The sequence below is a fragment of the Acinetobacter sp. YH12236 genome (assembly GCF_013417645.1).
GTDB lineage: Bacteria > Pseudomonadota > Gammaproteobacteria > Pseudomonadales > Moraxellaceae > Acinetobacter.
In genome coordinates this window covers 1-46,197 of record NZ_VPDM01000027.1, presented here as the reverse complement: position 1 = coordinate 46,197, position 46,197 = coordinate 1, and the positions used below count along the sequence as shown (strand labels likewise).

The following is a 46,197-nucleotide window of genomic DNA, read 5'->3' as shown; positions in this document are numbered from 1 at the left end:
CTCAGACTTTGCCTACAAGAGAATTGAGACATCAATATGGCAATAAACTGATCCCACCGGGAAGCCGCTCTAAATTTCTGTCCAACATGGTGTACTTTAGCAAGTTGTTCAAAATCCTGTCGCACAACAGGTTTAATTAGCTCATGAAATACGGTATTCTGATGTGACAAAACCTGAATCCTGGTCGTTAAAGTGTTTGTTTGCACTCATATTTTAACTGTTAGGACTCAGGTTTTTTTATTTAAAGCAAACTATGGGACAGCAGTGGCATTTGCTCCCCTTTTTTCTAGATTCAGTTTTTAAAAGCGCTGACCTTCAGCAACTTTCTGTTTGAGTAACTGTGGCGCTTTGAAACGTTCGCCATATTTACGTTCCAAGATTTCAGCACGATTCAAGGCTTTGGTTAAACCATACTGGTTCAAGAACTGCACAGCACCTCCCGTCCAGGCGGCAAAACCAATTCCAAAGATTGACCCGATATTCGCATCGACTACTGACTCCAGCACACCTTCTTCCAGACAGCGCACAGTATCGAGGGCTTGAACAAACAGGAAGCGGTCAATCATTTCCTGTTCAGAAATATCCACCTGTTTATGCCAATGCTCTAGGCCAGACCACAGCTGCTTTTTGCCTCCTTCAGGATAATCATAAAAACCTGCACCAGCAGCTTTGCCTTTACGGTTAAACTCATGAATCATGGTTTGAATCACGGCATCTGCATCGGTGCTTGGACGTTCTTTGCCTTGTGCAGCCAGAGCCTTACGGCTTTCTGCAGCCACATGCTCAGAAAGTGTTAGAGAGACTTCATCCTGAATAGCAAGTGGTCCGACTGGCATACCGGCTTTCAGCGCAGCCATTTCGATACGGGCTGGATGCACCCCTTCGGCAAGCAAACGTAATCCTTCCTGTACAAAGGTGCCAAAGACACGGCTGGTAAAGAAGCCACGACTGTCATTCACTACAATCGGTAATTTGCCAATCTGCTGCACATAGTCAAATGCCTTGGCCAGTGTTTCTGCTGAAGTATTTTTTCCCTTAATGATCTCGACCAGTTGCATTTTGTCGACTGGACTAAAAAAATGCAGACCGATAAAATTCGCCTGATTTTGAGAGGCTTGAGCCAAGTCACTGATGGGTAGAGTCGAGGTATTAGAGGCCATTACACCGTTGGCTGATAAATATTGCTCTGCTTCCTGAGTAACTTTGGCTTTGAGTTCCTGATTTTCAAATACTGCTTCAATGATCAGGTCACAGCCTTGCAAATCTGCTGCTTCTGTTGTGGTGTGAATCAGACTTAAAATCTGGTCACGTTTTTCAGCTGTTAAGCGGCCTTGAGCCACTTTTTTATCTAATAATTTCTGACTATAGGCTTTGCCTTTTTCAGCAGCTTCGACCGAAATATCTTTCAGCACCACCTGAATGCCTTTGCTGGCAGTGACATAGGCAATACCAGCACCCATCATGCCTGCACCCAAAACACCTACTTTAGTAGCTTTCCATGGCGCAAAGTCTTTAGGACGGCTGGCACCCGACTTGATGGCATTCATGCCATGCCAGAATGTACCGATCATGTTCTTGGAAATCTGGCCGGTAGCGAGATAGGTGAAATAACGCGACTCAATTCTTAGCGCAGTATCGACATCAACCTGAGCACCTTCAACCGCAGCGGAGAGAATAGATTCTGGTGCTGGATAACAACCCTTGGTTTTATCACGCAACATCGCAGGAGCAATGGCCAGCATCTGTGCAACGGCAGGCGAAGAAGGAGAGCCTCCCGGAATTTTGTAGCCTTTTACATCGAAAGGCTGTTGAGATTGCGGATGTTGTTTAATCCAGGCTATAGATTTATCTAGTAACTCATCCAGTGAGTCGGCTGTGTCATGCACCAGTCCCAAAGACTTGGCTTTCTCTACACCGAACTGTTTGCCTTCCATCAGCAAAGGTAAGGCATTTTGCAGGCCTAGCAGACGAACCATGCGGACAATACCGCCACCGCCTGGCAGCAAGCCTAAAGTGACTTCAGGTAAACCAAACTTGGTTTTGGCATCATTCAGCGCAATACGATGATGGGCACATAAAGCAATTTCCCAACCACCGCCTAAGGCTGTACCATTTAAAGCTGCCACTACTGGAATACCACGCGTTTCGATATAACGCAGTTTGGCTTTCATGTCTTCAATCATATTGAAGAATTCGGTGGCATGTTCAGGCGTCGCCTGAATTAACTCATCTAGATCACCGCCAGCAAAGAATGTTTTTTTTGCTGATCGGAAAATAATCCCGGCGATCTGTTCATCTGCTTGTAACTGGGCAACGACTTCTTCCAGAGCCGCGCGAAAGTCGGCATTCATGGTATTGGCGGACTGGTTCGGAGAATCAAAGGTCAGAATGACAATGTGATCTTCAATTTTTTGATATTGAATTGCGCTCATGCTTATCTCCTTATACCAACTCAATAATGGTTGCGATGCCCATACCACCACCCACACACAGGGTAGCCAGTCCACGTTTCTTACCTTGACGTTCCAGTTCATCCAGTAAAGTGCCTAGAATCATGGCGCCGGTCGCACCGAGTGGATGTCCCATGGCAATGGCACCACCATTGACATTGACTTTGGCAGGATCAACTTTCATTTCATTAATAAAGCGCATCACCACAGCAGCGAAAGCTTCATTGACTTCAAACAGATCAATATCATCAATAGTGAGTCCGGCTTTGGCTAAAGCCTTACGTGCAGCCGGGGCAGGGCCGGTCAGCATAATGGTTGGATCGGCACCAACTAGCGCTGTTGCCAGTACTTTGGCGCGTGGCTTGAGATTTTGCTGTTGCACTGCCTGTTCGGAGGCAAGTAATACGACTGCTGCACCATCTACGATGCCTGAAGAATTACCTGCATGGTGGACATGGTTTACAGAGCCTACTTCCGGATATTTCTGTAGGGCGATAGCATCAAAGCCTATCTGGCCCATCGTTGCAAAACTTGGCTTTAATGCACTTAAGCCTTCTGCAGTTGTTGTCGGTTTAATGAATTCATCTTTGTCTAGAATCACGACGCCAGCTTTATCTTTCACTGGAATAATAGATTTATCAAAATAACCATTCGCTTGGGCTGCTGCCGCTTTCTTTTGTGATTGCTCGGCGAATTGATCTACATCTGCACGACTATAACCATCAATGGTCGCGATCAGGTCAGCCCCTATGCCTTGTGGAATAAAATCGCAAGCCATATTGGTTTCAGGATCTAATGCCCACGGGCCGCCATCAGAACCCATCGGAACGCGAGACATGGATTCAACACCACCCGCAACGACCAGATCTTCCCAGCCTGAACGAACTTTTTGTGCTGCCAGATTTACAGCTTCCAGACCCGAAGCACAGAAACGGTTGATCTGAACGCCAGCCACATCATTGTCCCAGCCTGCGGCAATTGCAGCAGTTTTGGCAATGTCTGCACCCTGATCACCGATTGGAGTCACACAGCCCAGCACAATATCATCCACCTGAGATGTATCCAGGTTATGGCGTTCTTTCAGTTCATTTAAGAGCGTAGTCAGTAAACTAATTGGTTTAACTTCATGTAATGATCCGTCTTTTTTTCCCTTTCCGCGTGGCGTGCGAATGGCATCAATAATATAGGCCTCGCTCATACAATATCCTTTTCTTGCTTTACTGAAATTGTTCTAATGCTTCGAGTGTAATGATTAAATCTTGAAGTGCAATGACGAGAACGGACCAGATCATTTGAGCAATTTGGTCAGTCTTGATGGATTAAAAAGCGGGCATAAAAAAGCCCAAGTCTGGAGCTTGGGCTAGGGGCTTGTAGCGCTTAATAAACGATACTTTTCAAGTATACATTTTTAGAGCAAGGTTTTTAATGGTAACCGTGTAACTGACGGTATAGGCCTGGTGTTACCCCTGTCCATTTTTTGAAAGCACGGTGGAAAGTGCTGGTTTCACTAAAGCCCACCTGTTGTGCCACGTCTTCCAACGTTAAATCCGGATTCAATAACAGGTGAATCGCAGCATCGCGACGTAGCGCATCTTTCACGCCCTGATAGCTCTTGCCTTCGGCAGCAAGACGGCGACGCAGGGTTTGTGGGGATAGATAGAGCATCGATGCAACATCGTTTAAGGTCGGCATTTCTTCACCGATCTGGCTCTTCAATACATCCCGGATCCGCGAAGTCAGCGAGTTGGTATTTTTAAATTTAACGAGAAGTTGAGCAGGTGCTGCTTTCAGGAATTCTTCCAGAGTTTCTTCATTCTGGCGAATTGGCAAATCCAGATAATCCGCTGCAAAGGTAATTTCAGTACGCGGCATATCGAACTGCATCACAGGTGCAAAGAACAGCGCATCGTATTCATCTGCATGCGCAGGGCGAGGGTAGCTGAAATGTACACGTTCCAGCGGCAGACGACGTTCAATTAACCACGATGCCAGACCATGCCAGATCATCAACATACTTTCAGTAATAAAGTGTTCCGGATCCATCGAATTTGGGATCAGGGGAACCAGGCGCGCTTCATGCTTGTCACGTTCCAGGGTTACAGACCAGTCATCACCAAAGAGTTTGTAGAATTGAGAAGAAAGCTCGAGTGCATCGCCCAGTGTTTTGGCATGAATAATCAGCTGACACATAATCGCGAAAGTGCCAAGACGACGCGGCTGCTTGTCAAAACCGACATGTTCGTCCTGAGTCACCATCCAGAGCATCTTGATAAAACGGGTATATTGTTCAGGCGAAATACGCGCCTTGGGCTGATGCAGAAGCTCGGCTTCAATCCCAACGTGAGACAATAAAGTATCGACATCCATGCCCAGGCGCTTAACGCCGTATAAGGCTGCATTGACGAAATGGATACTGATCGTATCACGACTCATGTTTAATCCTTCAGTCTCTTTAATGTTCACTAATATTTGACCTAAATGACAAAAAATAAAAAATCAATGGCAATTTACAAGAATCCAATTACCATTTTCTTACATGTTAAATTGCCGAAACTATCAAGGTAAATGGCTGAACATGACATTGTTTTTGGGCATTTATGTTCTTATGATGAGGCAAAAAGCGATATAAATAGAGTAATAACTCCAATGTCATATGCATTAAAAGGTTTGAAAATATTAGATTTTTCTACATTATTACCTGGTCCATTTGCCACATTATATCTTGCAGACATGGGTGCAGAAGTTGTGCATATTGAATCACCCACACGTCCTGATCTGGTACGTTTAATGCCACCTTTTGCACATGGACAGGCCACAACGCATAATTATCTGAACAGAAACAAACATTCTGTCGCACTGGATTTAAAGAATCCCGAACATATTGAACAAATCAAATCCCGAATTGCAGATTATGACATTGTCGTAGAGCAATTTCGCCCAGGTGTGATGCAACGGCTTGGCCTGGATTATTCAACACTCAGTGCGCTCAATCCACGCTTAATTTATTGCTCGATTACTGGTTATGGTCAGACTGGCCCTTATAAAGATCGGGCAGGGCATGATATTAACTATTTGGCTTTATCTGGGATTGCCGGACATAGTGGCCGGATCGAAAGCGGACCACCGGCAATGGGAATCCAGATTGCCGATGTCGCGGGTGGCTCTATGCATGCGCTGGTTGCCATTCTGGCAGCGGTGATTGAGCGGCAGAGCAGTGGTCAAGGACAATATATTGATATTTCCATGACCGATTGCGCGGCGACATTAAATAATATGGCAGCTTCTGCCAGTCTGGCGGGTAATCAGCACCAGCAGATTGAATCCGGTTACTTAAATGGCGGTACCTTTTATGACTATTATCAGACTCAGGATAATCGCTATTTGTCAGTAGGCAGTTTGGAGCCTCAATTCATGCAAGGTCTGGCACAATTGCTGGATTTGCCGATTATTCTGGAAAAAGGTGCTTCTTTCGCACCTGAAGATCATGCTTTAGTAAAACAGGCGATTCGCGATAAAATAAGATCCCAACCTCTATCTCACTGGCAAGCCTTATTTTCTCAGGCGGATTTCTGTGTCGAACCTGTATTAAAGCTTGATGAAGCCCTGCATTCTGAACTGGCGCAGCAACGTGAATGGGTGGTACAGGTGCCTGTTAAAGCTGATCAGCGGGAGCAAACCGAAGCTCAACTGGCTTGCCCGATCAAGTTTTCAAGATCAACTATGCGATATCAATTTATTGGTCAGGCTTTAGGCGAAACCAAAGAGTGGTAATTGAGCGACTTTCTCATTTTGGTTTATGAAAAAAACTGCTAAAGATTTAAAAAATAAATCATTCACGTTAAAAATCAGAAGAAGCTGATCTAAAGCTTTATATCATTGAAAGTTTGCTAGGCTTATCAATAAAATCGCTATGAAATATGTATAAAAAGCATTTTATTGATAGATTCAATGTCGTTATCCTTGCCGACGATATAATAGAAACTACTAGCTGTACGCCATGTATTTATATACTGATTTCGATCAGCAACTGATTAATGAACGTGTTGCACAGTTCCGTGACCAGACGGAACGTTATTTAGCGGGCAAATTGACGGAAGATGAATACCGTCCGCTCCGCCTTCAAAATGGTCTTTATGTACAACGTTATGCGCCTATGTTGCGTATTGCGGTACCTTATGGCCTGATGAATTCTAAACAACTTCGTAAAGTGGCTGATCTGGCGAAAGAGTATGATCGTGGCTATGCACACGTTTCAACCCGTCAGAATATCCAGTTTAACTGGCCTGCACTAGAAAACGTGCCTGATATGCTGGCTGAACTGGCAACCGTGCAAATGCATGCGATCCAGACTTCAGGGAACTGTATCCGTAATACTACCACTGACCAGTATGCAGGTGTGGTGGCAGGTGAAATTGCAGATCCACGTCCGACCTGTGAATTGATCCGTCAATGGTCAACTTTCCACCCGGAATTTGCTTTCCTGCCACGTAAGTTCAAGATTGCGGTATCTGCGCTGGAAGAGATTGACCGTGCAGCAACTTCATTCCACGATATCGGTGTCTATATCGTAAAAAATGAAGCTGGAGAAATCGGTTATAAAATTAAAGTCGGTGGTGGCTTGGGCCGTACGCCAGTAATTGGTAGTTTTATTCGTGACTTCCTACCACGTGAAGACCTGATTGCTTATCTTGAAGCAGTACTACGTGTCTATAACCTGCACGGCCGTCGCGACAACAAATATAAGGCGCGTATCAAAATCTTGGTAAAAGCTCTGACGCCTGAAGTCTTTGCTGAGAAAGTTGAAGCCGAATTTGCACATACTGTTAAAACGTTGAAGATTGATGCTGAAACGCTGGCGAGAATGGATGAAAACTTTACTCCATTTGATTACCAAGATTATGCAGATGAAGACTTCACAGAGCTGTTTGCTCAGTATCCGAAGTTTAAGCAATGGTTCAACATCAATACCAATGCACATAAAGTGAAAGGTTATCGTATTGTCACGATTTCACTGAAACGTGCAGGCATTGCACCGGGTGATGTGACCACTGAGGAAATGAACCTGATTGCAGATCTTGCAGACAAGTACACCTTCGGTGAACTGCGTACGACTCATGAGCAAAATATTGCGCTGGTAGATGTACCACAAAAAGACCTGTTCGAATTGTGGCAGACGCTGGATCAGCATAACCTGGCACGTGCGCATATCGGTTTCTTGACTGACATTATCTGCTGCCCAGGTGGTGACTTCTGCTCACTAGCGAATGCGAAATCCATTCCAATTTCTGAAGCGATTTCACGCCGTTTTGATGATCTGGATACCATTTACAACTTGGGTAAACTGGACCTGAACATTTCAGGTTGTATGAATGCCTGTGGTCATCACCATGTAGGTAACATCGGAATACTGGGTGTAGATAAAAAAGGCGCTGAATTCTATCAGATCACTTTAGGTGGTAATGCGGATCATGATGCCTCTATTGGTGACATTCTTGGGCCATCATTTGCTGCAGAAGTGGTGCCGGATATCGTAGAAGAAATTCTGAATACTTATCTTGACTTGCGTCAGGATGGTGAAGAGTTTATCGATACTTATCGTCGTGTCGGCATTCAACCATTCAAGGAGCGCGCATATGCTTAATACCGCACTACAAGTGCTCTCTAAAGATGGCACAATTGCAGATAACACTTACCAGCTAATTGGTGAAGATGGTATATTGCCACAGGGTGATGTAGTTCTGACTGTAGAGCAGTTAGACCAGATTGCCAATATTTCTGGTAAAAAAGCATTGTACTTAACGGTTGATGCTTCACCTGAAACCAATGAATTTCCGCTTGAGCAACTTGATGCGATTTTTATTGAGTTTGCAGGTTTTAATGATGGCCGTGGTTATTCATTTGCTGCATTGCTTCGCCGTCAAGGTTTCCAGGGTGAGCTGCGTGCGACTGGTGATGTGTTCAAAGATGTCTTGAACTACATGAAGCGTTCTGGTTTCGATACCTTTGTCATTAAAGAAGGTAAAGATATTCAGGAAGCAGCTGCAGGTTTGGGTGATTTTACCAATCCTTACCAAGCTTCTACAGCAGTACCGACGCCGAATTATCAAACTGGGGCTTAATTCACCTTCAACTAAAAAAGCCTCCATCTGGAGGCTTTTTTGTATTTAAATCTTAGGGTGCACGTTCTTCAAGTAGGCAGTTAATCATCCATTGCACTCCGAATTGATCCGTAAAGGCACTATAAAGCGCACCCCAAAAGGTTTTTTCTAAAGGCATTTCGATTTGACCATTCACCGATAAAGCTTCATAGAGTCGTTTGGCTTCATCCTGTTCATTGGCACTTAAAATAATCGCAATATAGTGATTAGTACCCTTACTAAATGCTGGTGTATTTTCAGTACAGAGTTTGTCATTGATATCAGAGCCCATGAGCTCTGTGTATTCATTAATTGGAAGTGAGATATGCAAAATCAGATTTTTTTCTTCATCTGATAAATCAATTCCTTGCTGTCCAGGCGTATCTCCATAACGGGTTAGACTGGAAAATTCGCCACCAAATACCGAACGATAAAAGGTAAAGGCAGCTTCGGTTTCACCCTGGAAATTGAGATAGTGATTAAGTCGCATGCAGGATTCCTTTTCTTATTCTGAATCCCTTTAATTTACGCCCTGAATTGAATCTGATTGATAAAGAAGCTTTATGAAAATGTAATTAAAAGAATTTACTTTATGGATAGATAATAAAAAAATGAAATATTTATAAAATAAAAAGAGGGCTATAAAAGCCCTCTCTACGAATTGATTATAAAAGAATTAGATCAGTTCGATTGCGACCGCAGTTGCTTCACCACCGCCAATACATAGCGCAGCGATACCACGTTTACCGCCTGTACGTTTCAATGCATGAATCAAGGTCAGGATAATACGTGAACCTGTAGAACCAACCGGGTGACCGAGCGCACATGCACCACCATTGATGTTGACTTTTTCAGGATCAAGCTTGAACTCATCCATTGGGCACATGGTGACCATAGCAAACGCTTCATTGATTTCCCAAAGGTCAACTTCCTCAGCTTTCCAGCCAGTTTTATCCAGAACTTTCTGAATCGCACCCACTGGCGCAATCGTGAATTCAGATGGATGCTGGGAGTTTGAAGCATAAGCAATGATTTTAGCCAAAGGCGCTAAACCTTTAGTTGCTGCATTGTCGCTTGAAGTCAGCACAAGGGCAGAGGCACCGTCTGAAATAGAGCTGGCATTTGCTGCCGTAATGGTCCCGTCTTTTGCAAAAGCAGGACGTAAAGTTGGAATCTTGTCAATATTGGCATTGAAAGGTTGTTCGTCCTTATCAACGACCACATCACCTTTACGAGTGGAAACAGTGACTGGCACGATTTCATCAGCAAAGTAGCCTTCATTGACTGCAGTTTGAGCACGTTTCAGTGAACGGATTGCAAACTCATCCATCTGTTCACGTGTATAGCCTTTTGTATTCGCCATATCTTGAGCAAATGAGCCCATCAGGCGACCAGTTTCAGCATCTTCCAGACCATCGAGGAACATATGATCCTTGATTTCACCATGACCCATACGGAAACCGCCACGTGCTTTTGGCAATACATATGGCGCATTGGTCATGGATTCCATACCACCAGCAACTACATAAGTTGCAGAACCTGCCTTAATCATATCTGCCGCTTGCATAACTGCTTTCATGCCTGAACCACATAATTTATTGATGGTGACGGCACCTGTAGAATCAGGCAGACCCGCTTTACGCATCGCTTGACGGGCAGGACCTTGTTTTAAACCTGCCGGGAGTACACAACCCATAATGACTTCTTCAATATCGGTTGGCTGCAAGCCTGAACGCGCAATCGCTTCTTTGATGGTGGCAGCGCCTAGCTCAGGTGCAGTAACGCTAGCCAAGCTACCTTGAAAGCCGCCCATCGCTGTACGTGCGCCATTGACAATTACGATGTCAGTCATTGTTATATCTCCCTATAAGTTTTGATCATTTTTTCTCGAACCTAAGCAGTATATTGAAAAAAGTACAGGATTAAAGTCCTAATCTGGATAAATCATAGACTCTAGGGTTTTATTAACAGGAGGCCAGATGTTCGATTCGGATATGTCCCATTTTATTCAAGACAATACGTTGCTGAGATGCAAGGTGAGTAGAACAATAATAAAAGCTGCCATTCGATCCAATTGGTAAAGCCGTCTGGGCTTGATAAGTTACGTTCGGCATACTTAAAGCACCTCGCCAACTCAAGTTACCGTATTTAAGATTAAGTTGTTCAATGTGTAAAATTTGTTCGTCATTGTCGACTTGACGATTACGGTTTTTATCAATAAATACCAGCAAATTTTTATTCCATTGGTTTGCTTGGCAGGTTAATGAATCTTGACTGGGACAAATCACAATATTCTGGTGAAACACAGCTGCCTGGCTGCGTGCATAACGATTGGTTGCTGTAAGTTTCATCGGAATATTTTTGGCTTCCTGCTTGGATAAATAATCATGAAAATAAGGCAAGGCAATTGTGACCACAATTGCGATAAGGGCAATACAGATAATTAACTCAACAATAGTGAACGCTCTTGTTATCTTTTTATACATAGAGTTACCTGATTTATATATTATTTTTATTTGAAACATGCTATTAATTGTGCGTTTTTTATGCTTAATTGAGCGAGTAAGCAATGCCTTACTCAAAATTCAAAAAGGCGCTTAAAAATAAATTGGCAATGACAATAGGCGATTCACAACAAAAAATTGAGTAAAAAATTACTGAATTACAACGGAAATTGTAAGTAATTTTGTCAATAATTTACTTGATTAGATTAATCAAGCACTTGGAAAAATAATAAAGTGTTTGTATGATGCGCAGTGAATAGCTTAAAAATAACACTGGGGTAAAAAAAGCCTATCTCAGAATGGCCTATTAGAAGGCTTGAGCTTGAACAACAATTGTTATCTCTGGAGGATAAATCCATGAAAATGAGTCGTATTGCTTTAGCAATGCTTGTAGCTGCTCCTTTTGCTGCTGCAAACGCAGGCGTAACTGTTACTCCATTAATGTTAGGTTATACTTGGCAAGACACCCAACACAACAATGGCGGTGATGATGGCGAACTAACAACTTCTGGTGAAATGGAAGATGATCTATTTGTTGGTGCTGCAATTGGTGTTGAACTAACTCCATGGTTAGGTTTTGAAGCTGAATATAGCCAAGTTAAAGGCGATATGCGAGATCTACCAGGTGCTGAATACAAAGGCCAGAACATTGCAGGTAATTTCTATGCAACTTCTGACGTATTTACTGGCAACTATGACAGCAAAATCAAGCCATATGCATTGTTAGGTGCTGGTCACTACAAATATGAGTTTGACGGTGCTTCAGAAACTGCTTTAGGTCGTACTGGTCGTGGTTTTGAAGAAGAAGGTACACTAGGTAATGCTGGTATCGGTGCATTCTGGCACATCAACGATGCTTTAGCGCTACGTACTGAAGCTCGTGGTACTTATCACTTTGACGAAAAATTCTGGAACTATACAGCACTTGCTGGTCTTAACGTAGTTTTAGGTGGTCGTTTGAAACCAGCTGCTGACGTTGTAGAAGTTGCTCCAGTTGAGCCAGTAGCTCCAGTAGCTCCAGCACCACAAGAGTTGACTGAAGACCTGAACATGGAACTTCGCGTGTTCTTTGATACGAATAAATCAAACATCAAAGACCAATACAAACCAGAAATCGCGAAAGTTGCTGAGAAGCTAGTTGAATATCCAAACGCAACTGCTCGTATCGAAGGTCACACAGACAGCACTGGTCCACGTGCATTGAACGAACGTTTATCTCTAGCTCGTGCTAACTCTGTTAAATCTGCACTTGTTAACGAATACAACGTAGATGCATCTCGTTTGTCTACTCAAGGTTTCGCTTGGGATCAACCGATTGCTGACAACAACACTAAAGAAGGTCGTGCTATGAACCGTCGTGTATTCGCGACAATCACTGGTAGCCGTACTGTTCTAGCTGAACAACCAGCTGCTCAATAATTCGTTATTGAACAGTGATTAAAAAAAGCGACTCTTTGAGTTAATGCCAGTCAGTTAAGCAAATTTTAGTAAAATGTAGTAAAAATGAGTGTATGTAAATACGCTCATTTTTTTATGTCTTTATCTGAACATTTAGAATCCACTCTTGAACATTCTCTCCCATCACTCAACCATTTTTGTGAACTTATTGATTTAAATTGGATTGAAACAAGCCTGCATCAAACAGGTAAGGCATCAATCAGAAGGAGAAAATTACCTGCTGAGCATGTGGTTTGGCTTGTTATTGGGCTTGCCTTGTTTCGAAATCAACCCATCAGCTATGTTGTAGAGCAATTAAACCTCGTGTTTGGTACAACAGAATATTGTGTTCCTAGTGCAGCAGTCCAAGCACGACAACGTTTAGGACAAGAGCCTTTAAGTACCTTATTCTCTCTGCTCAGCCAAGCATGGTTTGATGAAACACAGCAACAATATTCAAACTTTCAAGGACTTAGCATATGTGCTGTTGATGGGGTGGTTTGGTCTATGCCGCTGACCGAAGAGAACTTTAATCATTTTGGCTCATCTAAAGGTAAAACTGCTGTAGCACCTTACCCACAAGTGAGAGCCACGTGCCTAGTCAATACCAATACCCATGAAATCATAGATGCCCAAATAGGCAGTATGGATCAGGGTGAACTCACATTAGCAAATCAATTATCTCCTCCAGCACAAAGTATTACATTATTTGATCGAGCTTATTTCTCTGCTGATTTTCTAATAGGGTGGCAAACACGTGCAGAATCAAGTCATTGGCTGATGCGAGCAAAAGATAATTTACGTTATGAAATTATTAAACGGAATTCCCCACATGATTTTCATATCAGGATGCCAATATCACCTAGAGCCAAGAAGCTTAACCCAACGTTAGGGGATTATTGGGAGGCACGTTTGATTGAAGTTGAGCAGGCAGGAAAAATCAGACGTTACATTACTTCATTATTAGATTCAAAGACATACCCACTTATAGCCTTGGCAAAGTTATATGCTCAGCGTTGGGAAATTGAAATGTGTTACCGAGAAATTAAAAGCAATTTGCAGAAAGGTAAGCTCTTAAGAAGCAAGCAACCAGACTTAATTTATCAAGAATTATGGGGTGTCTTGATTGCCTATAATGTTCTGAGACGACAAATGAAACATATGGCTCAACGAGCTAAAGTAAGTCCTTTGAGAATCAGTTTTCATATTGCATCTATTGCCCTTCTTAATTTACTCAGATTCGACTCTTTGGCTTCTGCAGGTAATCTCCCCAAACATCTGGAAAGTTTAATGGAGAAATCTAATCGGTATGTTATACCTGAGAGAAGAGTGAGGAGTTATCCAAGGGTTGTAAAAGGAAAACCTCAAAAATACCCAAGAAAAAGCCAGTCAATCTCTTAACTGACTGGCATTAACTCTTTGAGTCGCTTTTTTTATGGCTGTTTTTTGCATACACTTGGTGCTCGAAACTGATTTGGAGTTAAAGCATGAGTATAGAACTCCCTCAAGACTTACAAAGTCTGGAAGCTAATAGTGGTATATATGCAATCTGGATGATCTTTCATCATTATGGAATAGATCTGCATATTCCTGATCTGGTGCAATTGACACAGTATAATGATGAGATGGGAGCTTCAAGTATTGCACTCGCTGTTGCACTTAAAACACTAGGGCTTGATGTTGAATTTTTTACAGAAACTGATCCCGATAAACAGCCGCTTGAAATCCAGTTTTATCAAAAAGCACAAGAACTCAAAGTGTCTGTTCATGAATATCCACTTTCTTATACAGATATTCAAAAATCAGTAGATAAAGGCCGTTTTGTAATCGTGTTCTACGATACGCTGGAAGGGGTAGGGAACCATTCATTAATTTATGAAATCAATGAAAAAGAAATCAGTTTCTTTGATAGTTTTAATGCTATGTCTAAAGAAGTTTTCGAACAGCAGCGTCGAGTAGAAGGTATTTGTCAGCAAGTCATCGTGATTGATGACCGTAATTTTGTCATGCGTCATAGCTGATTTCAGAATATAAAAAAGCAGCTACTTGAGCTGCTTTTTTAATAAAGGTGAGAACTTAGTCTTTTTCAATATTCATCGGTCGAACATCCATCTCCTGATAGGAAACCAGTTTGGTTTTATATTTCCACTTATAACCCAGCCAGATCACCAGGAATAATAAAATACCGATATAAGTAGAAAGGACAGCCAACCACTCACCATCTAGGATAGCTTGATAATTTTGACCTAGAACAACAATTGAACAAAGGACGAAGGCAAACCAAGGCGCGAACGGGAAGAATTTAGCTCTATAGGCCAGACCTTCAAGTTGATAGCCTTGAGCCAGATAACCTTTACGGAAGCGGTAATGTGAGATCGCAATCCCGAGCCAGACAATGAAGCCACACATACCTGACATATTCAGCAACCAGTTAAAGACTTCCTGCTCGCCAAAGAATGTGGTCAAGAAGCATAGTGCCGCAATCGCCGTGGTCGCATACAGGGCATTCATCGGTACACCGCGTGAATCCAGATGGGCAAACAGCTTAGGCGCACTGCCTTTACGTGCCATATCGAACAGCATACGGGTCGAAGAATACATGCCTGAGTTACCTGCAGACAGAATCGCAGTCAGAATTACCGCATTCATCATACTGGCTGCAAAAGCAAAACCTGCTTTCTCATACAATAAAGTGAATGGAGAAAGGGCAATATCTTCAGTTGCAGCTGCCTGTAAGAGACGCGGATCATTATAAGCAACCAATGTACCGATAATGAAAATACATACGATATAGAACAGCAGGATTCGCCAGAAGATTTGCTTGATCGCGACTGGAATGGTTTTTTGCGGATCTTTAGATTCACCAGCGGCTACACCAACCATCTCGGTTCCCTGGAATGAGAATCCGGCAATCATGGCAACACCAATCAAGGCCTGGAAACCGCCTACAAAAGGCGCTTCACCTACGCTCCAGTTTGCAAATGCCGAAACACCCGGTGTGAGCATGATCTTGGCAATCATCCAGATCCCGATGATGATAAAGGCAATAATCGCCAGTACTTTCACCAATGAGAAGAAGAATTCTGACTCACCAAAACCTTTTACTGTGAGAGCATTAATTCCAAAGATCACAGCGAGGAAGATCGCACTCCAGTAAAAGCCGGGAATATCAGGGAACCAGAATTTCATAATGAACTGTACGGCAACCAGTTCAAAGGCAACGGTAATCGCCCAGTTGTACCAGTAGTTCCAGCCTAAAGCGAAACCAAAACCACCTTCGACATATTTGGTGCCGTAGGTAAAGAATGCGCCCGAGGTCGGATTATGAGTCGCAAGTTCTCCAAGGCTGGTCATCAAGAAATAAATCATTACGCCAATCAGGGCATAGGCGAGAAGTGCGCCACCCGGGCCTGCGCTGGCAATAGTCGCACCTGAGGCCAGGAATAAACCTGTACCGATAGACCCGCCAATCGCGATCATATTGAGATGACGAGCACCAAGCTTACGCTGCAGCTGCACGCTGTTCTGAGTTTCGCTCATCATGATTCCTTAGCATTTTTTTGAGTGCTGGCGAAGAGCACTTTAAAACCTTGTTGATCAGTTTTGACTGTACATTGGCCAAAACTTTGTTCAATTAAAATTGGATAATTTAAGAAACGGTTTGCCACAATCCATAATTCCCCGCCAGACTTGAGATGACGACGCGAAGTCTTGCATAAAGTTTCGCTGGCCGCATAATTGGTCTGGATTCCCTGATGGAAAGGAGGATTGCTGACAATGGCATGTAAAAAGAGCGGTGCATCTTCAATACCTGACACAGCTTTAATTTCCAGCTGCTGAGGACTGAGCTGATTTTTCTCAAATGTCATTTGAGTAGAAGCCAAGGCAAAGGCATCCACGTCCAGAGCAAAAATACGGTTCTCAGGATTCAGTTTGGCTAAATAAGCACTGATCACGCCTGCACCACAGCCAAAGTCGGCAATCTTGCCTGAGGTCACCTGAGATAAATAGGGTAAGAACACCGCTGTTCCTACATCCAGATGATCCTGACTGAATACACCTGGAAGTGCACAAATCTGCAAATCACCTTTTGGTGTGGCCACTGTATAGGTCTGTGCCCAATCTGCCAACGCTTTTGCTTCGACCGTGCAGTCTAGAGTCAATTGCCACAATTGGCAATGTCGTGCGCTGTCGAGCTTGATGAGTTTACCATAAGCCTGTAGCTGCTTTGCCGCACGCTCTACGCCACCTTTCTTTTCACCGACCAGAAAGACACTGCTGCCTTGTTTTAATCGGGCTGCAATATTGTGAATCAGATAATTCAATAATTCTTTTGATTTAGGTACGAAAATAACTGCCTGATCAAATTCCTGATCAGGAAATTCTGCGCCGAAATGAATCTGGGCCTGCTGTGACTGGAAATATTGAAAATCATTATAATTCCATGTCCAAACAAAGGGCTGGATAGATTCACCACATTCAGCAAGAAGCTCATCGGTCGGGGCATTTACCAGCAATACGCGACCAGACAAATAATCATATTGTCTTAATAAAACTTCGCTTTTAGGATCCATAGATCTTTCTCCAATAGAAAAAACACTGTCCGAGTCCAACTCAGACAGTGTTCTTTGGACATGAAATTACTTCTTTACTTCAGGAAGTACAATATTCAATATGAGGGCTGCAATACCGCCTGTCGCAACACCGGAACTAAAGATGTTACGGAATAATTCAGGAAGATGTTCCAGAATCTGAGGTACCTGTGCAACGCCTAAGCCAAGTGCAAGCGAGATTGCAATGATCAGCAGGGCACGACGGTCTAAGTGAATACCAGACAGGATATTAATCCCAGATGCAGCGACTGCACCAAACATCACCATCACTGCGCCACCAAGCACAGCTTGAGGAACGGCTTGGATCACACCTGCAACAGCAGGCAGTAGACCTAGAATCACAAGGAGTGCTGCGATCCATATCCCAACATAACGGCTAGCTACACCAGTCAATTGAATCACACCATTATTTTGTGCGAAAACTGAACTTGGGAAGGTATTAAATAAGCCTGCAAGCAGAGAGTTAGCACCATTCACTAACACACCACCTTTAATGCGATTCATCCAGGTTTGACCATCCACTGGCTGATTCGATAATTTTGATGTTGCGGTAATATCACCAATGGCTTCTAGTGAAGTCACCAGGTAAATGAATGCCATTGGAATGAATAAGCTCCATGAGAAGCTTAAACCAAAATGCATTGGGGTAGGAATCTGAACCAGAGGTGCATCTTTTAAGCCATCAAAGTTTAAATGACCCATAAAGCCTGCAAGGATGTAACCCACGACTAAGGCAATCAGGATGGCAGAACTTTTTACCCATGTAATACGTACACGGTTGAGTAAAATAATTAAAGCCAAAACCGTACATGACATGATGAGGTTATCTGCATTGGCAAAGGTTTTATCGCCCATCGCCTGATAACCACCACCCATTGAAATTAAACCTTCTTTGATTAAGGTTAAGCCAATAAGTAGTACCACAATACCTGTAACCAGTGGTGTAATCAGTTTTTTCACCCACGGTAAGATTCGTGATACACCCATTTCAATGAATGAACCCACGATTACCACACCAAAGATAGATGCCATCACTGCTTCTACAGGTGTACCTGCCGCAACCATTGCAGAACCAATACCGATAATAGGACCAATAAAGTTAAAGCTGGTTCCTTGTACAATCAGTAGACCTGCACCAAATGGGCCGACTTTTTTACATTGTAAAAAGGTTGCGATACCAGAGATCACCAATGACATCGAAAGAATCATATTGGTGTCTTCTTTTGACACACCAAGTGCTAAACAGATCAGCAGACCCGGCGTCACAATTGGGACAATAATGGCCAATAAATGTTGAAACGCAGCGAGAAAAGCAATAAAAGGTTTTGGTCGATCATTCAATCCATAGACTAAATCGAGTTGATCTTTTGCTTCGGGAGATTGGTTTAAATCAGACATGCGGCACTGAAAATTAAGGCTAGGTGGCGCTATTCTAATCTGTTTACACAGCTTTACAAAACCAAAAGCGTGCCAGTCGTCAAAAAAAATGCGATTGTCAATAAACTGTCACTACTAAAATCTATATTTTTTCTGTATAATTTGCCCTCAAACTTTAGGCGTATCGAATTCACATGTCAGATATTAAAACTCTCCGTAACATTGCCATCATCGCGCACGTCGACCATGGTAAAACTACTCTTGTAGACAAACTTTTACAGCAATCAGGTGCTCTTGGCGATCGCGCAGGTGAGATCGAACGTGTAATGGATTCTGGCGCTATTGAAAGTGAACGTGGTATTACCATTCTTGCAAAAAACACTGCAATCAAATGGTTAGACAAGCGTACTAACACTGAATACCGTATCAATATCGTGGATACCCCGGGACACGCCGACTTCGGTGGTGAAGTAGAACGTGTAATGTCAATGGTTGACTGCGTACTTCTTCTTGTTGACTCTCAAGAAGGCCCAATGCCACAAACTCGTTTTGTAACGCAAAAAGCGTTCGCACGTGGTTTGAAACCAATCGTAATTATTAACAAAGTCGACAAGCCAAACGCTCGTCCAGACTGGGTAATTGACCAAGTATTCGATTTGTTCGACAACCTTGGTGGTTCTGACGAACAGTTAGACTTCCCAGTTGTATATGCTTCAGGTCTTCGTGGTGTGGCTGGTCCATCTCCAGAAGAACTTGCTGAAGACATGACTCCATTGTTCGAAACAATTGTAGACATCGTTGAACCACCAGCGGTTGACGTTGATGGTCCATTCCAAATGCAAGTGTCTTCACTTGACTATAACAGCTTCGTAGGTGTTATCGGTGTTGGTCGTATTCAACGTGGTTCAGTGAAATTAAACACTCCTGTAACTGTAATCGACAAAGACGGTAAAACACGTAACGGTCGTATCTTAAAAATCATGGGTTACCATGGTTTAGAGCGTATCGATGTTGAATCAGCTTCTGCTGGTGACATTGTTTGTGTAACGGGTATTGATGAACTTCATATCTCTGACACAATCTGTGATCCAAAAGCAGTTGAAGCTTTACCTGCACTTTCTGTAGACGAACCTACAGTATCGATGACTTTCCAAGTAAACAACTCACCGTTTGCTGGTAAAGAAGGTAAATTCGTAACTTCACGTAATATCCGTGAACGTCTAGATCGTGAATTGATTCACAACGTAGCATTACGTGTTGAAGATACTGACAGTCCTGACCGTTTCAAAGTATCTGGTCGTGGTGAGCTTCACCTTTCAGTTCTTATTGAAAACATGCGTCGTGAAGGCTTCGAAATGGGTGTATCACGTCCACAAGTAATCATCAAAGAAATTGATGGTGAAAAACAAGAGCCATACGAAAACGTAACGTTTGACGTTGAAGAGCAGCACCAAGGCGCTGTAATGGAACAAATGGGTCACCGTAAAGGTGAAATGACCAATATGGAAGTTGACGGTAAAGGCCGTATCCGTATTGAAGCAACAGTTCCTTCACGTGGTTTGATTGGTTTCCGTTCTGAATTCTTAACTATGACTTCAGGTACAGGTATCATGACTTCAAGCTTCTCGCACTACGGTCCAATGAAACAAGGTACTGTTGCGAAACGTCAAAACGGTGTGTTGATTTCTATGGTTCAAGGTACTTGCTTGGGCTATGCACTATTCAGCTTACAAGACCGTGGCCGTCTATTCGCTAAACCTCAGTTAGAAGTTTATGAAGGTATGATCGTTGGTATTAACTCACGTTCAGACGACATGACTGTTAACCCAACTAAAGCGAAACAGCTAACTAACGTACGTGCTTCTGGTACTGATGATGCGTTGACTCTTGTTCCGCACATTGAATTTACGCTTGAACAAGCGCTTGAATTCATTGAAGACGACGAATTAGTTGAAGTAACACCTAAGTCAATCCGTATCCGTAAACGCTGGTTGACTGAAAACGAACGTAAACGTAACCGTAACGGTTAATTTTACAGTTTCAAAAAAACCGCTGACTTAGGTTAGCGGTTTTTTTATTGGGTAGAAATTACATACACTTAATAAATTAGTTTTAAATAGAAATCCCTAACTAATGTATAATCCATCACAAAATTGTATAAAAATACTGGTGACTTTATGAGCATTATTCAAGAATTTAAAGAATTTGCGGTAAAAGGCAATGTCATGGATCTCGCAGTGGGTGTGATCATTGGCGGTGCTTTTGGTAAAATTATCGATTCTATGGTGAAAGATATCATCATGCCTGTCGTGAGCTGGATCTTGGGTGGTGATGTTGATTACTCTAACTGGTTTGTCGTGTTAGGCGATAATCCAAATAATGTGACCAATCTGGCTGAAGCACAGGCAGCCGGTCTGAATGTCTTTGCTTATGGTAATTTCTTGACCATTCTCATTAACTTCCTGTTATTGGCATGGGTTGTATTCTGGTTGGTGAAACTGATGAACAAACTGCGCCGTGATAAAGCAGAAGAAGCAGCGCCTGAACCTGAAGCGACTCCGGAAGATATTGCATTGTTACGTGAAATTCGTGATGAGCTAAAAAAACGTCCGGAAGCTTAAGCTTTTGGAGTAAATAAAAAAACGGCGTATAAGCGCCGTTTTTTTATTTTCTGACCTCTCCCTAACCCTCTCCTGAGAGGAGAGGGAACCCTAAAGGAATTAAAAATCCATCCGAAACTTAATTTCGACCAAATGAAAACCGAACTGACTTTTGATTGGGCCATGTAGAACATGTTCTGCAGCGGTAAAAACCAGTTTATCAATCACTGGAACGAGTTGGCCTTTTTTTACTTCACCGAGCTCACCACCGCGTTTAGCAGAGTTGCAAGTCGAGTACTGTTTGGCAATCTTAGAAAAATCTGCACCTGCTAGAATTTTCTTTTTGAGTTGTTCGGCAGTATCTTTATCCTTAACCAGAATATGACGGACAATTGCAGTCTTCATGATTTCTTACCTCGTACGGCAGCCATGCGCTTAGGTGAAAGTTTTACCTTTTTCAGCGGCTGGCATTCAGGACAATAGACGGATGCGCGCTGGCCGAGTTTGATATTTTCCAGTGTGGTTTCGCAGTTCACGCACATTTCTCCTGCACGGCCATAAGCCAGCAGCGTCTGTTGGAAATAACCATTTTCTCCCATGGCATTGGTATAGTCGCGTAAGGTAGAACCACCTAAGTCAATCGCCTGTTTTAAAATACGCTTGATCTCAACCACCAGTTTTTCAATCTGTTCGAAACTCAAACTTGAGGCTGGCTGGGCTGGATGAATACCCATATTGAACAGGCTTTCAGTTGCATAGATATTGCCTACGCCGACCACGAAATGGTTATCCATAATTGCAACTTTGGTGCCAACGTTTTTATTTTTTAGTTTTTCAAATAGATATTCGGCATTAAAAGCATCGCTTAATGGCTCCGGCCCAAGCGTATCAATCAGTTTGCTTTGTGATTGAGCGTCTAACCAGAGAATACAGCCGAAACGGCGCGGGTCATGGTAACGCAGCTGAATCTCTTCAAACTGAATAATCAGATGATCATGCTTGCGCAATTCTTCATTGGCTTCACACAAGCGAAAGCTGCCTGACATACCCAGATGCCAGAGCATCGTATCCTGTTCAAATTGCGCCAGAATATATTTAGAACGACGCGTAAGCTGAATCAGGCGCTGTCCTTGCAGACGGGCGAGATCATCAGGAATCGGCCAACGTAAACTAGGCTGACGCACTTCAACTTTTAACACTTGCTGATTAAGAAGGGGAAGGAGGCTGGTTTTGGTGGTTTCAACTTCAGGTAATTCAGGCATAACACTTGGTAGCTATTATCATGTGGCTAATATTGGGTGTTTTAAGTCTGAATGCAAGTCCTGTTTGAATAGAAATTATGGGCAGGATATTCAAAAATATTTGAACAATTGGTTAAAAAATAAACTTTAATATTGAGCAGGTTTTAGATCCAAATAATAAAAATAGGAAGTATATTGTTTGATTTTTAGTATTTAACTTACTGAAAAATATAAATTCTATAGAATTTATTGTTATATAAAATATCTTTTCTTATAACTTAAAGTTTTACCAATAATAAAAAAATTGCTGCGTTTTTAAGTGAAAAGTTATGTAACGTTCTGTATCAAGTCATACAGGGCATGCATCAGGCTGCCTTTACTCTCTCCATATGTTTAGGTTTTATATGAAAAAGTTAAGTCTAGCTTTATTGCCATTGATGGCAGCCATGACCTCTGCTCAGGCTGAATCTGCATTTGATCCTCAAGGACAGTACCTATTAGGTGACTGGAATGGAAAACGTACTGAACTTGCTCAACAAGGTGTCAAGTTTGAAGCAAACTTACTGACAGATACAGCGTATCTGGCTGATGGCGGACGTAATGAAGGGGCTGATCCTCTAACTTCTGCACAGTTATGGCTCGGTACACAGTTAGATATGGAAAAACTGGCTGGCTGGGATGGCGTAACTGTTCGTGCAGTGGCGACTGCGCGTCAGGGTCAAAGTACATCGGTACGTGATTTACAAGGTGATGCAGCTCAATGGGCCAATGTTCAAGGGACATTTGGCCGTGGTAACCAGGACAGCCGTTTAACCGAACTTTCAATTGAAAAGAACTATAAGAATCAAGGACTGAGCATTAAAGCTGGTCGTCTGGGTCTCGGTATGGACTTTAATGTGATGGCCTGTGATTTTGCCAGTACAGCATTTTGTGCTGCGCAGATGGGTAAATGGCAGGGCAATATCTGGATGAATACCCCAGTCGCACAATGGGGTGCACGTGTAAAACAGCAGTTAAATCCTGAAGTTGCTGTACAAGTCGGTGTTTATGAATTTAATCCTGATAACGGCAATGGTGCTAAAGAAGGTCAGGGCTGGAGTCTGGATACCGACAATGCTGATGGTGTGACCATTCCTGCAGAAGTAATCTGGACACCAAAATCATCGGTAAATGGTTTGCCTGGCAGCTATCGTGTAGGCGGTATGTATAACACTGCTGATGATGTTGCCAACCAGAAAGATGTTGCGACAGGTGAAGGAAAAAACCGCACCTTTGCGGGCTGGTTAGCTGTAGAGCAGCAATTGACTTCAACGGGTAATGACCGTCAGGGTTTACACTCATTCGCTAACTTTACCTGGCATGATCGTGATACCAATAAAGTAGATAATTCACAACAGTTGGGTCTGAAATATATTGGTTTGGTGGATAGCCAGCCGAATGATATATTGGGTTTAGCGGTTAACCGTGTACATGTAAATGACCGCTTTGCAGATTCACGTCCAATTTATGATGCGAGTGCCGAATACAATATCGAACTCAACTACAGCTATAACGCAACAAAATGGCTGATGCTACGTCCAAACCTGCAATACGTTATAAATCCGGGGTCTAGCAATCAAGTGGATAATGCATTGGTGTTAGGTTTGACTACACGAGTGATCTTCTAAAAAGAATTTAATCACGTTATAAATAAACAGGCTCATCAGAGCCTGTTTTTTATTTTTTGGTAAAAAGTTCTGAAAAGCCACTTCACAAAAAGAGGGAATACCGCGTGTCACTACTATTTCAGCCGGTTCAGTTTGGATCATTGCAACTTAAAAATAAAATTGTGATTGCCCCGATGTGTCAGTACTCTGCAACCGAGCAAGGTGAAATCACTTACTGGCATGAACAACAATGGGCCAATTATGCCTTATCCAGTGCAGGTCTTTGCATTGTGGAAGCCACCGCTGTACAACCTGAAGGTCGCATCAGTTATGCCGATTTAGGGCTTTGGAATGACCAGCAGGCCAGCCAGATCAAAACCTTATTGCAAAAGGTCAAGTCAATTTCTCCTATGCCTTTTGCAATTCAACTCGCACATGCAGGCCGTAAAGCTTCTACAGATAAACCTTGGGGTGGCAAAGGGCAGTTCGCCCCAGATCATTCACTCGGTTGGCAAACTGTCTCTGCCAGTGATATTCCTTTCCAGACTCATGAACATCCACCTAAGTCTTTAAGTGTTGATGAAATCCAGCAAGTAATTCAGGATTTTGCAGCCAGTGCAAAGCGGGCGGTTGAAGCTGGCTTTGCACTGATTGAACTACATGCAGCACATGGTTATTTACTGCATCAGTTCATGTCACCGTTATCGAATCATCGTCAGGATCAATATGGCGGTTCATTTGAAAACCGTATTCGTCTGACGCTTGAAGTATTTGAAGCAATAAAAGCCGCCGTACCAGAAGGTTTTCCAATTGGTGTTCGTATCTCAGCAACGGACTGGATGGATGGCGTAGAAAGTTGGGATGTAGAATCTTCAGTCGAACTATCCAAAGAACTGGAGAAACTGGGTGCAGTCTATATTCACGTTTCGAGTGCAGGTTTACATGTAGATCAGAAAATTGATGTGCATCCGAATTATCAGGTCCCTTTTGCTGAAGCGATTAAAAAGGACGTGAATATTCCAGTCATTGCTGTGGGTTTGATTACCGATGCACAGCAGGCAGAAGGCATACTGGAGTATAAACAGGCTGATGCGATCGCGATTGCACGTGCCTTGCTTTATGATCCACGCTGGCCTTGGCATGCCGCAGTAACGCTGGATGAAAAAATAGCAATTTCTCCACAATATTTACGTTCTGCACCGCATGGCTTAAATCAGTTGTTTGAATCGTTTTAAGGCTATTTTTTCTTAGAAAGGCTTATAATAACGCATCTCAAACAACAGGACATTTCATATGATTATTGCGGTAATTGTGCCCATATTTTTATTATTGGCACTAGGTTACCTGAGTGTGAAATGTCAAATTCTAAAAAAAGAACAGGTCGAAATGGTAGGGGCCTTTGTCATCAAAGTGGCCTTGCCGTTACTGTTCTTCCAGTTTTTAGCCTCTAAAGATCTGCATGAAATCTGGTATTTTGAATACTTTGCGGTCTATACCTCTGTCACTTTATTACTTTATGGTTTCAGCTTCTGGCTGATGCACCGTCAGTTCCGGAATACCTCTTCACATAGCGCTGTTCTGTCCTTAGGGGCAGCAATGTCCAATACCGGATTGATCGGTACAGCAGTACTCACTTTATTGGTGGGACAGCATGCAATGACCTATACCTCATTGGTGGTCATTATTGAAAGCATGATTCTGATACCGATGGTCTTGATCCTGGCTGCACTCGGTACCCAACATCAAGCCAATCTGGGTAGTCTTGTGAAAAGTACCATTCTCATGCTGTTCAAGAACCCTTTATTTATGGGGGTGATGCTGGGTATGGCCTGTGCGATTTTTGAAATTCGCTTGCCAATTTATCTGGACCAGGTCTTTGCCATGATTGGACAGACTGCCTCACCTTTGGCGCTGTTTGCGATTGGTGGCGGAATCGTGGGCATGAGCCTGAAATATGTGAATCTGCAAAGTTTCTATTTGGTATTTTCCAGCAATATCCTGATGCCGATTCTGATGTATCTGGGTCTTAGTCGACTGACTCAGCTGAGTCAGGAAATGATCTATGCTGGGACTTTGATTGCAGCACTGCCTATGCCAACGATTTTCGGTATGTTAGGACAAGCATACGGCCTTAATGAGCGAACCTTAACCCCTTTATTGATGAGTACTATCGCAGGTTTCGTGGTTGCCAGTGGCCTTATTACTTTGTGGTGGAGTTAAACAAGCTGGCTTATAAATCTATAGCCCATAAAAAAGCTCCTGTTGGAGCTTTTTTATTTTGATCAGACCTGATCAACTTTTTTTGGCAGGTGCTTTTTTCTGTTCAGAAATCATTTTATCCACTGCTGCTAGAGATTCTCTGGCCTTTGGGATATTTTCCTGTGCCAGGGCTGCAAAGATCTTTTTCGCTTCAGGCAGGTTTTGCGGAACAATACTACCGTTGGCAAACATATTCCCAATCGCCATCAGGGCGGGGATATAGCCTTTTTTCGCCAGATCCTGAATACTGCTCAAGCCTTGCTGGATCGGCTTTTCATTCTTGGTTTTAAAGCCGTTGCTGATGTCATATAAGGCTTTGGCATGAATGGCCGGCATATTACCCTTGCTAATCAGAGGCTGTAATTTTTTCAAAGCCTGCTGGTCAGAAGCTGTTGTACCTTCAGCAAATAAAAGTATCGCCAGATCTACCGTCGCTTCATCGAAATTGGCTGCCGATGCACGTTCCAGGTATTGTTTGGCTTTGCCCAAATCCTGCTTAAGGCCTAAAGTACCACCGGTATAATTCTTGCCCAGTACATAGTTGGCCACTGGATAACCTTTGCTGGCGGCCTGCTCATATAGCTGAATAGCCTTTTTTTCGTCCTTGGCAGTGCCTTGGCCAGTTTGCGTTAAATAGCCTAAGTTATAGATAGCCTGTGCATTTCCCTGGCTGGCCAGTTTGCTTAAAGCATCGTAGGCACCCTTGAAATTCTTGGCATTCACCATTTCTTCAATTTTGGCAAATTGAGGGTCAACTGGGGCATTTGAAGTGTTTGCTAGGGCAAATTGGCTGGACACTGCAAGAATTGCAGCAAGTACTAATTTTTTCATTGTTCCGATAACCTTAATTTTTCTAACACCTAATTCCATGGTGCGATTTTTGTCGTTTTCATCTACATCATAAGACGATTTCAGGCTTTGTAAATACTGAATATGTGACTAATTACAAATTATTTGAGAATCATATAGGAGATGAATCAATAAAAGCGTGCTCGGTTTAAGGTGTGTTTTATTCAGTCAATCTTTGTCTATTTAACTGTTTATTCTAATAAAAATAAAAAAAGCCAGAATTGAATTCTGGCTTTTGCATCAAGATAATAGGTCATTATTGTGGACGTGCCACATCACCACTTAAAGCTTTAGGTAATTCCAGAACTTGTACGTCCAGCTCAGCCAATGCTTCAGGTTTGGCAACTACCAAAGCCTGATAACCCTCATCTGTACCAATGCTATTGACCACTTCGACGTCATTGTGCAGCTTGGTCGCAACAGCAGGTGCTTCACCTGTACCTTGAATCAAATGCAACCAGTGTTTTGGCTTGGCTTTGAACCATAAGCGAGCAATCACTTCCTGACCCAAATAACAGCCTTTGTCATAGTGAATACCTTCACGTTGATGAAGACGCAATTCCTGTGGCTGGAACAGGGTCGCAGTAGTTGCTTGAATCCAAGCCTGACCTGAAGCAATAGCTTGCTGTTGCCAAAGGGTAATATCCGTTTCAGTTTCAACAAAATCAGTCTGGATATCATTAATAACTGGATAAACCGGGCCAACCTGTTCCAGTTTCATTTTTGAAAATGCACCAAACTTTTTAATATGGCTGGCCAGTTCTGCTGCCTGATCTTCAGGGCTGACAATTTCAAAGCTTTCCGGATTAATTTTTTTCAACCAGATACCAAACTGGATACGTCCTTTCAAGCTACAGATCGCTGTATAGCGAGTCAGGTTTTCAGCCAGAGTTTCGACATTTAAAGTAACTTGACCCTGAAGGAATTTTTGCGCATCTACTCCATTCAGCGTAAATAAGGTAAAAGCAGGAGATGTTGCCATGATCAGCCTCAGTTTGAATACTAAAAATCAATCAAACTATTGTGCAGCAAGCATTTAATAGAGGCAAACAAAAAAGCCAACAATCGGGATCATTGGCCTTTTCAGGAGTGTCTAATTAGTGATGATGCGACGAGGTTGGCAGAGGTGAATCACAAGGGAATTTGCCTCCACAGACCCGTACCGTTTCCATCATGCCCTGATCTTCATGATCGAGGATATGACAGTGCTGTACAAAATCACCTTCAAATTTCTTGTAATGACTGCGAAGAATAAATTTATAGTTTGCTTTGATAAACAGGGTATCTTTGAATTGTCCTTTCATGCCACGATATTGCACATCATCTGTGTCATTATCATCAGGCGCTAATTCACTCACATCAACTTCTTTAGATTCGCCATTAGGACCAGTGACAGTTTTTAAGATTTTAACAATCTGGAATGGATTAACATGAATATGGAAAGGATGGCCACCAAAAGCTTCGGTCGTCAGTTCCCATTCATCCGTCTGCCCAATTTGTAACTGACGTACATATTCACGATCCGGATCTTTGGCATGTGTCCGACCGACTGATCCTTCGCCATCAAATGCATCTCCAAAACTGAGTAAGTCACCATCTTCTTTATGGCGGAAGCCAAATTTAAGACCATTTGCGAAAGCCAGTTCAAATTTACTGTACTGTTTTGGTCTGGAAGCGACCAGCTTGTCAATTGCAGGAGTCATTAGGGATGGATGATCGGTAAAGGCAGTAAGATCAAGTTTGGATAACTGAGTCTGAATCTCTTTGCTTAAACCAATTTTTTTCGCGCGCTCTTGCAGGAACTGGGCAGGAGTCTGCGCTTTTGTTTTGCTTGCCTGTACATTGACCCATCCCAGTAGTTGGGCATTGAAAGGGTGGTTTGGAGCTAGTTGAGGAGTAATTTGACCCGTTGGGATCGGTGCATTCACTTCATCCTCAATATTTAATTTGGAGTCATAAATACAGTATTTATTGGTGGTTGGGAAGGTAACCATTGCATCATGACGATAACCAGGCTGGAACACAGACAGTGTTCTGCGCTGTACCTGAGTCATGGTCAAACCATCTTGAGCAATCGTATAAACAGGTAAGCTTTTTAAACTCTCATTAAACTCTTTTGGATCTGCTTCCTGATATGCCAGACAGGCTTTAAGGGTGTCTGCGGCGCTAAATTTACTGGAGTTTGGCAGTTCTTTAATAATCAAACCAATGGTGTCGCGTACACCACCATGAATCATGCGCCAGCGATTAAAAGCATTCTGTTCAACTTTAATCTCTCCTAAAACTTTACCATTGATAGACGTATAAAAGTTCTGGCCGGCCCAAGAGCCAGGATTAGCGATATCTGTATAATCTTCAAGTAATCCTAAGCCTTTACCTTCGCAATTGTTGGGAATATCGAATTTTACATCCGGGTCAGGGTTAGAGCATCGATATTGAATTTGCTGGAATAGCAGGATGTTTTCATTTGGATAGCTATTTTTTTCTTTCCATAAAATGTCCATATCGCCTGTTTCAGTGACTTTGCCATTTTTCACTTTTGGTGTTCTTGAGCCTTCTACAATTAATGGGCCTGCCATACCACTCGATACCTGAATAGCTGTTGAGCCATGTAGATGGGCATGATACCAGTAGGTTCCTGCCGGATGATTCGGCTCCATTTTGTACTGATAGTCAAATTTTTCCTGAGGTTTAAATTTCAGGAAAACATTATCACTATTGCCTTGAGGGCTTACCCAAAAGCCATGAGTATGCAGGTTGGTGGTATTAAAGCAATGTGGATCATTCACATTATCCACTTTGTCTGGGCAGGTGGCTTTCTGTTCAGGTGGAAGCTGGTTATTGAGGTTAATTTTCAGGGTTTCACCTTGTTTGACCCGGATCTGCGGACCAATTAAAAGGTCTTCAACAGACTCTCCAGCTTTTTTCTTGTTAAACAAGCTTGCATTAGTGAGATAACCTCTGACGAACAGTTGATCCCAGGTACTATTTCTCGGATTGTAAATCTTGCCGGTTTTATAAGCGACGATCAGTTCATGGGTGCCCTTGGAATTTTTTTGCAATAGGGGCGGATTGCTAATCAAAGTATCGGGTGCTGTTGGAGTAGGTTGTGGATTGTTGGGATTATTGGGAGTGGTAGGTGGGTTAGGGTTGTGGGGAGTTGGCGGTTTAGGATTGGAGGGATTTTTACCTCCATTCCAGCTTGCTGCCAGTACAGCGATCACTGCAGCAACGATACCAAGAATGGCGAGTTGTATCATTGTAATCACCCTTATGTGCTTTTGTGATGAGTGTTGTTGTTGTGAAGTAATTCGAGAGTAGATTTACAAAGTTGAGATACAGACTGTTATCACCAAATTAGGGGGAGGGCGACAGACGGTAAGCTAAAATGACGTGTGTAAAGTATTTTAGATAGGGATGTGTTTTATAAGCTCATGTTTATGAATCATTGTCCTATAAATATTTAACGTATTTCTAAAATTGTAAGAAAGTCTTAAAAAATATATGGAATTGAGAATGTAACTTATTTCGGGGTATGTCTAACCTGAAAAATGATTTTTTCGCCTACACTCATCGAGCCATATCTGCAATGAAATTTACCATTTTCGGTTAAGAGTTATGCTTAACACTGAAATAAAAAAATATAGATTCAGTTTTTTATTAAATGAGCTATTTCTAAAATTAAAAAATTCTAAGCTTTGATTTCATATGAAATTTATCCTTAAACTGATTCCAAGAAATCGATTATTTTTTATGCGGTTATTAATATCTCATACTAAAGAATGAGAGAGATTTAGGTCTATTTTTCAGAAAAAATGCAATTTAGAGTCAAAATTCTAAAGTATGGGTCAGTAATTTTGGTAAAAATACCATTTTTAGTATTTAAGCTTTTGAAAATTATAAGATTTGGGAAATGGACTTTCGACAGCGTACAATGCCTTTATTAAAAAACAAGTCATCAAGATATTTTGATGAATAAAAAGAGTAATGAAAGAGGGCAGGCAAGCTATGAACAATAACTACCGGAAACCGTTGCAAGGTACCCAGCTGGAATATTATGACGTGCGTCAAGCCGTAGAAGATATTCAGCCAGGCGCATATGCCAAACTTCCTTATACATCTAAAGTGCTGGCCGAGCAGCTGGTACGCCGTTGCGACCCTGCGATTTTAGAACAGTCTTTACGCCAGTTGATTGAGCGTAAACAGGAACATGATTTTCCTTGGTATCCGGCGCGTGTAGTGTGTCATGACATCTTAGGGCAAACAGCACTGGTCGATCTTGCCGGTCTGCGTGATGCGATTGCCGATCAAGGCGGTGATCCGTCTAAAGTCAATCCAGTGGTGCCGACCCAGCTGATTGTCGATCACTCGCTGGCAGTAGAATATGGCGGCTTTGACCCAGATGCATTTGAGAAAAACCGTGCGGTAGAAGACCGCCGCAATGAAGACCGTTTCCATTTTATTGAATGGACTAAAACTGCGTTTGAAAATGTCGATGTAATTCCTGCGGGTAACGGCATCATGCACCAGATCAATCTGGAAAAAATGTCACCAGTCATTCAGAACCGTGATGGCGTGGCATTCCCGGATACCTGTGTGGGGACTGACTCGCATACTCCACATACGGATGCGCTAGGCGTGATTTCAGTCGGTGTTGGTGGATTAGAAGCTGAGAACGTGATGCTGGGCCGTGCATCATGGATGCGTTTGCCAGACATTATCGGTGTCGAACTGGTAGGACAGCGTCAGCCGGGCATTACCGCAACGGATATTGTTTTAGCTCTAACCGAATTCCTGCGTAAAGAACGTGTGGTTGGTGCTTATCTGGAATTCTTCGGTGAAGGCGCAGACAGCATGTCAGTCGGTGATCGTGCCACGATTTCCAATATGACCCCGGAATATGGTGCAACTGCAGCCATGTTCTATATTGATCAGAACACCATTGATTATCTGACGCTGACTGGTCGTGAATCTGAACAGGTCAAACTGGTTGAAACCTATGCGAAAGAGATTGGTCTGTGGTCATCAGAAATGACTCAGGCAGAATATCCACGTGTATTGCGTTTTGACCTATCGACTGTCACCCGTAACATCGCTGGTCCATCCAATCCACATGCGCGTGTATCAACATCTGACCTGAAAGAAAAAGGCATTGCGGGTGTGGTAGAAAACCGTACGGATGGTTTAATGCCAGATGGTGCAATCATCATCGCGGCAATTACTTCGTGTACCAATACGTCTAACCCACGTAATACCGTGGCAGCAGGCTTGTTGGCACGTAAGGCTAATGAACTTGGTTTAGTGCGTAAACCGTGGGTGAAATCATCTTTTGCTCCGGGTTCTAAAGCAGCAGCGTTGTATCTGGAAGAAGCAGGCGTACTAAAAGATCTGGAGAAACTGGGCTTTGGTATCGTGGCCTATGCATGTACCACCTGTAACGGCATGTCTGGTGCGCTTGATCCGAAGATTCAGCAGGAAATTATCGACCGTGATCTGTATGCGACAGCAGTCTTGTCGGGTAACCGTAACTTTGATGGCCGTATCCATCCTTATGCGAAGCAGGCATTTTTAGCATCTCCACCGTTAGTGGTCGCATATGCAATTGCCGGTACGATCCGCTTTGACATCGAGAAAGATGCCTTAGGCACAGACAAAGATGGCAATCCGATTTACCTGAAAGACATCTGGCCATCGGATGAAGAAATTGATGCTTTGGTGAAAGAGTCCGTGAAGCCGGAACAGTTCAAGAAAGTGTATATTCCGATGTTCGATCTGGGTGAGCGTGAGCAGGCAGCAAGTCCGCTGTATGACTGGCGTCCGCAAAGTACTTATATCCGCCGTCCGCCATACTGGGAAGGGGCATTGGCTGCACCGCGTACTCTGGCAAATATGCGTCCGTTAGCCATCCTTGGCGATAACATTACTACCGATCATTTATCTCCATCGAATGCGATTGTGTTGGATTCGGCAGCAGGTCAATATCTGGCGAAAATGGGCTTGCCTGAGGAAGACTTTAACTCTTACGCAACGCACCGTGGTGATCACCTGACTGCACAGCGTGCAACCTTGGCGAATCCGAAGCTGTATAACGAAATGGTGGTGCGTTCCGACGGTACCATTAAGCAAGGTTCTAAAGCACGTGTCGAGCCGGAAGGTGAAGTGATGCGTATGTGGGAAGCGATTGAAACCTACATGAACCGTAAGCAGCCGCTCATCATTGTTGCAGGTAAAGATTATGGTCAAGGTTCAAGCCGTGACTGGGCTGCGAAAGGTGTGCGTCTGGCAGGTGTAGAAGCGATTGTGGCTGAAGGCTTTGAACGTATTCACCGTACGAATCTGGTCGGTATGGGTGTACTTCCACTTGAGTTTAAGCCGGGTACAGATCGTAAAACTTTGAAGCTGGATGGTACTGAGCTATATAGCGTGATCGGTAATATTGCGCCACGTTCGACTTTGACTCTGGTGATTGAGCGTGCGACTGAAGAGGGTAAGAAACAGACCATTGAAGTGCCGGTAACTTGCCGTCTGGATACTGAAGAAGAAGTTTCTGTCTATGAAGCGGGTGGAGTATTACAGCGCTTTGCACAGGATTTCTTGGAAGGGAATGTGGCTTAATTTTTCTAGTTACTAGTAAAAATCTCCCCTAACCCGTCTTTTCTAAAGAGGGGAACTCCCTCCTTTTTTAAAGGAGGGTTGGGGTGGATTAAAGTTGTTGAAATTGTTTAGAGAAAAAAATGTCACTTTTAAGAGAGATACAAATTGATGCTATAAACTCAAATGCTAAGATTTCAGATTTATTAAGAAAATGTCAAATATTAGCTTATAGATTGGGTAATGAAGATTTTAAGAATTGGATTAGCTTCGAATTGCAAGGCTATCCACAAGACCCAAAAAATGTACCTGACTATAGAATCTTAAATGTTAATTCAAAAGGCCATTTTGCAGGTGCTTTTGGAAGTGCTTTAAATAATGCAGATATGTTGACTTACAGTTTGCCAGAGCAACTTCAAAAAAGTTTATCAAAAGCATATTTTTTTAGTCCTATTGCAACCCTTGAGAGTTTAACAAATAATGAAAGTGAGGTCTTAACTCAAGATTGGAATCCAGCGATTATTGCTCATTACGGTTCTAAGATGTATGAGGGTTATAATTGTATGCAAGCTTGGAAAGTAATACCTGCTTCAGCTGTAGTAGGAATAATAGATACAGTAAAAACAAAAATCTTAAATTTTGCTTTAGAAATTGAGCTGTTAAATCCGCAAGCAGGTGAAGCTGCATTGAATTCTAATCCGATTCCTCAAGAAAAAGTCACCCAGATTTTTAATTTTAATATTGCTGGTAATGTTCAAAACTTAGCTTCAGGAAATCATCACAGCACTATCCATCAAGAAATTAATAACTCTCAAATTCCTCAAGAGTTTCTAGATTTATTAAGTACTTTGAGAAAATCTGAAATCGAGGAAGAGTTAGTTAGCGATCTAGAACTAAGAATTGAAAAATTAGGAACCTCAATTGGAACACCAGAATATACTTCCCAATATGGTGAGCTAATGAGTTTTCTCTCTAATCATGTCACTATATATACTTTCTTAGCTCCATTTATTCCAATGCTATCAAGCTATTTATCATAGAAAGTGAAAGTGATTAGGCACAGCGACGAAATATCATTAGATCACAAATAAAAATAACACTTAGCTTTAACGACACTATCATTTACAAAAATGGACAATAGACATTCATCACAACAGAGTTATACTGCTTAGACCATTTTCTAAAACAACGGAGAACAAAGATGGTTACAGCTGGCTCAAAACCGGGAACAGGTTTCTATTTTTGTGTTCAATGCGGACATCGCGTCTTCTTAGAAATTGGTACAGACCGACTACCACCGTGTACCAAATGCCTCGGCACCCAATATAACGATAAGGTTGCCTAAGCACACGATATTCAAAACAGAAGATCCTGTTTTAAATAAAAGCCCTATCACCCCATAGGGCTTTTTTGTTAGCGTATAATTTACATTATAAAAATGGCTTAAATCTCAAGGGCAAGCAGCATGGAAACAATCCTCGGTTTATGTATCGGTATCGGCTTGAGTGCAGCCTCTGGTTTCCGTGTTTTTGTGCCTTTGCTGATAATGAGTATTGCCGCATTGATGGGCTGGTTTGAACCGATGACCGGTTTTGAATGGCTGGCCATGCCGGCAGTCTGCCTGGCTTTAGCCATCGCGACCCTCTGTGAAATCGCTGCGTATTATATTCCGTGGGTGGACAATGCCATCGATATGATTGCAACGCCTGCTGCCATACTGGCCGGAACTCTGACCACGATGGCTGCCAGCAGTGGAGAAATGTCCCAGTTTGCAGCTTGGGCCGCAGCGATTATTGTCGGTGGCGGAACAGCAGGGGCCGTGCAACTGAGCAGTGTTGCAGCACGTGGACTATCAACTGCCACTACAGGCGGTGTTGCGAATCCCGTACTCTCAACCGGAGAGTGGATCGGGGCTATTCTGTTATCCATTCTGTCATTGCTTTTGCCAGTGCTAGCTGCCTTGCTGGTTGTAATGCTAGCCATCATGGCAATTCGCTGGATACGTCTAAAAAAGAAAAACAAGCTAGAAAATTCCGCCTTATAAGAATCAGATAAATAAATATTTATCACTCATTCTTAATGAAATATTTGCTTAAAGAAAGGCCCTCATCTTGTTCATTAAATTGCTTGATTTTTATTCAATAAAGACATAATTTTATTATGGGATTATAAAAGGCATAATTTTTGTATGGTTTTATTTGTGGTTGAACTTTATAAAAACAATATTAGGGGAACTATAAATGATTAAATTTATTGTAGATGAACAAGAGTCTGCCCAAGGCGTGCACTATATTCATAACGCAACACGAGGCTGTGAAGACCTGCCAGAATTTGATAACCAGATTCTGATTGGATATTTTGCTAATTATGATCTGGCTTATAAACGCGCAAGAATGAACTGGCCGAGGGAGAAAGTAGAGGGCTGTCATAAGTGCTGTACAGAATGAGATTTATAGACATATTGGTCGTCATTTAAAACCCGCTATACAGTGGGTTTTATCATTTATCCTGTTTGAAAAATGATCAATTTGACCCCATATAAAACTATAGATTTATCATGTTTAGGGCTGCTCAATTGCAACATTATCTTGATCTCAATCATGACTCGGGTGTGGCCAATTATGAGATTGGCAATGAGTTTATTCGGGTTCAATTTAAGAAAACTTCGAAAGTGTATACCTATAGTTATAGCAGTACGGGCTATCAGCATGTGGAAAATATGAAACAGCTGGCCCAGTATGGTGATGGCTTAAATGCCTATATCAATCATCATACCCGTCATCTGTTTGTACGCTAAAAAGTGATCGCTGGAAGTGAGAACTGAAACTTTTAGCTGAAAATATTTAAACCATTTCCCTTTAGATCACAGATACAAATCAGCAGTTCCTGAACATTTGATCAATCTGTTAACTTAAGGATAGATGGCTCTACAGGCAGGGAATCACTATGAATCTCGATTTCTGGTGTCGGTTTTTACTTTATACATTGGCTTTGAATTACAGCATTTTAATGCTCTGGTTTTTGCTGATTGTCTGCACGAGACTGGGTGAAACGATTGCATGGTCAATGGTTTCAGCTCTCAGATCCAACTTTTGATGCCATTCACTATAGCGGCATGGCCATTTATAAAGTCGGGATATTCCTGTTCAATCTGGTTCCGCTAATTACCCTATATTTGATGGGGAAAAGTTAGGAGATAAAACTTTCCAAAGTTCCAGGAATAAATAAAACTGATAGTCGCATCAGCATTACACAGAGCAGTTTAAGGCTTATAATGCTCGAAACAGGATAACAATATGGAAAAGGAGTTCGGATCAATGAATCAGTTTAAACCTGCCTTGATTTTAGGGGCTTTGATCGGCTTGGGAATGATTATCGCCGGATTCATTTTGGGCAATAGTGCGGTCAAGATTAAACAGTATGAGCGGATTGTTTCCGTAAAAGGGCTGTCTGAACGTGAAGTGAAAGCCGATGTCGCCGTCTGGCCGATCCGTTTTAGTGGCGGCAGTCAGGATCTGACCGAACTGTATGACACCATGGAGCTGCAAACCCAGCAAATTCAGGCTTTCTTAAAAGGTGAGGGTTTTAAGGCAGAAGAAATTACCACCGGTTCTCCAGTCACTACAGATAAATATGCCCAGCAATACGGCGGTGATGCCAATGTTGCCTTACGTTATACCGCGCATCAGACCATTACGGTTTATACCCACAATATTGATGCAGTCCGTGCAGCGCAAACCCGTCTGGTCGCTCTGGGTAAAAAGGGCATTGCTTTTGGTGGTGATGATTCCGGGCAAAGAACGGAATATATCTTTACCAAATTGAATGACATCAAACCAGCCATGATTGAAGAAGCCACGCAAAATGCCCGCAGTGTGGCAGAAAAGTTTGCCGCGGATTCTCAAAGCCGTCTCGGGAAAATCAAAACTGCCAATCAAGGTTTGTTTAGCATTGAGGACCGTGACAGCAATACGCCTTATCTAAAGAAAGTTCGTGTGGTTTCTACAGTGGATTATTATCTGGCTGATTAAATGGCTGGAAAGCTGAATAGAGGGGTCTAAAAAATTTAGAGCAGAATGAGGTTTTACATGAAGATAAATTCCAGTAATTCTGCTCTTTCTGCAATAAAAGATCTTTATTTTGAGGTGAAAGGTAAAAAATTCTTCTTCAAATATATTTAAAGAAAAATATTTTCAAAAATCGGGAAAATTAAAAAATCTTAGGAAATTAATTTTGCCGCAGCTTGGCTACTATAGATCTCAAGGGTGTGATGGGATCGAAAAGAGTAGCATGCTGTGAGTGGCGCAAAACGCGAGTGCAGTACGAACCCAAAAGGTCTCGATTCGGCTTAGGACGCTATAGACCAAAAGTTTATAGGCTATAAGATCATTTCTTACAAAGAGTGATAGTTGAAGTAAACCATCAAGATGTTTTCCCAACACCCTCAAAATTTTCTCCTCTCATAAAAACAATCTTCTCCTCCAAACTGTTGAACACCTTCCCTACCCAGTCACTTATATTCTTCCTAAATAGCTGTAAATTCATTTGAGATTCAAATAAATACTATTTTAATCACATATCTAATCTATTTTATTTACAGCCTATAGCTTTCGACTATTTTATGTTTAAATACTACTCTAATGTCGCTGGTTGTTTATAAGTATTTGATATAAATAATTTAAAGTATAATATGTTTAATATTTGCTCACAAATTATATCCTTGAAAAATAAAACAGAATGCTATGATAATTTTGCATATAAGAAAGGGGCACGTCCCATGAAAAAATATGAATTAGAAATCAGTTATCCGCATCAAGAAGAAGACGAAGCAGAGCAGCTAGGCAGCTTATCGGCAGAAGAAATTCTCTCTACTTTCAAGTCCATTAACTGGCAACAGTTACGGGTTTTACAATTACAGATGCAAGCCGCCATTACCACTTTTACCGTAACAGACTCCGATGCTGAACAGTCGATTCAGATCACACTGAATGAACTGGCGCCGTCAGGTCAGCTTGAGTTCAGGCTGGAAAGTGATATTGAAGTCGAAGCTCAACATAAAATTCTGGGACTGTTTAGCCTGAAAAACAAAGACTATGTGTCATTTCGCAATCTGACTATGTCACAGGTTCAGCAATATCTTATGGCATTTTTAAATGAAGATCTCGACAGACTGAAAACCCAGTATCAGTCGGGTCATTCAGTATCTCCCATCAGTGCAGCGTCCAAAGCTTAGTCAGGCACTGATCCTGTAACAGGGCTGGATTGACAGTATTCCCTGACATTGTTATTTTGCGCGTTTTCTCCTGAATGCTTACAGCACATGCCTATTAACGACAACTTTGTCTACGCGCCGCCTCAAGACCCATTGCATATTCTGTATGAAGATGATGATCTGGTTGTCATTGAGAAGCCGGCCGGTTTGTTGTCTGTTCCGGGACGTTTGCCTGAGCATCATGACAGTGCTTATCTACGGGTACTAGAGCGTTATCCGAATGCCAAAATTACCCATCGTCTGGATATGGCCACGTCTGGTATCCTGATGTTTGCCAAACATCGCGATGCTGAAGTGGCGGTCAGCAAAATGTTTCAGGCACGTACAGTCAGCAAACACTATATTGCGCTGGTACAGGGAGAAATTCAGGCCGAGGGCAGTGTCGATGTACCTTTGATTACTGACTGGGAAAATCGCCCTCGGCAAATGGTGCATTTTGAACTGGGTAAAGCTGCCAAAACACTCTATCAACGGCTGGGATATCTGCCTGAGCAAGACATCAGCCGGGTATTACTAACGCCAATTACCGGGCGTTCACATCAGCTCAGAGTCCACATGCTGCATATCGGTCATCCGATTACGGGCGATAAAATCTATCATCCGGAACCAACGCGTAGTCCTCTTAATCGCATGGCTTTGCATGCCAGTGAACTGACTTTTACTCAACCCTTGAGTGGTCATAAAGTTGAAATTCTTGCACCTGCACCATTTTAGTAAAATTTAAGCATTCAAAAAATGAATATGGATTCTGATAAATATTTAAATTTTAGTAAGCTGCAACAGAAATGTCAGAATTTATTTCAGTCATCGGAAAATTATGGAGTTGAATTTAAGCAGTTTTCTAGAAAAATTATGTTCTGAATCATGTCTTATCAAGTAATGATTTTTTGAAATTAAAAAAGTGTACCCGGAAAAATTTCAGGAATCATTTAAGGGACTTTATCACTTTATCTTTAGTTTAACTGTTTGATCTATCTATTTTTATTCAGTTTTTATCAAGATTTGCAGTCTCTCAGGGGTTTGTTCTTATAACATTCGATATAAAAATAAAAACCCCTTTAATTGATTATCACCAACAGATTCATTTTAAGTAAATTGATAGGCATAAAAATATTAAGGTTTTATAGGTGAAAAATCATTTAAAAGATCAATTATATTAAATGTTTATGGTCATTTTTTATCTTTGATTCTCATCATTAAATTATGCAGAATAACTTTAAAACATCATAAATTTTTAATTTTTTAGTGCCTATATATGGTGCAAGGGGTAAGGGACAGGATGATGCTAAGTGGCGTGCTCTTTGTTCTCGCAAGTGTTTTAATCATTGTATTACTATGGGTATTCAATAGCCTGAAATTATCAAGAAACAATATTCAGTCCTTACAGGAAAATCTGGATCATTCACGCAGTAAATTGGCTGATTATGAAACACAAGTTGATGAATTAAATTATGAAATGACCCAGCTACGGATGCAACTGGGAAGTGCCAGAACTGAACTGAATAAATATAAACAATATCAGGATATCTGTGACATCGAACAATACATTATTAACCGCAGCTTGCAGGCCGAAAATTTCGTAGAAGTAACCAAGCTTGATGCTTCCATCATGCTGGATGATCTCAAAGCCTATATCGCTCAGGTCAAAGCGTATTTACAGAATTTACAGACTCAGGCCGAAGCTGATATTGAGCGACAGGCTCGAAAAGCTTTACAGGCTTATTATCAGCAGGCTAAAGAACAACAGCGACTGCAAGAAGTAGTTGAAGCTCTCGAGCATAAGATCAAGGGCTATCAACATGGTTTTGATCTGCCGGTCACGCAGCTTCTGGATCAGCTCATTAGTGGCTACAACGATACTGATGCAGCCCGGCATTTACTGGCTATCAGAACACAGATTGAGCAGGCCAAAGAACAGCAGCAGGTGGCTAGCTGTAACTATGTTGATGAAGACCGTCGCAAGAGCACCATTGCGATTTTGAGTCTGGCATTTAATAGCAGGGCAGAATTGTATTTGTCCCAGTTAAATACTCATAATCTGGGTGAAATGCTGCAATCCTTAAAAGATGATTATCGCCTGATGAACTATAAAGGACAAAGCTTGAGCCAGGCCATGATTCAGGAGTCTTATCTGAACTTACGTCTGGAAGAGCTTAAATTCGCCACCATTTTACTCGAGCTTCGACAGAATCAAGTGTCTGAGCCATCTGCAGTGATCGCTTCCTAACTACAATTAAAAAAGACAGATCAACCGATGAAATTTTTTAATCTGCAGATTGATATGCAGGTATTTTTAATTAGATGAAAATGCAGCTTTTTTTCTCAAATTCTTAAATTTATATTGATAAAATTCAGTTGGTTATTTAGAGAAAGTTAATTTTTTTTCATATTCTGTACTCGATAATTCAAATAAAATAAGTTAAGCTGAATCGAATAATAAAACATCATAATAAGGATATCTCTATGGCACGCGATTATGACAAATTCCCTGACGATGAAAATGGTCATGTACTGTGGCAAATGTATCAGGATGGTGATGATCTGCAGGACGACCATGAAATTGAATTCTCGATAGCCTTTAATAGTGAAGAACAGGCTGACCGCTGTGCATTGCATTTACTCAAAGAAGAACAAAAGATAAGCCTATATCAGGATGAGGAGAGCGATACGCTGGAATGGACAATTACCATTCATGTCTATATGCAACCTACCTATGAAAATATTGTCGATCTGGAACAATGGTTTACCAGAATTGCTGCTGAATTTCAGGGTGAATATGATGGCTGGGGCTGTATGGCCTATGTTTACGATGATGAAGATGACCCGGAAGAAGGTGAAAGCAAACTTCGTAGCAGCTAATCAAAATTTCCTTATTCAAGCCCGGTTAAGCCGGGTTTTTTATGGCCTGCGGTATTGGTCGGGTCAACTGTAGTTTTTTGTTATACATCCTATAAAATGGATAAATAACAATTATATTTAGGCCGTACAGTATATTGGGCAGTCATTTAAATACTGAGGCCGACGAGATCGGGATGATCCGTCCGAATAATAAATAAAAATAATCTTTCAGTAAGAACAAGAAAAAAAGGTAGGCTGAAATGAGTTATACCCTAAAAATGCATCGCGTATTCAGTGCGCCACCGGAACGGGTGTACCGGGCCTTTATTCATCCAGATGCCATTGCAAAATGGCTGGCACCGCATGGCTTTACTGCCAGAGTTGAGCATGCCGAAGTCAAACCGGGAGGCAACTATAAAATCACCTTGACCAATTTTGCCACTGGTACCCAGCATCATTTACATGGCACCTATCATGAAGTCATTCCCAACCAGTTACTGCGCTATACCGATTGCTTTTCTACACCTGAGGTCAAAGGCGAAATTGAAGTCACGCTCATCTTTGAAAAAGTGTCTGTAGGCACCAGTCTGCATATGATTCAGGTGGGTTATCCGGATCTGGTACCACCATCTGCATGTCACTTAAGCTGGCAGGAGTCATTGCAGCTTTTGTCCTGGCTGGTCAATCCACATATTTTAGATGGTTAAGTTCAGTTAATTAAGTCGAGCGGGAGATCCTTTTAAAGCTTGAGCATGAACCCATCCAAAGATGCTATAATTCAACTTTAATTTTTTGTTTTTTCTTTTATTTTTCGTTTTGTTGAGGTTGCTATGGCTTTACCACAATGCCCAAAATGCCAGTCTGAATATACTTATGAAGATGGTGACTTGTTAATCTGCCCAGAATGTGGATATGAGTGGAAAGAAGGGGAAGCAACTGAGGAAACCGTGGTCATCAAGGATGCGCATGGCAATCTGCTGGCTGATGGCGACACAGTTACGGTGATTAAGGATCTTAAAATTAAAGGATCTTCTTCAGTGGTTAAAGTCGGGACTAAAGTCAAAAATATTCGTCTATTGCCCGATGCAACTGATGGACATGATATTGACTGTAAAATTGATGGCATTGGCGCCATGAAGCTCAAATCTGAATATGTGAAAAAAGCCTGATACGTTCTTATACGAATGAGTGCTTTCGGTCTTCGGGTTTGAAGGTTTATGCTTCTTCCTCAAACTCGAAGATCAATCTCTTCTGATTGCCATATCATGCCTGGATCTATGCTTTATGCCTCATCTTCATCTTGAATATTCAGATAATATTCAGCAGCTTGAAACCCGACCTTTAATGTTGGCAATTCACCAGGCCTTATTTAACGCCGGTTATATTAATGACCCGAATGATTTAAAAAGTAGGGCGATTGTACAGCAGGATTTTGTGATTGGACTAGAGCAGGAGACAGATCAGGCTTATGTGCATGCTAAAGTTTCTCTCCTGACTGGTCGTAGTCTGGACATCCGCCAGGCAATTTCCAAGCTGGTACTTCAGGTCATGCAGCAGCACATTGTCTTGCAGCCGGGGTTAAAGATTCAGCTCTGTGTTGAAATTCTGGAAATGGACAAAGAGACTTATACTAAAGCTATTATTTGATTTTTTTTAGATTGAAGTGAGGACTAGGAAATGAAGTTTTCTTAGTTTCTCTCTTTATCTTGAATACATCAGAACTTAATAAAAAATTGAGAAGTATCAAAGCGATTTTGAAATATAAAGAACGATAAATAAAACTAGAGCATGAAAATTTAAATAATCAGTCAAAATTCACCTGATTATTGCAGTTGATCAGAAAATTTTGCCTATAATTAAAAAAATAGTGTAATTTTAGGTATTAGGTCACACTTTTGACCTGATATATGGGGGATGGGTAAAACCAGGACCCATTCACATAATTAAAAATAATGAAAAACAAGAAAGACTGAAAGTAATGAGATGCTTGAAATCTCGGTTTTCAAGTCTGAATAAAACCTTATAGAGAGGTATTCAATGAAAATAATAGGGGAAGAATGTCTGGCTCAGGAAGTCAGGACATTTTTACAAAAATGGGATCAAGCTATTTGTTCACTTGAATTCAGCGAAATTCGTCAACTTTGCTGACCAGATGTCTGTCTGATTGATATTAGCTCCGAACTGAAAGGGATCGAGGCTTATCAGGCTGCATGGCAACAGTACCGCCCATATATGCGCAACAATGGTATGCGCGTTGAACGGAAGGAGGTCACCATTCAGGTCAATAATGACATGGCTTTCGTATATGGTTATGTCCGGATTGCCTATGCGGCGATGGAGCGATATTTTCCTTTACAGTGGTGTCGCTTCAGCATGGTCTTAAGCAAGCAGCAAGATCAGTGGCAATTGCATTATCAGCATATTTCTGTCCCTGTTCAGGAGAAAACTGAAAAACTGCGTCCTGTGAAACTGGCAGGTTAAGGTGCAAGTTTTAAATTTCATTGAAACAAGATCATCATGTCTATTTGTCCATTCTTGAAAAGAAATCGCCATAAAAAAGCCTGAATCATTCAGGCTTTTTTATTTAGGGAAGATTAAAAGCGTTTTGGAATCCGCTGACCATTCGGTACCGGAATTTCCGCATTTTTTAATACGCCAAATAACCAGGTTTCTGCATGTTGTACGGCTGTTTTCAACTGGTCACCCAAGGCTAAACGTCCGGCAATGAAACTCGCCAGTGAACAGCCTGAGCCGTGATATTCACCTTCCAGACGCGGACAGCGGGTTTCGTTGATTAATTCACCCTGAATATATAGGCGGTTCTGGATATAGTCGGGAGTATCTTCGTGGCCGCCTTTGACCAAAATCGCATGAGCACCCATTTCAAACAGTTTCTGCGTGGCTTGATCTAAATCCTGCTCACCTGTTAGGGCACGCAACTCAACAGTATTTGGAGTTAAAATCGTAGCTAGCGGAATCAGTTGTTTAAACGCTTTGACCAGTGTGGCCTGATTGCCGAGTGAGCCACCGCTGTTGGCTACCAGCACCGGATCCAGTACATACTGATAGTCCGGATGCGCAGTTAGAAATTCTGCTAGCACCTCAATATTTACAGTCGTTCCCAGCATGCCTGATTTAACACAGCGGATCGGCAGATCATTTACCACGGCATTGGCCTGAGCCAGCAGTAATTCCTTTGAAGTTGCTTCAAAACCAAAGACCTGTTGTGAGTTCTGGATAGTCAGGGCTGTACAGGCTATTGCAGCATGAGCACCACTTTGACCGATGGCTTCAATATCTGCTTGAAGGCCTGCTCCACCTGAAGGATCTAAACCTGAAAAGCAAAGTACGGTAGGTCGCAAAATGATGTCCTTCATTCACTAAAATTGCCTTAGTATAGGCAAATTTATTCAAACTCTCGATATTAATTTCTATCACTTGCAAGAACGGTCTGTCAGGCAAAATTTCGTATGTTTTATCTGATCAAAATATAGAGTTGATTACCCTGAAAATGGGCATTCTTGGCTTGTTTTTATGGCCTAATAATTGCTTTAGAGTAGAGAAATCTGGCTATACTCACGTTATGAATTGATGTCGGTTGCAAACATAGGGGACAAGGTGTGATTCAGAATATTTTAATTGACTTGGATGGTACATTAACCGATCCAAAAGTGGGGATTACGACTTCTGCCCGCTATGGTCTGGAAAAGGTGGGTCATCCGATCAGTGAAGACACGAATATTGACTGGATTATCGGGCCTCCTCTAAAAGCTTCGTTAGCCAAAATTCTGAATGTAGATGCGGATGATACCCTGGCTGAACAGGCACTAATGGCATATCGTGAGCGTTTTGCAGTGACTGGCTTATATGAAAATCACGTCTTTGAAGGCGTAGCTGAAACTCTGGCGGAACTTAAACGCCGTGGTTATCGCCTGTTTCTCGCAACAGCAAAACCAACCGTTTATGCCAGACAGATTCTGGAACATTTTAATCTGGCCCAGTATTTTACTGAGATTTATGGCAGTGAGCTGAATGGTGACCGGACCAATAAAGGGGAACTGATTCAGTATATCCTGGAACAACAAGGCATACAGGCTGATCAATGCATTATGGTGGGAGACCGTGAGCATGATATTTTTGGTGCCCGCCATAATGGGATTGAATCGATTGCAGTCAAATACGGCTATGGCTCAGAAATTGAATTACAGCAGGCACAGCCCAAGTATACGATTGAGAACTTTAGGCATTTATTAAACTATTTAACCCGAATCGCGGATAAAAAATTGACTTGAAAAATAAGAGGACTAGAGCCATCAGTTGAGTTACCACACAAAACTTAAAACTCTAGTCCCGATGTTTAATAGTACCGAATTATTTTGCGTA

At 42.1% G+C, this 46,197-nt stretch carries 43 protein-coding genes and 1 pseudogene; 28 read left to right on the top strand and 16 right to left on the bottom strand.

What is annotated here, in order from left to right; translation table 11 throughout:
• The 4 genes from FTV14_RS11995 to FTV14_RS11980 form a co-directional block, all read right to left on the bottom strand.
• Nucleotides 1-170: DUF4372 domain-containing protein (locus tag FTV14_RS11995; RefSeq protein WP_180025577.1), on the bottom strand; the 170-nt coding region annotated here is incomplete at its 3' end.
• Nucleotides 171-299: 129 nt separating this feature from the next.
• Nucleotides 300-2,432: a 3-hydroxyacyl-CoA dehydrogenase NAD-binding domain-containing protein gene (locus tag FTV14_RS11990; protein WP_179993200.1), complete on the bottom strand. Its 2,133-nt coding sequence runs from the start codon at nucleotides 2,430-2,432 to the stop codon at nucleotides 300-302.
• Between the two features lie 10 nt (nucleotides 2,433-2,442).
• Nucleotides 2,443-3,648: an acetyl-CoA C-acetyltransferase gene (locus tag FTV14_RS11985; RefSeq protein ID WP_159123672.1), complete on the bottom strand. Its 1,206-nt coding sequence runs from the start codon at nucleotides 3,646-3,648 to the stop codon at nucleotides 2,443-2,445.
• A gap of 224 nt (nucleotides 3,649-3,872) precedes the next feature.
• Entirely contained in the window at nucleotides 3,873-4,883 is a 1,011-nt protein-coding gene (locus tag FTV14_RS11980; RefSeq protein ID WP_004785199.1) for an AraC family transcriptional regulator, read from the bottom strand.
• Nucleotides 4,884-5,096: 213 nt separating this feature from the next.
• On the opposite strand from FTV14_RS11980, the gene FTV14_RS11975 reads away from it, so the two are divergent.
• The 3 genes from FTV14_RS11975 to FTV14_RS11965 all read left to right on the top strand — a co-directional run bounded on the left by FTV14_RS11975 (nucleotide 5,097) and on the right by FTV14_RS11965 (nucleotide 8,569).
• The gene (locus FTV14_RS11975; protein ID WP_179993199.1) at nucleotides 5,097-6,221 is read left to right on the top strand and encodes a CaiB/BaiF CoA-transferase family protein; all 1,125 of its coding nucleotides are present in this window, start codon (nucleotides 5,097-5,099) and stop codon (nucleotides 6,219-6,221) included.
• A gap of 226 nt (nucleotides 6,222-6,447) precedes the next feature.
• Nucleotides 6,448-8,091: a nitrite/sulfite reductase gene (locus FTV14_RS11970; RefSeq protein ID WP_159123674.1), complete on the top strand. Its 1,644-nt coding sequence runs from the start codon at nucleotides 6,448-6,450 to the stop codon at nucleotides 8,089-8,091.
• The gene (locus tag FTV14_RS11965; protein WP_179993198.1) at nucleotides 8,084-8,569 is read left to right on the top strand and encodes a DUF934 domain-containing protein; all 486 of its coding nucleotides are present in this window, start codon (nucleotides 8,084-8,086) and stop codon (nucleotides 8,567-8,569) included. The genes FTV14_RS11970 and FTV14_RS11965 overlap by 8 nt, the downstream gene beginning before the upstream one ends.
• A 52-nt stretch (nucleotides 8,570-8,621) precedes the next feature.
• Here FTV14_RS11965 and FTV14_RS11960 read toward each other — a convergent pair whose 3' ends face one another.
• From FTV14_RS11960 to FTV14_RS11950, 3 genes are all read right to left on the bottom strand, one after another.
• Nucleotides 8,622-9,077 carry a VOC family protein gene (locus FTV14_RS11960; RefSeq protein WP_179993197.1) on the bottom strand — a complete coding sequence of 152 codons (456 nt, stop codon included), beginning with the start codon at nucleotides 9,075-9,077 and terminating at the stop codon, nucleotides 8,622-8,624.
• 186 nt (nucleotides 9,078-9,263) lie between these two features.
• Complete coding sequence (locus tag FTV14_RS11955) at nucleotides 9,264-10,439, bottom strand: acetyl-CoA C-acyltransferase (RefSeq protein ID WP_179993196.1); 1,176 nt, start codon at nucleotides 10,437-10,439, stop codon at nucleotides 9,264-9,266.
• A gap of 112 nt (nucleotides 10,440-10,551) precedes the next feature.
• On the bottom strand, nucleotides 10,552-11,073 hold the full coding sequence (locus FTV14_RS11950) for a GspH/FimT family pseudopilin (protein ID WP_179993195.1): 522 nt from the start codon (nucleotides 11,071-11,073) through the stop codon (nucleotides 10,552-10,554).
• Between the two features lie 375 nt (nucleotides 11,074-11,448).
• On the opposite strand from FTV14_RS11950, the gene omp38 reads away from it, so the two are divergent.
• The 3 genes from omp38 to FTV14_RS11935 all read left to right on the top strand — a co-directional run bounded on the left by omp38 (nucleotide 11,449) and on the right by FTV14_RS11935 (nucleotide 14,549).
• Complete coding sequence (gene omp38 / locus FTV14_RS11945) at nucleotides 11,449-12,510, top strand: outer membrane protein Omp38 (protein ID WP_179993194.1); 1,062 nt, start codon at nucleotides 11,449-11,451, stop codon at nucleotides 12,508-12,510.
• 114 nt (nucleotides 12,511-12,624) lie between these two features.
• Nucleotides 12,625-13,929, top strand: coding sequence for an IS4 family transposase (locus FTV14_RS11940; RefSeq protein WP_159124594.1), 1,305 nt, complete (start codon nucleotides 12,625-12,627; stop codon nucleotides 13,927-13,929).
• 86 nt (nucleotides 13,930-14,015) lie between these two features.
• Nucleotides 14,016-14,549: a peptidase C39 gene (locus tag FTV14_RS11935; protein ID WP_179993193.1), complete on the top strand. Its 534-nt coding sequence runs from the start codon at nucleotides 14,016-14,018 to the stop codon at nucleotides 14,547-14,549.
• 55 nt (nucleotides 14,550-14,604) lie between these two features.
• On the opposite strand, the gene FTV14_RS11930 is transcribed toward FTV14_RS11935, so the two are convergent.
• From FTV14_RS11930 to FTV14_RS11920, 3 genes are all read right to left on the bottom strand, one after another.
• Nucleotides 14,605-16,068, bottom strand: a complete 1,464-nt coding sequence (locus FTV14_RS11930; protein WP_179993192.1) for an amino acid permease — start codon at nucleotides 16,066-16,068, stop codon at nucleotides 14,605-14,607.
• Nucleotides 16,068-17,102: a methyltransferase gene (locus FTV14_RS11925; RefSeq protein ID WP_159123682.1), complete on the bottom strand. Its 1,035-nt coding sequence runs from the start codon at nucleotides 17,100-17,102 to the stop codon at nucleotides 16,068-16,070. The genes FTV14_RS11930 and FTV14_RS11925 overlap by 1 nt, the downstream gene beginning before the upstream one ends.
• A gap of 66 nt (nucleotides 17,103-17,168) precedes the next feature.
• Nucleotides 17,169-18,539 carry a uracil-xanthine permease family protein gene (locus tag FTV14_RS11920; RefSeq protein WP_179993191.1) on the bottom strand — a complete coding sequence of 457 codons (1,371 nt, stop codon included), beginning with the start codon at nucleotides 18,537-18,539 and terminating at the stop codon, nucleotides 17,169-17,171.
• Nucleotides 18,540-18,712: 173 nt separating this feature from the next.
• On the opposite strand from FTV14_RS11920, the gene typA reads away from it, so the two are divergent.
• Together typA and mscL are read left to right on the top strand one after the other, a co-directional pair.
• Nucleotides 18,713-20,548 carry a translational GTPase TypA gene (gene typA, locus FTV14_RS11915; protein WP_111884800.1) on the top strand — a complete coding sequence of 612 codons (1,836 nt, stop codon included), beginning with the start codon at nucleotides 18,713-18,715 and terminating at the stop codon, nucleotides 20,546-20,548.
• Between the two features lie 147 nt (nucleotides 20,549-20,695).
• On the top strand, nucleotides 20,696-21,139 hold the full coding sequence (mscL, locus tag FTV14_RS11910) for a large conductance mechanosensitive channel protein MscL (RefSeq protein ID WP_159123684.1): 444 nt from the start codon (nucleotides 20,696-20,698) through the stop codon (nucleotides 21,137-21,139).
• Between the two features lie 99 nt (nucleotides 21,140-21,238).
• Here mscL and FTV14_RS11905 read toward each other — a convergent pair whose 3' ends face one another.
• Both FTV14_RS11905 and mutM read right to left on the bottom strand, forming a co-directional pair.
• Nucleotides 21,239-21,523 carry a peptidylprolyl isomerase gene (locus FTV14_RS11905; RefSeq protein ID WP_004785172.1) on the bottom strand — a complete coding sequence of 95 codons (285 nt, stop codon included), beginning with the start codon at nucleotides 21,521-21,523 and terminating at the stop codon, nucleotides 21,239-21,241.
• Nucleotides 21,520-22,380 (bottom strand): bifunctional DNA-formamidopyrimidine glycosylase/DNA-(apurinic or apyrimidinic site) lyase, encoded by an 861-nt coding sequence (gene mutM, locus FTV14_RS11900; RefSeq protein ID WP_179993190.1) that lies wholly within the window; start codon nucleotides 22,378-22,380, stop codon nucleotides 21,520-21,522. Before mutM ends, FTV14_RS11905 begins: the two co-directional genes overlap by 4 nt.
• A gap of 383 nt (nucleotides 22,381-22,763) precedes the next feature.
• Between mutM and FTV14_RS11895 the strand changes: the two genes are divergently transcribed.
• The 3 genes from FTV14_RS11895 (at nucleotide 22,764) to FTV14_RS11885 (ending at nucleotide 26,225) form a co-directional block, all read left to right on the top strand.
• A complete protein-coding gene (locus FTV14_RS11895) occupies nucleotides 22,764-24,026 on the top strand; it encodes a carbohydrate porin (RefSeq protein WP_179993189.1) in 1,263 nt (420 codons plus the stop codon).
• Between the two features lie 104 nt (nucleotides 24,027-24,130).
• Nucleotides 24,131-25,240 (top strand): NADH:flavin oxidoreductase/NADH oxidase, encoded by a 1,110-nt coding sequence (locus FTV14_RS11890; protein ID WP_179993188.1) that lies wholly within the window; start codon nucleotides 24,131-24,133, stop codon nucleotides 25,238-25,240.
• Between the two features lie 58 nt (nucleotides 25,241-25,298).
• Nucleotides 25,299-26,225 carry an AEC family transporter gene (locus FTV14_RS11885; protein WP_179993187.1) on the top strand — a complete coding sequence of 309 codons (927 nt, stop codon included), beginning with the start codon at nucleotides 25,299-25,301 and terminating at the stop codon, nucleotides 26,223-26,225.
• Nucleotides 26,226-26,297: 72 nt separating this feature from the next.
• Here the strand turns inward: FTV14_RS11885 and FTV14_RS11880 are convergent, their stop codons facing one another.
• The 3 genes from FTV14_RS11880 to FTV14_RS11870 all read right to left on the bottom strand — a co-directional run bounded on the left by FTV14_RS11880 (nucleotide 26,298) and on the right by FTV14_RS11870 (nucleotide 30,373).
• Nucleotides 26,298-27,095, bottom strand: a complete 798-nt coding sequence (locus FTV14_RS11880) for a tetratricopeptide repeat protein (RefSeq protein ID WP_179993186.1) — start codon at nucleotides 27,093-27,095, stop codon at nucleotides 26,298-26,300.
• 274 nt (nucleotides 27,096-27,369) lie between these two features.
• On the bottom strand, nucleotides 27,370-28,095 hold the full coding sequence (locus tag FTV14_RS11875; RefSeq protein WP_179993185.1) for a folate-binding protein YgfZ: 726 nt from the start codon (nucleotides 28,093-28,095) through the stop codon (nucleotides 27,370-27,372).
• Between the two features lie 115 nt (nucleotides 28,096-28,210).
• A complete protein-coding gene (locus FTV14_RS11870) occupies nucleotides 28,211-30,373 on the bottom strand; it encodes a multicopper oxidase family protein (RefSeq protein ID WP_179993184.1) in 2,163 nt (720 codons plus the stop codon).
• Between the two features lie 748 nt (nucleotides 30,374-31,121).
• On the opposite strand from FTV14_RS11870, the gene acnD reads away from it, so the two are divergent.
• The 16 genes and pseudogenes from acnD (at nucleotide 31,122) to FTV14_RS11790 (ending at nucleotide 44,295) form a co-directional block, all read left to right on the top strand.
• Nucleotides 31,122-33,728: a Fe/S-dependent 2-methylisocitrate dehydratase AcnD gene (acnD, locus tag FTV14_RS11865; protein ID WP_159123692.1), complete on the top strand. Its 2,607-nt coding sequence runs from the start codon at nucleotides 31,122-31,124 to the stop codon at nucleotides 33,726-33,728.
• Nucleotides 33,729-33,847: 119 nt separating this feature from the next.
• The gene (locus FTV14_RS11860) at nucleotides 33,848-34,744 is read left to right on the top strand and encodes a hypothetical protein (protein WP_179993183.1); all 897 of its coding nucleotides are present in this window, start codon (nucleotides 33,848-33,850) and stop codon (nucleotides 34,742-34,744) included.
• Between the two features lie 107 nt (nucleotides 34,745-34,851).
• Nucleotides 34,852-35,049, top strand: coding sequence for a zinc ribbon-containing protein (locus FTV14_RS11855; RefSeq protein ID WP_257229525.1), 198 nt, complete (start codon nucleotides 34,852-34,854; stop codon nucleotides 35,047-35,049).
• Between the two features lie 120 nt (nucleotides 35,050-35,169).
• Entirely contained in the window at nucleotides 35,170-35,748 is a 579-nt protein-coding gene (locus FTV14_RS11850; RefSeq protein WP_179993181.1) for a DUF4126 domain-containing protein, read from the top strand.
• A 196-nt stretch (nucleotides 35,749-35,944) separates the two neighbouring features.
• Nucleotides 35,945-36,151, top strand: a complete 207-nt coding sequence (locus FTV14_RS11845; protein ID WP_005237115.1) for a hypothetical protein — start codon at nucleotides 35,945-35,947, stop codon at nucleotides 36,149-36,151.
• A 128-nt stretch (nucleotides 36,152-36,279) separates the two neighbouring features.
• The gene (locus FTV14_RS11840; RefSeq protein ID WP_159123700.1) at nucleotides 36,280-36,501 is read left to right on the top strand and encodes a hypothetical protein; all 222 of its coding nucleotides are present in this window, start codon (nucleotides 36,280-36,282) and stop codon (nucleotides 36,499-36,501) included.
• A 149-nt stretch (nucleotides 36,502-36,650) separates the two neighbouring features.
• Nucleotides 36,651-36,897, top strand: a pseudogene (locus FTV14_RS11835) (DUF6868 family protein).
• A 124-nt stretch (nucleotides 36,898-37,021) separates the two neighbouring features.
• Complete coding sequence (locus FTV14_RS11830; protein ID WP_005237113.1) at nucleotides 37,022-37,735, top strand: SIMPL domain-containing protein; 714 nt, start codon at nucleotides 37,022-37,024, stop codon at nucleotides 37,733-37,735.
• 746 nt (nucleotides 37,736-38,481) lie between these two features.
• Nucleotides 38,482-38,937: a hypothetical protein gene (locus FTV14_RS11825; protein WP_004785138.1), complete on the top strand. Its 456-nt coding sequence runs from the start codon at nucleotides 38,482-38,484 to the stop codon at nucleotides 38,935-38,937.
• An 87-nt stretch (nucleotides 38,938-39,024) separates the two neighbouring features.
• Nucleotides 39,025-39,690, top strand: coding sequence for a pseudouridine synthase (locus tag FTV14_RS11820; protein ID WP_179993180.1), 666 nt, complete (start codon nucleotides 39,025-39,027; stop codon nucleotides 39,688-39,690).
• 568 nt (nucleotides 39,691-40,258) lie between these two features.
• Entirely contained in the window at nucleotides 40,259-41,203 is a 945-nt protein-coding gene (locus tag FTV14_RS11815; protein ID WP_179993179.1) for a DUF4041 domain-containing protein, read from the top strand.
• 236 nt (nucleotides 41,204-41,439) lie between these two features.
• Nucleotides 41,440-41,835 carry a ribonuclease E inhibitor RraB gene (locus FTV14_RS11810; protein WP_004785133.1) on the top strand — a complete coding sequence of 132 codons (396 nt, stop codon included), beginning with the start codon at nucleotides 41,440-41,442 and terminating at the stop codon, nucleotides 41,833-41,835.
• A 239-nt stretch (nucleotides 41,836-42,074) separates the two neighbouring features.
• The gene (locus FTV14_RS11805) at nucleotides 42,075-42,521 is read left to right on the top strand and encodes an SRPBCC domain-containing protein (protein ID WP_159123695.1); all 447 of its coding nucleotides are present in this window, start codon (nucleotides 42,075-42,077) and stop codon (nucleotides 42,519-42,521) included.
• Between the two features lie 123 nt (nucleotides 42,522-42,644).
• Nucleotides 42,645-42,983: a zinc ribbon domain-containing protein YjdM gene (locus FTV14_RS11800; protein ID WP_034705280.1), complete on the top strand. Its 339-nt coding sequence runs from the start codon at nucleotides 42,645-42,647 to the stop codon at nucleotides 42,981-42,983.
• Nucleotides 42,984-43,098: 115 nt separating this feature from the next.
• Nucleotides 43,099-43,461: a 5-carboxymethyl-2-hydroxymuconate Delta-isomerase gene (locus FTV14_RS11795; protein ID WP_159123696.1), complete on the top strand. Its 363-nt coding sequence runs from the start codon at nucleotides 43,099-43,101 to the stop codon at nucleotides 43,459-43,461.
• Nucleotides 43,462-43,974: 513 nt separating this feature from the next.
• Entirely contained in the window at nucleotides 43,975-44,295 is a 321-nt protein-coding gene (locus FTV14_RS11790; RefSeq protein ID WP_257219782.1) for a nuclear transport factor 2 family protein, read from the top strand.
• A gap of 113 nt (nucleotides 44,296-44,408) precedes the next feature.
• Here FTV14_RS11790 and FTV14_RS11785 read toward each other — a convergent pair whose 3' ends face one another.
• Complete coding sequence (locus FTV14_RS11785) at nucleotides 44,409-45,176, bottom strand: hydroxymethylpyrimidine/phosphomethylpyrimidine kinase (protein ID WP_159123701.1); 768 nt, start codon at nucleotides 45,174-45,176, stop codon at nucleotides 44,409-44,411.
• A 258-nt stretch (nucleotides 45,177-45,434) separates the two neighbouring features.
• Here FTV14_RS11785 and FTV14_RS11780 point away from each other — a divergent pair, with 258 nt between their 5' ends.
• Nucleotides 45,435-46,106, top strand: a complete 672-nt coding sequence (locus FTV14_RS11780) for an HAD family hydrolase (RefSeq protein WP_159123698.1) — start codon at nucleotides 45,435-45,437, stop codon at nucleotides 46,104-46,106.
• The last annotated feature ends 91 nt before the right edge of the window (nucleotides 46,107-46,197 follow it).

Coding starts and splice junctions, on each gene's coding strand:
- acnD (WP_159123692.1), top strand. CDS start 31,122: ATGAACAATAACTACCGGAAACCGTTGCAAGGTACCCAGCTGGAATAT.
- mutM (WP_179993190.1), bottom strand. CDS start 22,380: ATGCCTGAATTACCTGAAGTTGAAACCACCAAAACCAGCCTCCTTCCC.
- FTV14_RS11935 (WP_179993193.1), top strand. CDS start 14,016: ATGAGTATAGAACTCCCTCAAGACTTACAAAGTCTGGAAGCTAATAGT.
- FTV14_RS11980 (WP_004785199.1), bottom strand. CDS start 4,883: ATGAGTCGTGATACGATCAGTATCCATTTCGTCAATGCAGCCTTATAC.
- FTV14_RS11885 (WP_179993187.1), top strand. CDS start 25,299: ATGATTATTGCGGTAATTGTGCCCATATTTTTATTATTGGCACTAGGT.
- FTV14_RS11820 (WP_179993180.1), top strand. CDS start 39,025: ATGCCTATTAACGACAACTTTGTCTACGCGCCGCCTCAAGACCCATTG.
- FTV14_RS11925 (WP_159123682.1), bottom strand. CDS start 17,102: ATGGATCCTAAAAGCGAAGTTTTATTAAGACAATATGATTATTTGTCT.
- FTV14_RS11940 (WP_159124594.1), top strand. CDS start 12,625: ATGTCTTTATCTGAACATTTAGAATCCACTCTTGAACATTCTCTCCCA.
- FTV14_RS11805 (WP_159123695.1), top strand. CDS start 42,075: ATGAGTTATACCCTAAAAATGCATCGCGTATTCAGTGCGCCACCGGAA.
- FTV14_RS11830 (WP_005237113.1), top strand. CDS start 37,022: ATGAATCAGTTTAAACCTGCCTTGATTTTAGGGGCTTTGATCGGCTTG.
- FTV14_RS11870 (WP_179993184.1), bottom strand. CDS start 30,373: ATGATACAACTCGCCATTCTTGGTATCGTTGCTGCAGTGATCGCTGTA.
- FTV14_RS11965 (WP_179993198.1), top strand. CDS start 8,084: ATGCTTAATACCGCACTACAAGTGCTCTCTAAAGATGGCACAATTGCA.
- FTV14_RS11845 (WP_005237115.1), top strand. CDS start 35,945: ATGATTAAATTTATTGTAGATGAACAAGAGTCTGCCCAAGGCGTGCAC.
- FTV14_RS11930 (WP_179993192.1), bottom strand. CDS start 16,068: ATGAGCGAAACTCAGAACAGCGTGCAGCTGCAGCGTAAGCTTGGTGCT.
- FTV14_RS11825 (WP_004785138.1), top strand. CDS start 38,482: ATGAAAAAATATGAATTAGAAATCAGTTATCCGCATCAAGAAGAAGAC.
- FTV14_RS11905 (WP_004785172.1), bottom strand. CDS start 21,523: ATGAAGACTGCAATTGTCCGTCATATTCTGGTTAAGGATAAAGATACT.
- FTV14_RS11970 (WP_159123674.1), top strand. CDS start 6,448: ATGTATTTATATACTGATTTCGATCAGCAACTGATTAATGAACGTGTT.
- FTV14_RS11895 (WP_179993189.1), top strand. CDS start 22,764: ATGAAAAAGTTAAGTCTAGCTTTATTGCCATTGATGGCAGCCATGACC.
- FTV14_RS11985 (WP_159123672.1), bottom strand. CDS start 3,648: ATGAGCGAGGCCTATATTATTGATGCCATTCGCACGCCACGCGGAAAG.
- FTV14_RS11875 (WP_179993185.1), bottom strand. CDS start 28,095: ATGGCAACATCTCCTGCTTTTACCTTATTTACGCTGAATGGAGTAGAT.
- FTV14_RS11800 (WP_034705280.1), top strand. CDS start 42,645: ATGGCTTTACCACAATGCCCAAAATGCCAGTCTGAATATACTTATGAA.
- typA (WP_111884800.1), top strand. CDS start 18,713: ATGTCAGATATTAAAACTCTCCGTAACATTGCCATCATCGCGCACGTC.
- FTV14_RS11795 (WP_159123696.1), top strand. CDS start 43,099: ATGCCTCATCTTCATCTTGAATATTCAGATAATATTCAGCAGCTTGAA.
- FTV14_RS11810 (WP_004785133.1), top strand. CDS start 41,440: ATGGCACGCGATTATGACAAATTCCCTGACGATGAAAATGGTCATGTA.
- FTV14_RS11955 (WP_179993196.1), bottom strand. CDS start 10,439: ATGACTGACATCGTAATTGTCAATGGCGCACGTACAGCGATGGGCGGC.
- FTV14_RS11850 (WP_179993181.1), top strand. CDS start 35,170: ATGGAAACAATCCTCGGTTTATGTATCGGTATCGGCTTGAGTGCAGCC.
- FTV14_RS11975 (WP_179993199.1), top strand. CDS start 5,097: ATGTCATATGCATTAAAAGGTTTGAAAATATTAGATTTTTCTACATTA.
- mscL (WP_159123684.1), top strand. CDS start 20,696: ATGAGCATTATTCAAGAATTTAAAGAATTTGCGGTAAAAGGCAATGTC.
- FTV14_RS11950 (WP_179993195.1), bottom strand. CDS start 11,073: ATGTATAAAAAGATAACAAGAGCGTTCACTATTGTTGAGTTAATTATC.
- FTV14_RS11920 (WP_179993191.1), bottom strand. CDS start 18,539: ATGTCTGATTTAAACCAATCTCCCGAAGCAAAAGATCAACTCGATTTA.
- FTV14_RS11815 (WP_179993179.1), top strand. CDS start 40,259: ATGCTAAGTGGCGTGCTCTTTGTTCTCGCAAGTGTTTTAATCATTGTA.
- FTV14_RS11880 (WP_179993186.1), bottom strand. CDS start 27,095: ATGAAAAAATTAGTACTTGCTGCAATTCTTGCAGTGTCCAGCCAATTT.
- FTV14_RS11960 (WP_179993197.1), bottom strand. CDS start 9,077: ATGCGACTTAATCACTATCTCAATTTCCAGGGTGAAACCGAAGCTGCC.
- FTV14_RS11860 (WP_179993183.1), top strand. CDS start 33,848: ATGTCACTTTTAAGAGAGATACAAATTGATGCTATAAACTCAAATGCT.
- omp38 (WP_179993194.1), top strand. CDS start 11,449: ATGAAAATGAGTCGTATTGCTTTAGCAATGCTTGTAGCTGCTCCTTTT.
- FTV14_RS11990 (WP_179993200.1), bottom strand. CDS start 2,432: ATGAGCGCAATTCAATATCAAAAAATTGAAGATCACATTGTCATTCTG.